Source organism: Pseudomonas sp. GW456-L12 (genome assembly GCF_059424045.1).
On sequence record NZ_JBWKZA010000039.1, the window covers coordinates 1 to 50,736 of the forward strand.

General features: G+C 62.5%; 46 protein-coding genes and 1 pseudogene. 25 read left to right on the top strand and 22 right to left on the bottom strand.

Annotated elements, in window-relative coordinates:
- Nucleotides 1-421 precede the first annotated feature (421 nt).
- The 6 genes from AC07Y9_RS28890 to AC07Y9_RS28915 all read right to left on the bottom strand — a co-directional run bounded on the left by AC07Y9_RS28890 (nucleotide 422) and on the right by AC07Y9_RS28915 (nucleotide 9,607).
- Nucleotides 422-1,183: an HNH endonuclease gene (locus tag AC07Y9_RS28890; RefSeq protein ID WP_102681307.1), complete on the bottom strand. Its 762-nt coding sequence runs from the start codon at nucleotides 1,181-1,183 to the stop codon at nucleotides 422-424.
- Between the two features lie 310 nt (nucleotides 1,184-1,493).
- The gene (locus AC07Y9_RS28895; RefSeq protein ID WP_102681306.1) at nucleotides 1,494-2,405 is read right to left on the bottom strand and encodes a restriction endonuclease; all 912 of its coding nucleotides are present in this window, start codon (nucleotides 2,403-2,405) and stop codon (nucleotides 1,494-1,496) included.
- Nucleotides 2,406-2,414: 9 nt separating this feature from the next.
- A complete protein-coding gene (locus AC07Y9_RS28900) occupies nucleotides 2,415-5,612 on the bottom strand; it encodes a type I restriction endonuclease subunit R (RefSeq protein ID WP_102681305.1) in 3,198 nt (1,065 codons plus the stop codon).
- Nucleotides 5,612-6,916, bottom strand: coding sequence for a restriction endonuclease subunit S (locus tag AC07Y9_RS28905; protein WP_158246001.1), 1,305 nt, complete (start codon nucleotides 6,914-6,916; stop codon nucleotides 5,612-5,614). Before AC07Y9_RS28905 ends, AC07Y9_RS28900 begins: the two co-directional genes overlap by 1 nt.
- Before the next feature lie 110 nt (nucleotides 6,917-7,026).
- Nucleotides 7,027-9,012: a type I restriction-modification system subunit M gene (locus AC07Y9_RS28910; protein ID WP_102681303.1), complete on the bottom strand. Its 1,986-nt coding sequence runs from the start codon at nucleotides 9,010-9,012 to the stop codon at nucleotides 7,027-7,029.
- Between the two features lie 313 nt (nucleotides 9,013-9,325).
- Nucleotides 9,326-9,607 (bottom strand): fructose-bisphosphate aldolase, encoded by a 282-nt coding sequence (locus tag AC07Y9_RS28915; protein WP_102681302.1) that lies wholly within the window; start codon nucleotides 9,605-9,607, stop codon nucleotides 9,326-9,328.
- A 546-nt stretch (nucleotides 9,608-10,153) separates the two neighbouring features.
- Here AC07Y9_RS28915 and AC07Y9_RS28920 point away from each other — a divergent pair.
- On the top strand, nucleotides 10,154-11,128 hold the full coding sequence (locus AC07Y9_RS28920; protein ID WP_102681301.1) for a hypothetical protein: 975 nt from the start codon (nucleotides 10,154-10,156) through the stop codon (nucleotides 11,126-11,128).
- The gene (locus AC07Y9_RS28925; RefSeq protein ID WP_102681300.1) at nucleotides 11,128-11,814 is read left to right on the top strand and encodes a hypothetical protein; all 687 of its coding nucleotides are present in this window, start codon (nucleotides 11,128-11,130) and stop codon (nucleotides 11,812-11,814) included. Before AC07Y9_RS28920 ends, AC07Y9_RS28925 begins: the two co-directional genes overlap by 1 nt.
- A 108-nt stretch (nucleotides 11,815-11,922) precedes the next feature.
- Here the strand turns inward: AC07Y9_RS28925 and AC07Y9_RS28930 are convergent, their stop codons facing one another.
- From AC07Y9_RS28930 to AC07Y9_RS28975, 10 genes are all read right to left on the bottom strand, one after another.
- The gene (locus tag AC07Y9_RS28930; RefSeq protein WP_102681299.1) at nucleotides 11,923-12,393 is read right to left on the bottom strand and encodes a GNAT family N-acetyltransferase; all 471 of its coding nucleotides are present in this window, start codon (nucleotides 12,391-12,393) and stop codon (nucleotides 11,923-11,925) included.
- Nucleotides 12,394-12,457: 64 nt separating this feature from the next.
- Nucleotides 12,458-12,877, bottom strand: coding sequence for a DUF6691 family protein (locus tag AC07Y9_RS28935; RefSeq protein WP_173679814.1), 420 nt, complete (start codon nucleotides 12,875-12,877; stop codon nucleotides 12,458-12,460).
- 17 nt (nucleotides 12,878-12,894) lie between these two features.
- Nucleotides 12,895-13,329: a YeeE/YedE family protein gene (locus AC07Y9_RS28940; RefSeq protein WP_053278642.1), complete on the bottom strand. Its 435-nt coding sequence runs from the start codon at nucleotides 13,327-13,329 to the stop codon at nucleotides 12,895-12,897.
- A 209-nt stretch (nucleotides 13,330-13,538) separates the two neighbouring features.
- Nucleotides 13,539-14,192: a DUF2931 family protein gene (locus AC07Y9_RS28945; RefSeq protein WP_102681298.1), complete on the bottom strand. Its 654-nt coding sequence runs from the start codon at nucleotides 14,190-14,192 to the stop codon at nucleotides 13,539-13,541.
- A gap of 75 nt (nucleotides 14,193-14,267) precedes the next feature.
- Nucleotides 14,268-14,927: a DUF2931 family protein gene (locus tag AC07Y9_RS28950; RefSeq protein WP_102681297.1), complete on the bottom strand. Its 660-nt coding sequence runs from the start codon at nucleotides 14,925-14,927 to the stop codon at nucleotides 14,268-14,270.
- 75 nt (nucleotides 14,928-15,002) lie between these two features.
- Nucleotides 15,003-15,659, bottom strand: coding sequence for a DUF2931 family protein (locus tag AC07Y9_RS28955; RefSeq protein ID WP_102681296.1), 657 nt, complete (start codon nucleotides 15,657-15,659; stop codon nucleotides 15,003-15,005).
- Entirely contained in the window at nucleotides 15,659-17,233 is a 1,575-nt protein-coding gene (locus tag AC07Y9_RS28960; RefSeq protein ID WP_102681295.1) for a phospholipase effector Tle1 domain-containing protein, read from the bottom strand. Before AC07Y9_RS28960 ends, AC07Y9_RS28955 begins: the two co-directional genes overlap by 1 nt.
- Nucleotides 17,234-17,439: 206 nt before the next feature.
- A complete protein-coding gene (locus AC07Y9_RS28965) occupies nucleotides 17,440-18,264 on the bottom strand; it encodes a sulfite exporter TauE/SafE family protein (RefSeq protein WP_102681294.1) in 825 nt (274 codons plus the stop codon).
- A complete protein-coding gene (locus AC07Y9_RS28970; protein WP_102681293.1) occupies nucleotides 18,261-19,538 on the bottom strand; it encodes an NAD(P)/FAD-dependent oxidoreductase in 1,278 nt (425 codons plus the stop codon). The genes AC07Y9_RS28965 and AC07Y9_RS28970 overlap by 4 nt, the downstream gene beginning before the upstream one ends.
- 34 nt (nucleotides 19,539-19,572) lie before the next feature.
- The gene (locus tag AC07Y9_RS28975; RefSeq protein WP_053260713.1) at nucleotides 19,573-20,457 is read right to left on the bottom strand and encodes an MBL fold metallo-hydrolase; all 885 of its coding nucleotides are present in this window, start codon (nucleotides 20,455-20,457) and stop codon (nucleotides 19,573-19,575) included.
- A gap of 240 nt (nucleotides 20,458-20,697) precedes the next feature.
- Here AC07Y9_RS28975 and AC07Y9_RS28980 point away from each other — a divergent pair, with 240 nt between their 5' ends.
- The 4 genes from AC07Y9_RS28980 to AC07Y9_RS28995 all read left to right on the top strand — a co-directional run bounded on the left by AC07Y9_RS28980 (nucleotide 20,698) and on the right by AC07Y9_RS28995 (nucleotide 24,586).
- The gene (locus AC07Y9_RS28980; RefSeq protein ID WP_102681292.1) at nucleotides 20,698-22,020 is read left to right on the top strand and encodes a sigma-54 interaction domain-containing protein; all 1,323 of its coding nucleotides are present in this window, start codon (nucleotides 20,698-20,700) and stop codon (nucleotides 22,018-22,020) included.
- A gap of 404 nt (nucleotides 22,021-22,424) precedes the next feature.
- Nucleotides 22,425-23,924, top strand: a complete 1,500-nt coding sequence (locus tag AC07Y9_RS28985) for a helix-turn-helix transcriptional regulator (protein WP_102690503.1) — start codon at nucleotides 22,425-22,427, stop codon at nucleotides 23,922-23,924.
- 150 nt (nucleotides 23,925-24,074) lie between these two features.
- The gene (locus AC07Y9_RS28990; RefSeq protein WP_102681290.1) at nucleotides 24,075-24,326 is read left to right on the top strand and encodes a CsbD family protein; all 252 of its coding nucleotides are present in this window, start codon (nucleotides 24,075-24,077) and stop codon (nucleotides 24,324-24,326) included.
- Between the two features lie 11 nt (nucleotides 24,327-24,337).
- Nucleotides 24,338-24,586, top strand: coding sequence for a DUF1652 domain-containing protein (locus tag AC07Y9_RS28995; protein ID WP_081002271.1), 249 nt, complete (start codon nucleotides 24,338-24,340; stop codon nucleotides 24,584-24,586).
- Nucleotides 24,587-24,735: 149 nt separating this feature from the next.
- On the opposite strand, the gene AC07Y9_RS29000 is transcribed toward AC07Y9_RS28995, so the two are convergent.
- Nucleotides 24,736-26,130, bottom strand: coding sequence for a sensor histidine kinase (locus AC07Y9_RS29000; protein WP_102681289.1), 1,395 nt, complete (start codon nucleotides 26,128-26,130; stop codon nucleotides 24,736-24,738).
- Nucleotides 26,108-26,791: a response regulator transcription factor gene (locus AC07Y9_RS29005; protein ID WP_007930717.1), complete on the bottom strand. Its 684-nt coding sequence runs from the start codon at nucleotides 26,789-26,791 to the stop codon at nucleotides 26,108-26,110. The genes AC07Y9_RS29000 and AC07Y9_RS29005 overlap by 23 nt, the downstream gene beginning before the upstream one ends.
- A gap of 183 nt (nucleotides 26,792-26,974) precedes the next feature.
- On the opposite strand from AC07Y9_RS29005, the gene AC07Y9_RS29010 reads away from it, so the two are divergent.
- The 5 genes from AC07Y9_RS29010 to hcnC all read left to right on the top strand — a co-directional run bounded on the left by AC07Y9_RS29010 (nucleotide 26,975) and on the right by hcnC (nucleotide 31,121).
- Nucleotides 26,975-27,313 carry a YdcA family protein gene (locus AC07Y9_RS29010; RefSeq protein ID WP_102681288.1) on the top strand — a complete coding sequence of 113 codons (339 nt, stop codon included), beginning with the start codon at nucleotides 26,975-26,977 and terminating at the stop codon, nucleotides 27,311-27,313.
- Between the two features lie 90 nt (nucleotides 27,314-27,403).
- Nucleotides 27,404-27,943 (top strand): hypothetical protein, encoded by a 540-nt coding sequence (locus AC07Y9_RS29015; protein WP_102681287.1) that lies wholly within the window; start codon nucleotides 27,404-27,406, stop codon nucleotides 27,941-27,943.
- A gap of 205 nt (nucleotides 27,944-28,148) precedes the next feature.
- Complete coding sequence (hcnA, locus tag AC07Y9_RS29020) at nucleotides 28,149-28,466, top strand: cyanide-forming glycine dehydrogenase subunit HcnA (RefSeq protein WP_007930720.1); 318 nt, start codon at nucleotides 28,149-28,151, stop codon at nucleotides 28,464-28,466.
- Nucleotides 28,463-29,872, top strand: a complete 1,410-nt coding sequence (hcnB, locus tag AC07Y9_RS29025; protein WP_102681286.1) for a cyanide-forming glycine dehydrogenase subunit HcnB — start codon at nucleotides 28,463-28,465, stop codon at nucleotides 29,870-29,872. The genes hcnA and hcnB overlap by 4 nt, the downstream gene beginning before the upstream one ends.
- Entirely contained in the window at nucleotides 29,865-31,121 is a 1,257-nt protein-coding gene (gene hcnC, locus AC07Y9_RS29030) for a cyanide-forming glycine dehydrogenase subunit HcnC (protein ID WP_007930723.1), read from the top strand. Before hcnB ends, hcnC begins: the two co-directional genes overlap by 8 nt.
- A gap of 163 nt (nucleotides 31,122-31,284) precedes the next feature.
- Here the strand turns inward: hcnC and AC07Y9_RS29035 are convergent, their stop codons facing one another.
- Nucleotides 31,285-31,890 (bottom strand): glutathione S-transferase, encoded by a 606-nt coding sequence (locus AC07Y9_RS29035; protein WP_102681285.1) that lies wholly within the window; start codon nucleotides 31,888-31,890, stop codon nucleotides 31,285-31,287.
- Between the two features lie 385 nt (nucleotides 31,891-32,275).
- A complete protein-coding gene (locus tag AC07Y9_RS29040; RefSeq protein ID WP_102681284.1) occupies nucleotides 32,276-32,743 on the bottom strand; it encodes an NUDIX hydrolase in 468 nt (155 codons plus the stop codon).
- A 412-nt stretch (nucleotides 32,744-33,155) separates the two neighbouring features.
- On the opposite strand from AC07Y9_RS29040, the gene AC07Y9_RS29045 reads away from it, so the two are divergent.
- On the top strand, nucleotides 33,156-34,022 hold the full coding sequence (locus AC07Y9_RS29045; RefSeq protein ID WP_102681283.1) for a patatin-like phospholipase family protein: 867 nt from the start codon (nucleotides 33,156-33,158) through the stop codon (nucleotides 34,020-34,022).
- Between the two features lie 3 nt (nucleotides 34,023-34,025).
- Here the strand turns inward: AC07Y9_RS29045 and AC07Y9_RS29050 are convergent, their stop codons facing one another.
- Both AC07Y9_RS29050 and AC07Y9_RS29055 read right to left on the bottom strand, forming a co-directional pair.
- Nucleotides 34,026-34,946, bottom strand: coding sequence for a MurR/RpiR family transcriptional regulator (locus tag AC07Y9_RS29050; protein WP_009043375.1), 921 nt, complete (start codon nucleotides 34,944-34,946; stop codon nucleotides 34,026-34,028).
- A gap of 87 nt (nucleotides 34,947-35,033) precedes the next feature.
- Nucleotides 35,034-35,270, bottom strand: a complete 237-nt coding sequence (locus tag AC07Y9_RS29055) for a hypothetical protein (protein WP_124298096.1) — start codon at nucleotides 35,268-35,270, stop codon at nucleotides 35,034-35,036.
- Between AC07Y9_RS29055 and AC07Y9_RS29060 the strand changes: the two genes are divergently transcribed.
- The 13 genes and pseudogenes from AC07Y9_RS29060 to AC07Y9_RS29120 all read left to right on the top strand — a co-directional run.
- A complete protein-coding gene (locus tag AC07Y9_RS29060) occupies nucleotides 35,269-37,233 on the top strand; it encodes a bifunctional 5-dehydro-2-deoxygluconokinase/5-dehydro-2-deoxyphosphogluconate aldolase (protein ID WP_102681282.1) in 1,965 nt (654 codons plus the stop codon). The genes AC07Y9_RS29055 and AC07Y9_RS29060 overlap by 2 nt on opposite strands.
- 222 nt (nucleotides 37,234-37,455) lie before the next feature.
- Nucleotides 37,456-38,349, top strand: coding sequence for a myo-inosose-2 dehydratase (gene iolE, locus AC07Y9_RS29065; protein ID WP_102680112.1), 894 nt, complete (start codon nucleotides 37,456-37,458; stop codon nucleotides 38,347-38,349).
- A complete protein-coding gene (gene iolB, locus AC07Y9_RS29070) occupies nucleotides 38,346-39,170 on the top strand; it encodes a 5-deoxy-glucuronate isomerase (RefSeq protein WP_102680111.1) in 825 nt (274 codons plus the stop codon). The genes iolE and iolB overlap by 4 nt, the downstream gene beginning before the upstream one ends.
- A gap of 44 nt (nucleotides 39,171-39,214) precedes the next feature.
- Nucleotides 39,215-40,714 (top strand): CoA-acylating methylmalonate-semialdehyde dehydrogenase, encoded by a 1,500-nt coding sequence (locus tag AC07Y9_RS29075; RefSeq protein WP_102680110.1) that lies wholly within the window; start codon nucleotides 39,215-39,217, stop codon nucleotides 40,712-40,714.
- A gap of 35 nt (nucleotides 40,715-40,749) precedes the next feature.
- Nucleotides 40,750-41,571 carry a TIM barrel protein gene (locus tag AC07Y9_RS29080; RefSeq protein WP_102680109.1) on the top strand — a complete coding sequence of 274 codons (822 nt, stop codon included), beginning with the start codon at nucleotides 40,750-40,752 and terminating at the stop codon, nucleotides 41,569-41,571.
- Nucleotides 41,572-41,953: 382 nt separating this feature from the next.
- Nucleotides 41,954-43,888 (top strand): 3D-(3,5/4)-trihydroxycyclohexane-1,2-dione acylhydrolase (decyclizing), encoded by a 1,935-nt coding sequence (gene iolD / locus AC07Y9_RS29085; RefSeq protein ID WP_102680108.1) that lies wholly within the window; start codon nucleotides 41,954-41,956, stop codon nucleotides 43,886-43,888.
- 34 nt (nucleotides 43,889-43,922) lie between these two features.
- Nucleotides 43,923-44,933 carry a bifunctional inositol 2-dehydrogenase/D-chiro-inositol 1-dehydrogenase gene (gene iolG / locus AC07Y9_RS29090; protein ID WP_102680107.1) on the top strand — a complete coding sequence of 337 codons (1,011 nt, stop codon included), beginning with the start codon at nucleotides 43,923-43,925 and terminating at the stop codon, nucleotides 44,931-44,933.
- Nucleotides 44,934-45,189: 256 nt separating this feature from the next.
- A complete protein-coding gene (locus tag AC07Y9_RS29095; RefSeq protein ID WP_102680106.1) occupies nucleotides 45,190-46,050 on the top strand; it encodes a sugar phosphate isomerase/epimerase family protein in 861 nt (286 codons plus the stop codon).
- 202 nt (nucleotides 46,051-46,252) lie between these two features.
- Entirely contained in the window at nucleotides 46,253-47,311 is a 1,059-nt protein-coding gene (locus AC07Y9_RS29100) for a Gfo/Idh/MocA family oxidoreductase (protein WP_102680105.1), read from the top strand.
- A 142-nt stretch (nucleotides 47,312-47,453) separates the two neighbouring features.
- Entirely contained in the window at nucleotides 47,454-47,651 is a 198-nt protein-coding gene (locus AC07Y9_RS29105) for a hypothetical protein (RefSeq protein WP_102680104.1), read from the top strand.
- Nucleotides 47,652-47,705: 54 nt separating this feature from the next.
- Nucleotides 47,706-48,632, top strand: coding sequence for a sugar ABC transporter substrate-binding protein (locus AC07Y9_RS29110; RefSeq protein ID WP_009043386.1), 927 nt, complete (start codon nucleotides 47,706-47,708; stop codon nucleotides 48,630-48,632).
- 85 nt (nucleotides 48,633-48,717) lie between these two features.
- Nucleotides 48,718-50,298 carry a sugar ABC transporter ATP-binding protein gene (locus AC07Y9_RS29115; RefSeq protein ID WP_102680118.1) on the top strand — a complete coding sequence of 527 codons (1,581 nt, stop codon included), beginning with the start codon at nucleotides 48,718-48,720 and terminating at the stop codon, nucleotides 50,296-50,298.
- 70 nt (nucleotides 50,299-50,368) lie between these two features.
- Nucleotides 50,369-50,736, top strand: a pseudogene (locus tag AC07Y9_RS29120) (ABC transporter permease); the annotation flags it as partial.

The following is a 50,736-nucleotide window of genomic DNA, read 5'->3' on the forward strand; positions in this document are numbered from 1 at the left end:
GTGGTGAGTTTTGGGTATGACGAAGGGGGGCGGGTGAACCGCGTCTTTATCATGCGCAATCCGGAGAAATTGGGGTTGTTGGGGAGTGGTTCGTTGGCGTGACGTTTGTATCGCGCCGCCTTGAGTGCTGCGGATTGGCAAACCTAGGTCATTAATGCAGATCGTTTAGGCGGAGGTGGGCCACTGTAGGAGCGAAGCTTGCTCGCGATGGTCGTTAACGATAACCGTGTATTGATTGGATAAACGCAGCCTTTCAAGCCCATCGCGGGCAATCGAGCCTCGGCCGGTCTCAGCCAAAGCGACCAAGTAGGCGATCAAGTAAGCGACCAAGTAGCCCGTTGCACAAGGGGCGAGGTGGCTGGCCAACAATGAGATGACCCAACCTGGAACCACTAGCAAACGGGCGATGTAGAAATACCGCTTACTCGCGATTGGTTTGATAGCGTGCCTTTACCTCAGCCACGCTCAACCACTTACGTCGCGAATGCACCACACGATGACAATTAGCACATAGCAACGCCAGGTCAGTTAGCTTGGTTTTATCGCCAGGCTGGAGTGTGTGCAGTGGCTTAGTGTGGTGAATATCGATGATGCCCTCGATGTCCGCACCATAGGTTTTACTGAAGTTGAAATCGCAGGCTTCGCACTTGAGTTCACCGTGTTTCTTGAGGGCTTCGTCCTTTTTGTGTTTGACGAGCTTTTTGTCCCTTTCCCGTACCCGATGCACTCGGGTAAGCACCTTGCCTTCCTCTGCCTCGAAGAAGCCCGGTTCTTCCTCTTCATTTAAATTTATGGCTGTAGTCGTGTCGGACTCGACATTGGCGTTGATGGCGGCCACGACTTCGGCGAGTCGTTTGGGGTTGTTAGCGAACTCCAGCCATACCAACTCTTCATCCTGGTTGCCTTTCGCAAGACCCGTCCGACCGGAGTGGGTGTAGCTCGGGTCCCAGCGCCGAAAATTGTTGAGCTTCATGTAGACACCATTGGCGTTGCGAAAGCTCTGGTTCTTACTCACGCCAGTGACGTTGCCAATGAGGTTGAGGCTCTGTGATAAGGCTTGGACCTCCGGATGGTTCTTGCCGGGTAAACCATCGCGATGGCGCAGGTAAAGGTCCAGGGCCAGGACAAGTTCGTCACGACTCCAGGCGGGATTGGATTGATTACTGGTGGGGGAAGGGGGCATGGGGCTATCCGTAGGTTTCCCGTTTCTTTGTGGGAAGAAACGCAATATTCAGTAAGAATATTCTCGTCTGATAGCGTTTGGGAATCATGCGGTGTGCGAATGATGGTCGCTGGAGGGAGGGACCCTTGAAGGGAGACTCCCGAGCCCCGTCACTCTCGTAACGGCGTACTCGGGATGGGGGGATCTATTAGTTGTTACTTTGCTCAGCTAGCTGGTTCGGGACTGGTGATCTGGACAACCACTACTACCCAGTCACCTTCAGCTATGTATTGGATTACCTGTTGAGTTTTTGGGGCCTACCGCTTACGAGTCACTCCTCAGCAAAGTAATCGCTGTCGAGCTGCTTGACCTCGTACACCTGCTTAACGCTCACCCCCAGGTTGTGTTCGACCATCAGCCGAGCCAGCTCGACACCATCGATCAGTACCACCTTGATATCCAGACCAAGCGCGGCGTCCCTTGCGCCTATGGAAAAATCCGAGGTGGTGATGAATACCCCCTTGCGTGCCCGCTGGCGGGTCAGTGCGCCGATGAATTTGTCGATCTCAGGGCGATGTACCGTGTTGCTCCAACGCTTGGCCTGTAGGTAGATCACGTCCAGGCCGAGCTTGTCTTCCTTGATGATGCCGTCGATACCACCGTCATTGGTGAGTTGAGTGGCTTTGCCGGCTTCCTTACGTGAGCCGCCGTAACCCATGGCTAGCATCAGGTCGACCACCACTTGTTCAAAGAAGCTTGGCGTTGATGCTCGCACTTGAGCAAGCAGTTCATCAGCCAGTGATTGCACAAGTGCCTGATGAGCCTCGGCCAGCTGTTCGTCTGGAGTGGTTTCCGATGTGGCGATATCCAACACAGCAGGTATGTCTGCCGCTTGTGGCTTGGTGGTATGGAAGTCGGCGAACTCAGGGAATTGTTTCAGCCAGCTCACGGTGATGCGTTCTGGCCCATTGGACAAGGCATCGAGGCCGCGTGCGGTGATCTGCACCATGCCTTTGGCGGGAATGGTTAGGAGTCCTGCCTTGTTGAGATAAGTTCGGGCCCAGCCTACGCGGTTATTGATCACCGTCTGATGCCCAGAAGGCAGGTGCTCTTTGCGCTCCTCCTCGGTCAGTTGGAACTGATCAGCAATGCGCTCGCGCAGTTCACTGAGTGGCAGCGGTGCGCCGTTCTGCACAGTGGCCAGCACTGGCCGCATCACGCTTTGAAAATCTGGAATTGGCATGGTCACTCCTTAACCCAGTTGATCGCTCTCAGCGAGGCCGGCCGCTGCCTTGAGCATTTTCAAAATCACCAGAGCAAAGGCTCGGCTCTTGGTTTCGTTGTCCAGCACCTCCAACGACAATTTCTCGTTGTCAGTTATGGCGTCGAGTACGGTATCCACCACACGTTTGGGGAGTAGGCCGTGCATCACCTGGTCCACCGAGTGGCTGTTGACTTGAGCCATCAAATCATCTTGGCGCAACAGGCGTTGGGTGATGCCAGTAGCGAAATGCAGTTGGTCATCATCTTGCGTTTCGGCACCAAAGATATCGTTCAGTGCGTCGATGATTTCCGACAGGCGTTTTTTCTCCGGGTCATGGGGCTTACCGCTGCCCACATCACTGCCGGGTTTGAGGGTGTATTCGCCTTTTTCTTCGTTCAGACGCAGTTGATGCTCCGCGCGCTTGCTCAGGCGGTAGTGGCTCAGTTGCAGCTCGCCGACGTCTACGTCGTCTTGTTGCAGGCGATCCACACGCAGCAGCGGGTGCAGGTGCTTGGCGTACACGCAGAGCTGCTCCAGTTCGTGATCTTCATAAGGGATGATCTGCGAGAGGAACTCATACAGGCGCACAAAGCTCTGCAGGTTCTTGCGGAACAAGTCGAGCTGATCGATCTGTTCACCTGCTTCTTTCAGTGCATGCTCAGCTTTTTTCAAGCCAGCGCTGTCGCCGTTGGCTTCGGCGGTGTGTTTGTAATCAAGTGCCTGCTGGTGCGACTCCAGCGAAAAAGCGTAGCGCTTGGCAAAGCGCTCCTTGGCTGGCGTGCAGTAATAGCTGAGCTTGCTGGCAGCCGCTTTGGGGTCGAAGAAGGCCATGGCGAATGCCTCGACCTCTTGCCAGTGATAGATCCCCTCGGCATCCAGCTTCTTCTGCAGGTCATAGATGATCTGCGGGTCGGTTACATCGGTCAGCTCGGCCTTGGTGTAGTACGGCAAGAAGGCATCGAGAATGTCCTGAGGCTCATTGAAGAAGTCGAGGATGAAGGTTTCCTTGCTGTCACCGAAAGTGCGGTTCAGCCGCGACAGGGTCTGCACGCAGTCCACGCCTTGCAGCTTCTTGTCCACGTACATGGCGCACAGCTTGGGTTGATCGAAACCCGTCTGGTACTTGTTGGCCGCAATCATCACGTTGAAGTCTTGGGTGTCGAAGGCCACCGCCAGGTCACGGCCATACAGGCCGGGGTTAAGCAGGTTGCTGCTTTCCGTTACCTCTTCCGGGATCACCTCATCCGCTAGCACGCTGCCGGAGAACGCCACCAGCGGGTGCACATCCTTGTAGCCCATCTGCTGTACGTAGGCCCGCACCGCCAACTGGTAGCGCACCGCTTCCTGGCGGCTGCTGGTGACCACCATGGCTTTGGCCTGGCCATTGAGCAATTTGCAGATATTGGCGCGGAAGTGCTCGACGATCACTTCTACCTTTTGGCTGATGTTGTACGGGTGCAAACGCACCCAGCGCGCCAGCTTGATGCGCGCCTTCTTACTGTCCACCTCGTCGTCTTCGCCATCCGGGTGCGCGATCTTCCAGGCGGTGCTGTAGGTGGTGTAGTTGCGCAGCACGTCGAGGATAAAACCCTCTTCGATGGCTTGGCGCATGGAGTACAGGTGAAACGCCTCCGGCTTGTTACTGGAACTGGCCGGCAGCGTTGAATCGGCCGGGCGCCCGAACAGCTCCAAGGTCTTGGCCTTGGGCGTAGCGGTGAAGGCGTAGTAGCTGATGCGCTCATTGGGTTGGCGCGCCTGCACGGCGGCGTCCAGCAGTTCTTCGGCGCTGACTTCCTCACCATCCAGTGCATCGCTGCCGAGAATCTGCTTCAGCTTGCTGGCCGACGAGCCGGTCTGCGAGGAGTGCGCCTCATCGGCAATCACCGCATAGCGCCCGCTGGCGAGCTTGGGGTACTTGTCTAGGGCATCGAACAGGGCAGGGAAGGTCTGGATGGTGACGATGATGATGCGCGTTTGCTCAGCCAGCGCCTCGGCCAGTTGTTCGGATTTACTCTGATTGCCGACGTCACGGCTGATGGGTTTGACCACGCCCTGGGCGTGCTCGAATTGGTAGATGGTGTTTTGCAGTTGGCTGTCCAGCACCGTTCGGTCGGTGACCACGATGACCGAGTTGAACAACCGCTGGCCGGCATCATCGTACAGCGAGGCCAGTTGATGGGCCGTCCAGGCGATGGAGTTGGACTTGCCCGAGCCGGCGCTGTGCTGGATTAAATAGCGCTTGCCTGGCCCTTCGGTGCGGGTGGTGTTGACCAGCTTGTTAACCACTTCCCATTGGTGGTAACGCGGGAAGATCATCGTTTCCTTGGTGACCAGCGTGCCGTCGAAGCTTTCGCTGGTTTTTTTGTCCAGGTGCAGAAAACGCCCCAGCACCTTGAGCCAAGCATCGGGCTGCAACAGCCGTTGCCAGAGGTAGCTGGTGGCGTATTGGCTGTCGTCGGCGGGCATTGGGTTGCCGGCGCCGCCTTCCTCAGTACCGAGGTTAAAGGGCAGGAAGAAGGTGTCCTTGCCCGCTAACTTGGTGGTCATCGCCACTTCATTCTGGCCCACGGCAAAGTGCACCAGCGCGCCACGCTTGAAGGTCAGCAGCGGTTCGGGCTTGCGTGTTAGCGGGTCTTTTACCGGGCGGTCGTAACGGTACTGGCGCTTGGCGTTTTCCACCGACTGCTTGAACTCGCTTTTCAGCTCCAACGTAGCGGTGGGGATGCCGTTAACGAACAGCACCAAGTCCAGCCGCGGGTTGTAGCTCTGCCCACTGCCACCCGCTTCGCGGGCGTGCGGTGAGTAAGACACCTCCGGCACCACCCGCAGCCGATTGTGCTGGTAGCGCTTGAGGGTGTCGGGGTTCATGCCGTGGTCGGGCTGGAAGCTACACAGCTCCACTTTTACGGCAGGCAACTTGAACCCATGGCGCAACACATCCAAGGTGCCGCTCTGCTCCAGCTCGCGCACCAGCTTCTGTATCAGTACATCTTCAGGGGCATTGGGGTTAGCTTTGGCGAACTTATCCCAACGTTCCGGCCAGGCGTCCTTGAAGTAGCCCAGGGCATCTTCGGTATACAGCGCCGTGCGACGGTCATAGCCACTGGCCGTGCCGACTAGCCAGCCTTGGGCGGATAGGGCATCGATAATGTCCTGCTGAAACTGAGCTTCCTTGCTGTCCGCCATTACACGGCCTCTTTTGCTAATTCAGGGGATGTTGCACTGGCTGGTGGCTGCCAGCCGCGTACGTCGATTTTGCCGGTGACGGCGGCGGAGATTAGGGCGGATCGGCGTTCTCGAAACAGCTCAATCGCATATTCACAATCGGATATTCCTTGGTCGTATTTAGATGAAGCTGCTTTGATTTCTTGCAATAGCTCCTCCTGCTTTACGCGGGGAGGAACAACAATGACCAAGTTCGCAATGATTTCGGAGTTTAGTCCTGACAGAATTGCTCCCCGTTTTACAAGTCCCAGCTGAGTAGCAATGTAGCCGGCCTCATGCAGAAGAAGCTCGAGGTAGTCCGGATTCATCATGTTGTTCTTGACCCTGACGCGAATTGTATCCGAATCAATAATTCCCGCTTGTGGCAGAAGTGAAACTCTTCTGCAGTTACCTAAGCTACCCTTTCTTGTCAGTACGATATCTCCAATCTCAAGGTGGTAATTAGAGAGAGCGAAATACCGGTGTTCTGGAATCCACCTGTTTCCAGAATAAAAATTCCCTGAAATAGTGTTTTCCTGACCATAAACTTTATAGCCCGTATCAGAGTCATCAAGGTCAACCAACATTCCACCAAACGGCCCCATTTGGATGCCAGCAGTATCTATTACAAGCTGTTTGAGCCGGTTAATTGTCCAGTGCGCCGGCACTTCGCCCAGCCACTCCACACCGGAGTCCTTCATCGGAACTGTGGGATCGAGACCTATTGTGACTGCATGGGAGATGACAGCCTGGCGCTTTTCCTTGAGCAGTTCGATCAGGCGTTGCTGCTCTTCGATTAACGCGTCGATGCGGGCGGTTTCGTGGTCGAGGAAGCGGGCAATTTGGGTTTGTTCTTTGTGTGGCGGGAGTGTCACTGCAAGGGCCGCCATGTCTTCCCAGCCGACGCGCGGCATTTTGGCACCAATGGTTGATGCATTGAGATCCTCAATCACAGTTGGCGTCAGAATGTACTTATGAAGAAACTCACTATTAACCGCACACGGACGCAGCACGAAAAAATCACCTACAGCCTGCCCCGACTTGCCTGCCAACCAAACCTTTGCCAAGTAGGGCCTCAACTTTCCGAACAGAATGTCCTCTTGTCGAAACGCTATTCCGTCGCCGGTAAACTCCGTATCAGTTTCGATAAAGCGCCCAGTCCATCCTTCAATGTTTTCTAGCCCTACCTGAAAGTTTGATGTTGTCGCTTTATCAGTGACCAGCTCAACCAGCCACTTCAAAGGACTGACACCCCAATGCTCCGGTACAACTCCTAGCCACTCCACGCCCGAGTCCTTGTAAACCGGATACGCTGGAAACGTACTCGGGCTTTCCCTGCCCTCGCCCTGTGGACCAACGGCTGCTCCGTTGTTCGAATTTGTTCTCGACAAATGTGTCATGCCGACAACCCCTCAATCATCTGCTTGATGCGGTCAGTGCAGGCTTTCAGGTCGCGATCGATCTCGGCCAGCGGGCGCGGCGGTTGAAACACATAGAAGTGCCGATTAAACGGGATTTCGAAGCCGACGATTCCGACTTCGCCGTCCTGTGCATCCGTCTTACTTTCGTCGATCCAGGCATCCGGCACATGGGGGATGACTTCACGCTGGAAGTAGTCGTACACCGACTCGCCTAGCGGTACGTTCTCGTTATCACGCAGCCCGGCGTCTGCCTCCGGCTGGCCTTTAATAGTGCAGATATCCGCATCGGGGTCGCGTTCGCTCAGGGCGCTAAGCAGGGCTTTTAGCTCTGGCGTACTGAGGCTGATGCCGTGCGCGGTGAGGGCCTTTTTCAACAGTTTGCTGAACTGCTCGCGATTGCGGTGCAACTGGCTGGCGTCCATCGCTTGCAGGGCGGCTATCAGTTGCTGCTGCGCGGCGCTGTCGAGTTTCTGGATAGCTTTTTCTTCCAGCACTTTGGCGACGCGCTCGGCGCTGGTCTGGAAGTTCAGGCGCAGAGGACGTTCAACGGTGATGCGCCGGTAGCCGAAGGCCTCGATAGGGAAGATCTTGCTTTGCGCGGTTTGCTCAAAGCTGCCATACAGGCGCACCAGTTCGCTGATTTGATCCTCGGTGATGTACTGGCGTTTGCTGCCTAGCGACTTGCGCATTTTGGCGTAGTGCTGGCTGCCGTCGATCAACTGCACCTTGCCCTGGCGCGCAGCGGCCTTGTGGTTGCTGAGTATCCACACATAGGTGGCGATGCCGGTGTTGTAGAACATGTCCGTCGGTAGCGCGACGATGGCTTCGATCAGATCGTTTTGCAGCAGGTAGCGGCGAATCTCCGACTCACCCGAGCCCGCACCGCCAGTAAACAGCGGTGAACCGTTGAGGATGATGCCGATGCGCGAGCCACCCTTACGTGGGTCATGCATTTTGCTGACCAGATGCAGGAGGAACAGCAGCGAACCGTCGGACACCCGTGGCAGACCAGGGCCAAAACGGCCGTCGAAGCCTTTGTGGTTGTGCTCGTCGGTGATCTGCTTTTGCACCTTCTTCCATTCCACACCGAATGGCGGGTTGCTCAGCATAAAGTCGAAGTGATGCTCGGGGCCGACCAACTGGTCGTTGGACAGGGTATTGCCCAGTTTGATGTTCTTTATCTCCTGGCCCTTGATCAGCATGTCCGCTTTGCAGATGGCGTAGGACTCGGGGTTCAACTCTTGGCCGTGCAGTGACACGCTGACCTTTTCGCTGATGGACTGAATGTATTCATCGCCCTCGGACAGAAAGCCGCCGGTACCTGCGGTTGGATCATAGATGGTGACAATTTTAGTGGGAGCCAGCTTGTGATCTTGATTGGTAATTACCAGCGAGGTAGTGAGGTGCACGATATCCCGTGGGGTGAAGTGCTCCCCAGCGGTTTCGTTGGAGCTTTCAGCAAACTTGCGGATCAATTCTTCGAAGATGATGCCCATGCCGAAGTTGCTGATGCGCTCGGGTTCCAAGGGCGCGACGGCAAAACGCTGTACCACCTGGTACAGCAAATTGGCGGTCGCTAGCTGCTGAACGAAATCCTCGAAGTGGAAGTGTTCGAAGATCTCGTAGGCGTCTTTGCTGAAGGCCTGTACATACTTCATCAGATCGTCAGCGGTTTGGGTGTCAGATAAGGTCGCAAGTGTTAGACGCGATGAGTTGAAGAACTTCAGGCCATCTGCTGCCCGCTGCATATACATTTCACGTATGTGCTCAGGGCGGCCTTCATGGGTGTAGTACTCGCGAATCACAGCGTCCTTGGTTGGTGCGAGCACGCACTCCATCCGCCGCAGCAGGGTAAATGGCAGTATGATGCGGCCGTACTGGGATTGCTTGAAATCACCACGCAGCAGGTCGGCAATCGACCAGAGAAAGGCGGCCGTCTGGGAATGATTTTCAGTGTTCACGCGGGAGTTCCTTGGAGTGCAGGCAAAGCGGCAAGTCTAACCTGTCGGACAGCCTATCTGTAGCAACCCATGTAGAAATGCAGGTCATGGGTGGGGATCGGAGCTTGTAGGCCGCTTTGTGCTCTATTTGCGTTGCTCAAAGATGAGGTCGCACACGAACATGTCGCTAGCAACGAAATGCCTGCTAAAAAATACTGATGGTTTGGATATGGGCTCAAGTAAGGGGGAACTAGGTCTTTCAATAAGGGCGTTCTTTTACAAACGCTTGAGGCATTAAAAAGCCGGCTCGTGGCCGGCTTCCTTGGCGTCTAAATCACCTGCTAAACGCCCTTGTTTCAATAACCCCCAATACATCCCGCACATCCTGCAGCAATAACCTGGCGGTGTTGGTCACCGTGCCCATGTCCTTATCGCTCGTGTCTCGCAGCGTAGTGCAGCTCATCAAATTCAGATAATCAAGCGCAGTCATCAATCGCTCACTCGCACACGCATGCAAATCCACCAACGGTGCCTGGCTGTCGATAAACAGCACCGGCCCATCGCTGGCGATTGGGGTCATAGGAATAAATCGTTCGGATAGATCTTGAGTATTCATGGCGTCGTTTCTTCCAAAAAATGAAAAATCGCCACCTGTTGCTGCGAATCAACTGGGTGGCAGCTGTACGCGGGTTCGCAGACCGAGGAAAGAAACAAACCCGGCAGACCCGGAGGTCTCCCACGCACAGCCGCCATAAACGAAACGCAGGCGGAGTTTGCCTGAGTTGTCATTGACTGTGTTGTTTGATTCTTTCTGTTGGGCTGCGAAACCCCTGTCGCTGACCGGAATCAGCAGACGTGAAAACTATAGGTCTGGGGTGCTTTAGGAACAACGGCAGGGCTGTAGGAAAGGTCTCGATTGTGGGTAGGGCGAGGCTGAGTCGTTGATCCTTGTCGCAAGCAGGATGGTTGCTAACACTCCGTAGCGGTTACCGCAGGTCCAGGCTGTGACGCCATTCAGCCGTTGAGGTGTAGCTGGATAATCGGGGTGTGCCGTTTTGGGGCCGCTGCGCGCCCCATCGCAGCCTCGCGGGCTCGGCAGCGGCTACAGGGCGTAAGACTTTGCTATCCTGCGCGCCTTTTACCCATTGCAAGGAGCGCAGGCATGAGCCAGTCCGTTGGTGGCGGGAGGCGAGTAGGGGCAGGGACGCGGGGTGGTGTGTCTCGCCTGGGGCATTTTCTATCCCGGTGGGTGCCGGCGCTGTTGGTGGGTATGGCGCTGAGTGTGCCCACGGCCAGCGCCAACCCCATCACCACCTACCGTGGCACGCTCGGCGATACGCCGGTGGAGCTGGCGCTCACCTATGACTCGCAATATGGCGGCGGGATGTCCGGCTATTGGTTTAGCGGGGTTGAGCGCTTGCCGATGCCTTTGGAGCTCACGCCGTTTCGCCCGGACAGGGGGCTGTTGATCAATATCATGGATAACCCGACGTTGCCGGCGGCGGCTGTGTCGTTGCAGCCCTTTGCCGAGGGGGCGGAGGCGTTGCAGGGGGCCTTGGTCGATTTGCGCACGGGTGTGCAGCAGCCGTTGCAGTTGCGGCGGGTGATGCGTTTTGGCGGGAATCAGCGCGAGGCCTTTGACGGTGAGTTGTTGCAGCCGGCGGCCGACCAGCAGTTCTATTTCAGTGTGCATGCCGTGCGCAATGCCGGGGAGGACACGGGGCGGGTGGACAACATCCGGGTGCTGAGCCGAGCCACCGGTGAGGTGGTGCAGGAGGTAGGAGGGCAGTGGTGCCTGGCTCCGACCGGAACCCGCACCCTGACCTTCGCGCATTTCGATGCCGATTCCACCCTTGATTTCCAGGTGCAGGGCTACAGCTTGAACGGCCCGTACGGCAGTGTGCTGTGCGCGCCGACCCAGTATTACCTGTACCACCCACAGACCCAGGCGTATTTGCGCCATCCGCAGCTGGAGCAGTTGGCCGCCGAGGGCACTGTGCGCTTTGCCGGCGGGCAGATGGAGTTCAGCAAGCAGGACTTTATCAACTTCAGTGCGGGCACCCAGCGTAGGGACTATTACCGCGTGATCAGCCCTGACCGGCTGGAATTCATTCAGTCTCTCGAGGGGCGTTTCTGATGCGGCGGGTTAATGTTTTTCGCGGGTTGGCGGCGGTGTTGCTGGTGTCATGGCTAGTGCCGGCGCACGCGGCCCACGGGGTGTACCAGGGCACCTTGGGCAAGCAGGCCATTGTGCTGACGCTGGGCAGCCAGAATGCGCTGTACCAGGGGACCTATGCCTACCAGCGCTATCGCACGCCGATCCGCCTCAAGCCGACCTTCAGCTTCAGCAACAAGGTGCTGGCCATGGACGAGCTGGACGAGCAGGGGTTGCCGGTGGCGCGTCTGCAGTTCAATGACTTGATGAATTACCGCCAGCAGGAGCAGGTGCGCGGCACTTGGACCAGTTATCGCACCGGCAAGACCTTGCCCATCAGCCTGAAGCTGGTGGCGCTGGTGGACTCGGACCGTTCGTGGCCGCAGCCGAACACCACGCTGTTGCAGAGCGCATCCAGCAAACGCTGGTATTTCCAGGTGCCGATGCAGGGCAATGACCAGCGGATAACGGCGATCGAGGTGGTGGACAAGGCCAGCGGCAAACCGCTGCAGACCCTGACGCTGGCGGCGCCGGGTTGTCTGTATCAAGGGGTGGATATGTTGCAGGTGCAGGCCGAGGGGCAGAGCCTGCGGCTCAGTTTGAGCGACTGCAGGTTGTCGGGGTTTCAGTGGAATGAGGGGAGTGGGCGGTTTGAGGCTTTGCCTTGAGCTGGGTTCGGTTTTGTAGGTTGGTCTTGGTGTTTAGTCAGACAGGCTGTGCTTGCCGGTTTTGCGACTGCTATGCAGTCGATCGCAGCCTCGCGGGCTCGGCAGCGGCTACAGGTTGTGCGTCGTCTGATCTAGCTCGCGTTGCATGATCAGGGTGCGTTCTTCGCCGTGGTGTTGCTCGCGCAGGGTGTGAAAGCCCAGGTTGGCGTAGAAGCCTTCGGCGGTGATCGAGGCGGGCACCGTCAGCTGGGTGAGGCCGGCGCCCAGGGCCTGGCGTTCCAGCTCGGCCATCAGTTGGCGACCGACGCCCTGGCCTTGCCGCGCGGGGGCGACGAAGACCGAGCGCACTACAGGGCCGTCGAGGCTGGCGGTGCCGACGATTTCACCGGCCGCTTGTGCGACCCAGACCTGGCGTTTGCTCAATAGCTGGCGCACGGCGTGCGGGCTGAAGTTTTCCTGCACCTGGGCGATTACCGCGGCGGGGTAATCCTGGGCGTTGCTGATCTGCAGGGCGGCGATGATCAGGCGGCTGATGGCGTCGGCGTCCTGCGCGTGGGCGGGGCGGATTTCACAGTCCATGTGGAGGAGTCCTTTGAGGGGTAGGTCTGGACACTAGCCTTGGTGGGGATTGTTCGCCAAGGGCTTAGTGCGCGCGGCGCGCTTCCAGCCACTGAAACAGCAGCATGCCCGCCAGCATGGCCAGGACAAATACCCAGGCCTGCCAATGGGGCGTGAGCAGCAGGGTCAGCCCCGGCCCCGGGCAGATGCCGGCGATGCCCCAGCCGATACCGAACAGCAGGCTGCCACCGATCAGGCGGCGGTCGATATCGCGGCGGGTGGGCAATTGCATGCTTGCGCCGAGCAGGGCATTGGGCTGTTTGATGGCCCAGTGGAACGGCCACCAGGCAGCGCCGATGGCGCCGAGCATCACCAGGGCCAGGGACGGGTCCCACTGGCCCGCCAGGTCGAGAAAGCCCAGGACCTTGGTCGGGTTGGCCATGCCCGACAGCAGCAGGCCGAGGCCAAACACCAGGCCGGCGATAAAAGCCGTGACCTTGCGCATTTTCACAGACTTCCCGTTCATAGCCCCATCCCGTGGCGCAGCAGCCAGACGGTGATAAAGCCGGTCAGCATAAAACTCAGGGTGGCGACCAATGAGCGCGGCGACCATCGGGAGATGCCACAGACTCCATGACCACTGGTGCAGCCCGCGCTGTAGCGCGTACCCAGGCCCACCAACAGCCCGGCGCCGATCAGGCCGGCTATGCCGCTTTGAAACTCGATTGTCGGCAACACCTGGAACAACCCCCAGAACAACGGCGCCAGCAGCAGGCCCGAGAGGAACAGGGCCTTTTCGCTCCAGCCTTCGCTGCCCGGTTGCAACAGGCTGCCCAGCAAACCGCTGATCCCGGCGATACGCCCGTTGGCCATGACAAACAGACCGGCGGCCAGACCAATCAGCGCGCCACCGGCGAGGGCGCTCCAAGGTGTGAAGTGCAGCCAGTCGATGTTCATGGGGAGGGCACCTTGTGCGAGGGAAGGGTGAGTGGAGTTTAGTCTTTGGGGTGGTGGTGCGATATGTCTGAGGTGGTTAGAGGAGCGGGGCTGTCAGTTGGGGAGTTGCCTGTGAGAGTTGTGGTATGCCGCAGGGCATCAGCGCGTCAACTGGGCGATGAGTACTCTCATTACCAAGGCGTCCAGTCAGGTGTGTGAGGGGGAGTTGTTTACCAACTGCCATAGGGAATTCCGTATTTCTCTATGTACTGCTTGGAGTTCTCGGACAGGGGGTAATAGTGCCCATTTGATTTACCCAGGTGCGGTCCCAGCGGTTCAATCTCAGCTTGGACATGGGCGACTTTGATCGGGTGACGGCATTCGTCTCTTACCCAGACCTGAACAATTCCGCCAGGAGCGAGCCCCAGATTGACCGAGGCCATATAGCTGGCGGTTTGCTGTGGCGTTTCCGGGCAACGACGGGCTGTGGTCTTACGCATGATCTGTCGGGCCTCTTCCGGGATATCGATCCATACCCGATAGGTTTGCGGTTCAACCACCGATTGCCAGCGCACGAAAATGCGTTTGGGCAGGTCGGCACCGATCACCGATCGGCCATCACCACCAACCTCGCTCCAACCTCTGGCCCATTCCTTTTTATAACCAAGGTCGCCACCTGATGCAGTCCCTCGGCCGGTGCGGTGAAACAGTTTTCCGTTGATGTCTTCTACCGCGCTGTCTTCAACCCAGACTTCCATGTAGTAGGGTTCGGTAAAGCCAAGTTCCCACCAGGGGCTTTTGGGATCGTTTTTTGCGGAAAGCGGATCGCTGGCCAGGCAGCCAGTTAGCAGTAGTGCGCCCAGCAGGGTGATGAATGCTCTCATTACCAACGTATTCAGTCAGGTAGGTAGGGGGATGTGTTCACATCGTAAAGGGTGTCGATACCAAGAGAGCTTTGCTTACCAACTGCCATAGGGAATGCCGTACTTCTCTATGTAGCGCTTGGAGCTCTCGGGTAGCGGGTAATAGTGCCCATTTGATTTACCCAGGTGCGGTCCCAGCGGTTCAATTTCAGCTTGTGCACGAGCGACCTTGACCGTGTTGCGGCATTCATCTCTGACCCAGACTTGCACGATGCCACCCGGAGTTAGACCTAAATAGACCGATGCCATATAGCGAGCAGTCTGATGCGGAGTTTCTGGGCAGCGTCGGTTAGTCGAGGTGGTCATTATTTTCCGGGCCTCTTCCGGGATATCCACCCAGGCTCGATAGGTCTGTGGCTCTACGACCGATTGCCAGCGTACGAAAATGCGCTTGGGCAGGTCAGCGCCAACCACTGACTTACCGCTACCTCCAACTCCCTTCCCGCCCCATCCTCTGGCCCACTCTTTGTCGTAACCCATATCACCACCCGCAGCGGAGCCACCGCCAGTGCGAAGGAATAGCTTGCCGTTGATATCTTCAACTGCACTGTCTTCGACCCAAACTTTCATATAGAACGGCTCGCTGAAGCCAAGTTGCCACCAGGGATCTTTGGGGTCGTTTTTTCCGGATAGGGGATCGCTGGTCAGGCAGCCACTTAGTAGCAGTGTGCTCAGCAGGGCGATGAATACTCTCATTACCAACGGGTTCAGTCAGGTAGGTAGGGGGATGTGTTCAGGTAGTAAAGTGTGTCGATACCAAGAGAGCTTTGCTTACCAACTGCCATAGGGAATTCCGTATTTCTCTATATAACGTTTGGACTTCTCGCTGACCTTATAGGCGTAACGCCCATTGTTTTTTCCTTGGTCCGGTCCTAGTGGCTCAACTTCGGCTTGGGCCCGGGCTACTTTGACAGGGTGACGGCATTCATCCCTTACCCACACCTGAACGATGCCGCCAGGGGCCAGGCCTAAATAGACTGATGCCATATAGCGGGCAGTCTGATGCGGAGTCTCCGGGCAGCGTCGGTTGGTCGAGGTCCACATGATTTTTCGGGCTTCTTCCGGGATATCGACCCAGGCGCGATAAGTCTGTGGCTCTACGATGGATTGCCAACGCACGTAAATACGCTTGGGAAGGTCTGCGCCAACTACTGACCATCCACTGCCTCCAACGCTATCCCCCCAGCCTCTGGCCCACTCTTTGTCGTAACCGACGTCGCCACCTGCAGCGGAGCCGCCACCAGTGCGAGTGAATAGTTTGCCGTTGATGTCCTCAACGGCGCTGTCCTCGACCCAGACCTTCATGTAGTACGGCTCGATGAAGCCAAGCTCCCACCAGGGATCTTTGGGGTCGTTTTTTCCGGATAGTGGGTCGGTCTGACAGCCAGTCAACAGCAGTGCGCCCAGCAGGGCGATGAACATTCTCATTACCAAAGCGTCCAGTCAGGTACGTGAGGGTGTTGCACACGCACGGCATCCGCCGTGGGGGCGTTGATATAGACGACTTTAAGGCTGCCGCCATCCTGCTTGCCAAGCGGGTGGTTCCAGTGGGCCGAGAGATGGATGTAACGCAGCTTGAGCAGGGTCTCCTCGGCTGGAGTTGTACTGTAGTCACCGGCGATAAATCTGTCACAAAGCGCTTGAAGCTCCAATGGAATCGCATATTCGGTTGTTTCTGGGATGTCCTCGAACTGCACACCGTTCTCCTTGGCCAGTTCATACATGACGCGCAGATACACCTTCGCCAGCTTGTTGCTCATGGGCCTCTTGAGCTGTACACCGACATACACCCGCTTTTGTCGTACGCCGAGGCGGTCCTGCGGATCTTGCGGTAGAACCATAGGCTCCGGCGTGACGATCTCCAGCCATTGTGCGGGCCAGCCCTCGGCCAGCCAGCGTTTTCTCGTCTGGACCGCCTCCCGATAAATCGAGGTGTGGATCACATTGGTAGTGATCGGCACCTCCAGCGCCTGCATCGGACTGACCAGTACACACTCCTGCATCTCCTCCAGATAACCTCCACCGATATCTGAATGCGCGCCGGGTAGGGTGATCTCCGCGTGGTCGGGTTTGATCCGGCTCAGGGCAAAGTTGACGCGGTACTCGTCGCGGGCGACCAACTGGACGACTGAGCGAAAGTAGCGACGGTCGAGGTGCAGCTTGATACCTGGGGCAATGGCGCTGCGCACGTTGCCCAGATTGCTCAGCCCGGCAACCGACGGTACCGTATCGAACAGACCAATAAAGCCCATGTCTATGTCGTGGCCGTACTGTCGGTTGAAGCGGGGGCTGAAGGCACTGGAGTAGTCGTGGAGAATTAGCTCGAGTGGTCCGAGCCAGCGCACGACTTCATTGGCAAAGTGCCGGGCTGCTGCCGCGCCTCGGCTAAAGCCGAAGGCATCGAAGGTCAGCGACGTAATCTCTCCTTCGGGATTCTCTTCATGTATTGCGCTGATAACTTCCTTGATGGCACGAAATGCGTTCTGCACACACCCTAAGACTCCCTTGTCACCACGCCCGGTGCCCGATGCGAACAGGCTGTCTTTTTCTCCTGCTTTAGTACCGATGCCATCGACATAGATTGAACGAAAAGCACGCTTTTGCATGCCTTCACCCTCGGCATTTTGGGTGAAGTAATACAGCTCTCTCAACCGCTTAACATTGCTCACATCATTCCCATAACTACTCTCCGGATCCCTCATGTACGGCTTGCAACTGCCATCGATATCCCTGGCTTCAATGGCGTGTTGCGCGCCGCAAACCTGGCCCATGGCCGAGTTGCTGGCGTTGTTACCGGTACCGTCAAAGAACACACCGATGCGCAGCGCCACCTGAACCTTTTCGGGCGGTGGCGCAGGCTCTTTGGCGTATTTCTCATACTGGGCCCAGAGCTGTTCGCCGTAGCTGGGCTCTTCGGTTTCAGCGGCGCGTTCGGCAGGGCGCTGGTTGGGGTTGGCGGGCCGTAGAAGGTTGGGCATCGGCCCGGGTCCATTGCTGGCCATGGGTGGTCCTGGTTCAGGCGAAAGGGGCGCTGGAAACCGTACCGGGAATGGCGGGGCAGGGATTTAGGAGGATTCTGCAAGCGGCGACGCAGTGGCTGATTTGGTTGTAGGAACGGTTTATTGCCGGGATGTTTTTGTTGCCTGGGCGGGCGCTATCGCGAGCAAGCTTCGCTCCTACAGAAGAGCGTTTGCTCGCGATTACGGGTTCAACGCCAGGCGCCGAGTGCTCCGAGGCTGAGCATCACCGCCGCCAGCATCCCCACCAAGGCAAACAGCTGCTGCAACCGCGGCCCCGCCAGGTAACGGGCTACCTGCCGGCCGGCGATCAACCCCAGCACCGCGCCAATGGCGAAGGGTGCGCCCACCGCCCAGTGCATCACGCCGCTGAGGCTGGCGGTGATTACGCTGCCGGCGGACACCAGGGCGATCACCGCCAGGGAGGTGGCGACGATGCTTTTGCTGTCCAGGTTGGTGTAGCGGGTCAGCGCCGGGATGATCACGAAGCCGCCGCCGACCCCGAGCAGCCCGGAGAGCAGCCCCGAGAGCAGGCCGGTGACGGTCAGCGCGCGGGCGCAGGGCAGGGTCCAGCGCAGCCGGCCCTGGAGCGGGTTGAGTACGCAGGGCTGGAAGGCCGCGCGGGGCGCCGGTTGGCCGTGGCGCAGTTCGCGGGTGGCCTTGAGCAGGATGCGCCCGCAGGCGTACAGCAGCACCGCGGAAAACAGCAGGGCCAGCGGCAGGTTCGGCAGGCGGTGGGCCAGCCACAGGCCCACGGGCGCCATGAGGATGCCGATGGCGGCGACAAAGCCGGCGGCGCGGTAACGCACGATGCCTTCGCGCAGCCCCAGCACCGCGCCCACGGCGGCCGCCAGGCCCACCGCGAGCAGGCCGATGGGCGCGGCCTCGACCATGCTCAGGCCGAGACCGAACACCAGCAGCGGCACTGCGAGAATCCCGCCGCCGGCCCCGGTCAATGCCAGGATCGCGCCAATCAGTGCGCCGAGGCCGGCGCCCAGCAAGCTGTACTCACTCATGATTCCGGCAGGTCCGTCACCAGGCTTGGCCGCGCCAGCCACTCATGGCCCTTGAGCATGCCGCGCCAGTACAGCGGCGGCAGGATGCGTTCCTTCAGCCACCAGGCGCGGCGGGTCGGCTGGCGACCGTCCAGCAGCCAGGCCGGAAAGCTCGGCGCGACCTTGCCGCCGTAGGTGAATTCGGCGAGGACGATCTTGCCGCGCTCCACGGTCAGCGGGCAGGAGCCGTAGCCGTCGTACTGGGCCCGGGTCGGCAGGCGCTTGAGGTTCACCAGCACGTTGGTGGCCACCACCGGCGCCTGCTTGCGCGCCGCCGCCGCGGTTTTCGCGTTGCTGGTATTGGTCCCGTCGCCCAGGCCGTGGATGTTGCTGTAGCGCTTGTGCCGCAGGCTGTGCGGTTCAACGTCGATCCAGCCGGCGGCGTCGGCCAGCGGGCTGTTGCGGATAAAGTCCGGGGCGGTCTGCGGTGGCACCACGTGCAGCATGTCGAAGGGCAGCTCGACGCGTTCCTGCTGGCCATCGGCACCGTTGCGGACGAAGGTCGCCCGCTTACCGGGGCCGTCCACCGCCACCAGGTTGTGGCCGAAATCCAGGGCGATGTCGTATTTCTTCACGTACTCCATCAGCGCCGGCACATAGTCCGGTACGCCGAACAGCACGCCGCCGGCATTCAAGAAACGCGTGTTGATCTGCCCCAGCCGGCCGTTGCGCAGCCAGTGATCGCAGGACAGGTACATGGCCTTCTGCGGCGCGCCGGCGCATTTGATCGGCATCGGCGGCTGGCTGAACAGCGCCTGGCCCTGCTTGAGGTTCTGCGCCAATTGCCAGGTGTAGGGCGCCAGGTCGTAGCGGTAGTTGGAGGTCACGCCGTGCTTGCCCAGGGTTTCGCTCAGGCCGTCGATGGCGTTCCAGTCGAGTTTGAGGCCCGGGCAGACCACCAACTGGTCATAACCCAGCACACGACCGTCGTTAAGCAGCAGGGCGTTGTGCTCCGGCTCGAAGCTGCTCACCGCCGCCTGAATCCACTTCACCCCCTTGGGAATCAGCGAGGCCATGCTGCGGGCAGTGTCTTCGGCGCGGAACACCCCGGCGCCGACCAGGGTCCAGCCGGGCTGGTAATAGTGGGTGTCGGCCGGGTCGATGATGGCGACGTCCAGATGCGGTTCGCGGCTGATCAGGCTGGACGCGGTGGCAATGCCGGCCGCGCCGCCGCCGACGATCAGCACCTGGTGGCTGCCGTTGACGGCTCGTGGGATGGGGGAAATGGGGCGCATGGCAGCGTCTCCTGGTGGAGTGGCGTTATAGGTTTTAAAGGGCGTTCAGCGGGATCTTCAGGTAGCTCACGCCGTTGTCGTCGGGCTCGGGGAACTGGCCGCTGCGCATGTTGACCTGCACCGAGGGCAGGATCAGCACCGGCATTTCCAGGGTGGCGTCGCGGGCTTCGCGCATGCGCACAAAGGCGTCTTCGTCGATCCCTTCATGGATATGGATATTGTGGGCGCGCTGTTCGGCGACCGTGGTCATGTATTGCAGCTCGCGGCCGTTGGGCAGGTAGTCGTGGCACATGAACAGCCGGGTCTGCGCTGGCAGGGCGAGGATCTTGCCGATGGAGCGGTACAGGGTGCGCGCGTCGGCGCCGGGGAAGTCGCAGCGGGCGGTGCCGTAGTCGGGCATGAACAGGGTGTCGCCGACAAAGGCCACGGTCTCTTCACCGACCTGTACCAGGTAGGTCATGCACGCCGGGGTATGGCCGGGGGTGTGCAGGGCGCGGGCCTGGAGGTTGCCGATGGCGAAGCGGCTGTCGTCTTCGAGCAGCACGTCGAACTGGCTGCCGTCGCGGGCAAAACCCTGGCCTTCGTTGAACAGCCGGCCAAACACCTGCTGCACCACGGTGATCTGGTTGCCGATCGCCACCCGGGCGCCGAGCTGGGCCTTGAGGTAGGCCGCGGCGGACAGGTGATCGGCGTGCACATGGGTTTCGAGGATCCAGTCGACCTGGGCGTCCAGTTCACGCACCCGGGCAATCAGTTTGTCGGCGGACTCGGTGCGGGTGCGGCCGGACTTGGGGTCGTAGTCCAGCACGCTGTCGATCAGCGCGCAGCGCCGGGTGTCGAGGTCCATCACCAGGTAGCTGATGGTCCACGTCTGGCTGTCAAAAAAGGCTTCTACGCACAGCGATGCGCCGATGATCATGGGGTTCTCCGAGCAATAGGGTGACGCCGGCCAAGGCAGGCAGTCGTCCCTTGGACTGTCAATAAGCGTGCCAACCGGCGCGCGCTGTTTTTACCGCCCATTCATTGAATTCAAAGGCCTGGGGTGGGCGTTCTGGCTGTCACTGTCAATTGTAGGTGGCAGTCGATTGGCAGTTTCTGGCAGAAAATGGCAGAAGCCGGGCCCATGGTTTAAGCTGCCGCGCAACGCCCAGGAGTTGCCATGCCCCAGTCCCCGAATGCCCTCGCCAATCCTGAAATGTTAGCCCTGATGTCCTATCTGGAGCATGACGCGCAGCCGACGATCCTGTTAGACACCGACTACAACATCCTCGCGGCCAACACCGCCTACCAGCGCCAGTTCGGCGTCGAGGGCAAGCCCCATGTCGGCGCCAAGTGCTACCGGGTGTCCCATCAGTTCGCGGTGCCTTGTGACCAGGCCGGCGAACATTGCCCGATGCGCAAGGCCTTCGAGACCCGCTTGCCGGAGCGCCTGCTGCATATCCATCACACCCCGCGCGGGCCGGAGCATGTGGACGTCGAGTTGCGGCCGATCCTCGGCGACACGGGGCAGGTGGTGGCTTACGTCGAGCGCCTGAGTTCGGTGGCGGTGGCCTCGGTGCAGCCGCAGCAGAAGGGGCTGGTGGGGCGTTCGCCGGCCTTCAATGCGGCCTTGAGTGCCCTGCAGCGGGCGGCGCCGTCGCAGATCCCGGTGCTGCTGCAGGGCGAGTCCGGCACCGGCAAGGAGCTGTTCGCCCGCGCCCTGCATGACGGCAGCCCGCGTGCCAGTGGGCCGCTGGTGGTGGTCGATTGCACCGGCCTGACCGAGTCGCTGCTGGAGAGCGAACTGTTCGGCTACGAGAAGGGCGCCTTCACCGGCGCCCTGCAACGCAAGATCGGCCTGGCCGAGGCGGCCCATGGCGGCACCCTGTTTCTCGACGAGATCGGTGAAGTGCCGCTGGCGATGCAGGTCAAGCTGCTGCGGCTGATCGAGTCCGGCAGCTTTCGCCCGGTGGGCAGCCTGCGCACCGTGCATTCGGACTTCCGCCTGGTCTCGGCGACCCACAAGCCGCTCAAGGAAATGGTCGCCGCCGGCACCTTCCGCCAGGATCTGTACTACCGCATCAGCGCCTTCCCGATCCGCCTGCCGGCCCTGCGCGAGCGTAGCGACGACCTGCCGCTGCTGATCGACAGCCTGCTGCAACGCCTGGCGCCGGGCGCGGTGCCGCGGGTTGCGCCGCAAGCTCTGGAGCGCCTGGGCCTGTATGCCTACCCGGGCAATATCCGCGAGCTGCGCAATATCCTCGAACGGGCGCGGCTGTTCAGCGACGACGGGGTGATCCGCGTCGAGGACCTGCCCGAGGAATTGCGCGCCGGCAGCGGCGCCGCCACAACGCCGCCGAGCCGGCGCCGCGCGGGCAAGGACCTGGAACAACTGGCCCACGCCCTGGAAGTGTTCGAAGGCTCGCGCAGCGAACTGGCCAAGGCCCTGGGCCTGAGCGAGCGCACCCTGTACCGACGCCTGAAGGCCCTGGGCATTTCCTGAGCCACGCCATATCCCGGCCCTGCTCAATGCTTGTGTAGCCGCTGCCGAAGGCTGCGATCGAGCGGCCCGCTCGTGGCGATCTTGCTGGCGTTGGAGACCCTGCGGGTCTATCGCAGGCTGCGCCAGCGGCTACAGGGAGGCTGCGACTCCCTCGATATTCCGGCCCCGCGCAATGCCTGTGTAGCCGCTGCCGCAGGCTGCGAACGAGCGGCACGCTCGTGGCGATCCTGCTGGTGCTGGAGACCCTTCGGGTCTATCGCAGGCTGCGCCAGCGGCTACAGGGAAGCGCTTCGGCGGTAAGGGGGTATTAGCTCCAGGGCACGATGGCGATGCGCCGTGGTCGTAGTTTCTGCCCGCCTTTTTTCGACGTCACGCCAGTGGCGCCGGGCCTTTGAGGAGTCGCCATGAGCCAGGATCTACTCGCCACCGAAACCAATCGCCGGCAGTTGCAGCAGATCATTTCCGGACTGTCCGACGGGGTCATCCTGCTCGAGGCGGACCGGCGCATCGTCTGGGCCAACGAGGCGGCGCTGGCCATGCACGGGGTCGAGGAGATCGCCGAGCTGGGCGCCGACGACCGCCAGTACGCCGAGCGTTTCGCCCTGCGTTATCGCAACAACCACCCGCTGGCCCTGGACAGCTACCCGATCAACCGGGTCGCCGCCGGGGAAACCTTCAGCGACGTGGTGGTGGAGGTGCGCAGCGGCGAGGGCGAGGAAGAACGCACCTGGGTGCACCGGGTGCGCAGCATGATCCTCACCGACCGCGCCGGCGAGGTGGAATCCCTGGTGCTGATCCTCAGCGACGCCACCGAGTGGGCCAGCGCCGAACAGCGTTTCGAGAAGACCTTCAATTCCAACCCGGCGCCGGCGGTGATCTGCCGCCTCAGCGACTTGCGCTACATCAAGGTCAACCAGGGCTTCCTGGAAATGACTGGATATGCCCGCGACCAGGTGATCGGCCGCTCGGTGTACGAAGTGGATGTGCTGGAGGGCGCCGAGCGCAAGGACCTGGCCATCGAACGCCTGAACCAGGGCGCGACCATCCCGCAGATGCAGGCCGAACTGCGCCTGCCCGAAGGCGGCAGCAAGCTGGTGATCGTCGCTGGCCAGCCGCTGGATATCAACGAAGAAGACTGCATGCTGTTTTCCTTCATGGACCTGGAGCCGCGGCGCAAGGCCGAGACGGCCCTGCGCCAGAGCGAAGAGCGCTTTGCCAAGGCGTTTCGCCTGACGCCGGTGCCGACCCTGGTCTGCGGCGCCGACAGCCAGCAGATCGTCGACGTCAACGAGGCCTTTCTCGACAGCACCGGTTATGCCGCTGAGGAGCTGCTGGGCAAGACCGTGGAAGAAGTCGGTTTCATCGCCAGCCCGCAGGCCTGCGCCAGCCTGTTCGGCGCCCTGGAGAAAAACGCCGATGTGCGCAACGTCGACCTTCGGGTGGCGAAGAAGGGTGGTGAATTGCTCGACTGCGTGGTCTCGGCCGACACCGTGGATATCCAGGGCAAGCCCAGCTATCTGCTGGTGCTGATGGACATCACCGAGCGCAAGCGCTCCGAGCTGGAGCTGGTGTCGGCGATCGAGGAGGTGATGCGCGATGCCTCGTGGTTCAGCCAGACCCTGATCGAGAAGCTGGCCAATGTGCGCAGCGCCAACCAGGCCGAGCAGCCCAGTGCGTCCTTTACCGACCTGACCGCCCGCGAGCGCGATGTGCTGGGGCTGATCTGCGAGGGCCTGGCCGACAAGGAGATCGCCGCCCGCCTGCAGCTGGCGCCCAGCACGGTGCGCAATCACGTGGCCACGGTGTATTCCAAGCTGGCGGTGCACAGCCGTGCCGAGGCCATTGTCTGGGCTCGCGAGCGCGGGCTGTTCAGCGGCGACCGTCGCGGCAAGGCTCAGCGCTGAAAGGTACAGCGCTGACCGGTGCAAATGCACCAGTGCCACCAGTACAAATGGCGCTTCTGCGGCGTCACGGGGTTTCTTAGGCTGGGTGAGGTGCGGTGCCGTGGCGGACACGGGCCATGTACCGAACACCATCAGCTGAAGGAATGCACGATGCGTAGCGAACAGATCAAAGGTGCGGTGGGCACGGCGGCCGGCAAGGCCCAGGGCGTGGTAGGCGAGCTGCTGGACGATCAGCAGATGCGCCTGGAGGGGGCGGCCCGCCAGGCCGCCGGGCAATGGCAGGAAACCTATGGCGATGCGCTGGACAGCGTCTCCCGCTTTGTCCGTGACAAACCCTTGGCCAGCGTCGCCATCCTCGCTGGGATCGGCCTGCTGGCCGGCCTGTTATGGCGTCGCCGCTGAGGAAGGCCTGGGTGATTTCCCGGGCGCAGTTGCGCCGCTACATCGAACAGGGCTTCGCGCCCCTGGCCTGTGCCTTCAGCACCGGCTCCGACTCCACCTTCACCCTGCGGATCTACGAACCGCAAAGCGGCCGGGTCGACCTGGTGGTCACCGGCATCGACCCGCGGCTGCTTGAGACTGAGGCGGACGTGCTGGCGATGATCGAGGAACTGCGGTACGAGTTGCGCAGCAACTCCATCAGCCTGCTGCATTTGTCCTGAAGTTCACCCGGTCCCTTGTAGGAGCGAGCGTGCTCGCGAAAAAACTCAAGACACTGCGGTGCTTCAGACATGCTGCGTTATCGTTGGCCTCCATCGCGAGCAAGCTCGCTCCTACAAGAGGTTGCGTTCAACGGAGCAGGGCCCGCGTTTCAGGTCTTGGCGATCAAACTCGGCCGGCAATCGAGGCTCAGGCGCGCGCCGCCGCGGTCGCTGCTGCCGACGTCGAGCTTGAAGCCGTGCAGGCTGACGATGGCGGCGACGATGGACAGGCCCAGACCAAAGCCGCCGTGGGAGTTGCTGTCGTCGACCCGGTAGAAGCGCTGGAACACCGCCTTGCGCTCGGCCTCGGGAATGCCGGGGCCGGAGTCGAGGACTTCCAGGCGCGTGCAGCCGCCATCCTCGACACCGCGCAGAATCACCTCGCCGCCCGGCGGGGTGAACTTGATCGAGTTGCTCAACAGATTGGCCAGGGCCTCGAACAGCAGGGCGCGGTCGCCGGTCAGGCTCGGCAGCGCGGCGGGCACATCCAGGATCAGGGTCAGCTGGCCTTCCTCGGCCAGAGGCAAATAAAAGTCATACAGCTCGCGCAGCAGCGGCAGCGGATCGAGTTCGACAAACCCCGAGCGGCGCTGGTGATCCTCGATCTCGGAAATCCGCAGCAGGCCGCGAAAACGCGCCATCAGCCGGTCGGCCTCGGCCAGCACCTGGTCCAGCTGCAAGGCTTCCGGCGTGCCCTCGACCGCCTGTTGCTGCATGCGGTACAGCTGGGCGCGCAGGCGGGTCAGCGGGGTGCGCAGGTCGTGGGCGATGTTGTCGCACACGCCCTTGACCTCGTTCATCAGTCGCTCGATGCGGTCGAGCATGGCGTTGACAATGGCCGCCAGCATGTCCAGCTCGTCGCGGCGGTTGGACAGCGGCAGGCGGTGGGTCATGTCGCCGGCGACTATCGCCTCGGCGCTGGCCTGCAGGGCGCGAATGCGCCGCAGCGGTCGGCGCCGGAGCAGGTGCCAGCCGGCGGCCCCGGGAATGATGGTCAGCGACACGCCCCACAGCAGCGCGTGGAGGATGATCCGCGTCACCGCGAACAGCGAGCCGTTGTCGCGCACCAGGATCAGCCAGCGGCCATCGCGGGTGTAGGTGGCCACCGCATCGCAACTGTCGCGGGGCAGGTTGGGGTCGTCGGAGTCGATGCAGCTCTTGAGCTCGTGGATCTGCCCGTCCAGCGGCAGGTCGTCGGGGATCTCGCGGATCGGCCCGCTGAGGTAGCGCCGCCGCTCGTCGAACAGGCCGTAGGCGTCGATGGCGCGCATGTCGAAGGTCATGCTGGTGGTCAGGGCCTCTTCCAGCTGCTCGCCCTGGAAGCGCGCGAACAGGTGCTGGCGCTGCATCAGCGAGTGCTTGGCCAGGCTTTCCAGGTAGCCGGACACCTCGTAGTACATGACGCCCATGAGGATGCAGCTCCAGGCCACGAACAGTGAGCTGTAGAGCGCCAGCAGGCGGCTGCTGGAGGAGCGCCAGCCCTTAGAGGGGTTCAGCAATGACATAACCCGAGCCTCGCACGGTGCGGATCAGCGGGGTCATGCCGGGCGGATCGATCTTCTTGCGCAGGCGGCCGATATGCACGTCGATCAGGTTGGTGCCCGGGTCGAAGTGATAGCCCCAGACCTCCTCGAAAATCATCATCCGCGAGAGGATCTGGCCGGTGTTGCGCATGAGGAATTCCAGCAGCTTGTATTCGGTGGGCAACAGGCTCAGCAACTGGTCGGCGCGGGTCGCTTCGCGGCTGATCAGGTTCAGCTCCAGATCGGCGACCCGCAGGCTGGTTTCGAATTCCTGCACCGTGCTCTTGCGCCGCAGCAGCACTTCGACCCGGGCCGCCATTTCGTCGGAGGCGAAGGGTTTGGTCAGGTAGTCGTCGCCGCCGGCGCGCAGGCCACGCACGCGTTCGTCGACGTCGGACAGGGCGCTGATCATCAGGATCGGCGTCGACACGCCGATGGTGCGCAGGGTGGTGACGATCGCCAGGCCGTCCAGCTCCGGCAGCATGCGGTCGAGGGTGATCAGGTCGTAGTCGCCGCTGACGGCGCGCACCAGGCCTTCGCGACCGTTGTCGACCCAATCCACGTCCAGCCCGTGGCTGCTCAGTTCGGCCACGATTTCGCGGGCTGTTACGGCATCGTCTTCGATGGTCAGAATGCGGGTCATAGGGGCTTACCTGATTGGGATTTCATGACACAGGCCGGCATTTTGCCAAGAAATGGCCGCGGGCTTTCTAAAAAATCTTTCATCTTCGCGCCAGTGCCCTGGCCAACGCAGGGTAGCAGGCGGGCCGGGTCGGGCATTCGTTGATATCATCCAGCTATTACTGGCTGGCAGGGACGCTACGCAATGCACCGACCTCATGACCTCGACTGGAAAGCCCTGGGCATTTGCCTGTTACTGCTGGCGGCGGCCCCGGCGTTCGCCGCCAATCAACCCTGCTCCGGCAAGAAGGGCGGGATCGCCGGTTGCGACGGCGAGCTGTTTTTGTGCAACGACGGTTCCATCAGCGGTTCCAAGAAGAATTGTTCCGCGCGCTACGGTGACTCGGGCCAGGCGGCGCGTCCACAAAGCCTGTTGCGCAGCAGCGACGGCTGCTCCTGTGGCAGTGGCAGTTTCTGCACCGGGCCACGGGGCGGGGTCTATTGCCTGACCCCGAGCGGCAGCAAAAGCTACAAGCGCAAATAACCCGCGCTGACACCGATTGGACAGCCCCGGGCACCTCTACTAGCGTTGCCGGCACGGCACCGCCGGGGGCCATTATCGGGGACAACACGGATGGACAAACAGCAAGCCAAGCGCCAAGTCATCGCCAGCCTCGAGGCCGGGCGCTCCAAGGGCGAAACCTTTGCCGCGTTCGCCGGCAGCGGGATCAAGGAGCGGCTGCTGGCGTTCTGGATCGCGGCCTATTCCGACTCCGCGCTCTATGCCCGGCACCGGCGCAAAATCCAGATCCTGCTGGCGGTGATGTTGCTGCAGGCGGTGGTCGGCGCGGTGGCCGGGTTCTTCCTCGGCTCGGCCATCGGCCCCAAGTCTGCCTGGGTATTCGCGCTCTTGGGTGGGGTGGTGCCGCTGCTGTTTGCCTGGGGCTTCCATAAACCTTCGGCGAACGCCTACACCTTCTATGCCCTTCTGACCCTGTCACAATTCCCGCGGTTGTTCGAAGGTTATACCGAGGACCCGTTGGGGACCCTGATCGGCGCGGCCATTACCTTGGGGGTGGTGTTTTTCGCGATGTACGTGCGCAGCCTGATCTTTCCGGATTTCGCTTTCATCGGGCCGCGCAAGGTCAAGGGCCGCTACGTGTTTTCCAGTTAGGGCAGGGCGGCGCAAGGCGCATTCCAGAGCCTTGCGCTTTGCTTGGCCCAGATCAATGTTGTTGTTCGACAAACCTACTAGATTGGCCCGGTGTTCAGCCCCGAGGAGCTGGCGTCGCGCAACCGTGATCAGGGTCGATGACCAGGTTCACGGCGATGCACAGCAGGACGCTGGCATTCCTCTTCACTCAAGGACGAATTTCCTGATGCGCCATACCGAACGAACCTTCGATATCCAGCCGCTGCAACAGGCGGATATGACCATCAGCCTCAATGGCCAGCCGGTGACGGCGGCGATTGGTGAAACCGTACTCAGCGTCATCCAGTCCCTCGGGCTGCGTCAGGTGGCGCGCAACGACCACGGCCAGCTGGCCGGCGCCTATTGCGGCATGGGCGTGTGCCATTGCTGCCTGGTGCAGATCGACGGCCGGCACAAGCGCCGGGCCTGCCAGACCCAGGTGCGGCCAGGCATGCAGGTACAGACCGAGGTCAACCGCATCATTGCCGCGCAGGAGGTGCTATGAGCCTCAACCCACTGATCGTCGGCGGCGGCCCCGCGGGCATGGCCGCGGCCATCGAACTGGCCGAGCACGGGGTGCGCAGCACCCTGATCGACGAGGCCTCGCGCCTGGGCGGCGTGGTCTATCGCGGACCGCTGCGCGACGGCGTGCAGTTGGACTATCTGGGGCCGCGTTATTGCGAGGCCCTGGCGAAACTGCACGGCGCCTTTTCCGACTGCGAACAGATGATCGATGTGCGCCTCAACCACCGGGTGGTGGGGGCCGAAGGCAAGGGCAGCCTGGTCCTGCTGGATGCCGACGAGCAATTGCAGGAAGTGGCCTATCCGCAGTTGCTGCTGGCCGCCGGTTGCCATGAACGCAGCGTGCCGTTTCCCGGCTGGACCTTGCCCGGGGTGATGCTGCTGGGCGGCTTGCAGTTGCAGATCAAGAGCGGCGTGGTCAAGCCGCGCGGGCCGGTGGTGATCGCCGGCAGCGGGCCGTTGCTGCCGCTGGTGGCCTGCCAGCTGCACGCCAGCGGCGCGAACGTGGCGGCGGTCTACGAGGCCTGCACCTTTGGCCGGATCGCCAAGGAAAGCCTGGCGCTGCTGAACAAGCCGCAGCTGTTCCTCGACGGCCTGAGCATGCTCGCCTACCTCAAGCTGCACCGCATTCCTGTGCATTACGGCTGGGGCGTGGTCGAGGCCCAGGGCGCGGGCGGGCTGGAAAGCGTCAGCGTGGCGCCGTACTCGGCGCGCTGGGAGCCGGACCTGAGCCGCCAGCAACAGGTCGCCGCGCAGACCCTGGCGGTGGGCTACGGCTTTATCCCGCGTACCCAGCTCAGCCAGCAGATGGGCCTCAACCACGGCTTCAGCCATGACGGCTACCTGCGGGCCACGGCCAACGTCTGGCAGCAAAGCAGCGAGCCGCACATTCACCTGGCGGGCGACATGGGCGGGATTCGCGGCGGCGAGGCAGCGATGCTCACCGGGCGCATCGCCGCGTTGTCGATCCTGATGCAGCGCGATGTGCTGAGCAACGAGGAGGCCCTGGCGCGGCGCCAGAAGTACCAGAACAAACTGGCCTCCATCACCCGTTTCCGCGCCGCGGTAGACCGCTACACCGAACGCGGCACCGGGCAGATCGAACTGCCGGCCGCCGACACCCTGATCTGCCGTTGTGAACACGCCACCCGTGGCGATATCGACCGCGCCCTGGAGCAGGGCGTGCAGGACATGGCCAGCCTGAAGATGCGCACCCGGGTGAGCATGGGCGACTGCCAGGGCCGCATGTGCGTGGGCTATTGCAGCGACCGCCTGCGCCAGGCCACCGGGCGCCAGGACGTGGGCTGGCTGCGCCCGCGTTTCCCCCTGGACCCGATTCCTTTTTCCGCCTTCCCTCAACCGAGCAAGGATGCTGTGAATCATGAGTAAGTTCTACGACGTGGTCATCGCCGGCGGCGGTGTGATCGGCGCTTCCTGCGCGTACCAGTTGTCCAAGCGCAAGAACCTGCGGGTGGCGTTGATCGACGCCAAGCGTCCGGGCAATGCCACCCGCGCCTCGGCCGGCGGCCTGTGGGCCATCGGCGAGTCGGTGGGGCTGGGCTGCGGGGTGATCTTCTTTCGCATGATGTCGGCGCGCAACAAGCGCCAGGCCCAGGGCTCGGCGGTGCTGGTGGACTCCAGCACGCCGCATATCCTGCCGCAGTCGTTCTTCGACTTCGCCCTGCAATCCAACGGCCTGTACCCGCAGTTGCATGAAGAACTGCGCGAGCGCCACGGCATGGACTTCAAGTTCGAGCGCACCGGGCTGAAGTTCGTGATCTACGACGACGAGGACCGGCTCTACGCCGAGCACATCGTGGCCTGCATCCCGCACCTCTCCCATCAGGTGCGCTGGCTCGACCAGGCGGCGCTGCGCCAGGCGGAGCCGAACGTCAGCCATCACGCCCAGGGTGCCCTGGAATTCCTCTGCGACCACCAGGTCAACCCGTTCCGCCTGGCCGACGCCTACACCGAAGGCGCGCGGCAGAACGGCGTGGACATGTACTTCAACACCAACGTCACCGGGGTGCTGCACCAGGGCAGCCGGATCAGCGGGGTGCAGACGGCGGAGGCGGGGCTGTTCCATTGCGACACCCTGATCAACGCCGCCGGCGCCTGGGCCGCCGAGCTGAGCCTGCAAGCCACCGGCGCGAGCATTCCGGTAAAACCGGTCAAGGGCCAGATCCTGCTCACCGAGCGCATGCCGCAACTGCTCAACGGTTGCCTGACCACCAGCGACTGCTACATGGCGCAGAAGGACAACGGCGAGATCCTGATCGGCAGCACCACCGAGGACAAAGGCTTCGACATCAGCACCACCTACCGGGAAATCCAGGGCCTGGTGCAGGGCGCGGTGCGCTGCGTGCCGCAGCTCGAACAGGTCAACCTCAAGCGCTGCTGGGCCGGCCTGCGCCCGGGCTCGCCGGATGAACTGCCGATCCTCGGGCCAATGTGCGGGGTAGAGGGTTACCTCAATGCCTGCGGGCACTTCCGCACCGGCATCCTGACCTCGGCGATCACCGGCGTGCTGCTGGACCGGCTGGTGAACGAGGAGGCGTTGCCGCTGGATATCACGCCGTTCCTTGCCGAGCGCTTCGGCTTGCAGGCGGTGGCGCCGTTGCAGGTGGCGCTGGCCTGAGGCATCGCGTCTCCCTGAAGTTTTTCGCGAGCAAGCTCGCTCCTACAAAGGTCGCGTTGTACATGAAGTCGAGAACGACGCAGTCCTCTGTAGGAGCGAGCTTGCTCGCGATGAGCGTGAACGGTGACGCGGTGCTGCGGTAACACCGCGCCGCCTGGTGGCCTCAAACCATCGGCGTGCTGACAAACAACGCCAACCCTTCCGCGTACTCCGCAAACGCCTTGACCCTTGGAAACCGTGCGGTATCCAGATGCTCGGCCACCAGCAGTTGGGTAAAGCTCCAGGCCACGGCCAGGCTGATACCGGCCTGATCGATATCGCCATCGGTGGCCAGCGGGCGTTTCTCCAATTCTTTTTCCAGCTCGCCATAAGCCGCCGCCAGCTGCCCGCGAACCCGCTCCAGCCACGGTTCGTGCCGCTTCTCGGCGGGGCGCAGTTGGTACTCGTAGTAGATCTGCACCGACTTCTCGCACGCCGCCAGCGCCAGGCCGATCAGCCGCAGGTCGTGGGCCCGCGCCTGGGGCGCCGCCGGCAACAGGCTGCGGCCGGCCAGGGCTTCCAGGTAGTCGATGATCAGGCACGAATCCATCAGCACCGTGCCGTCGTCGCAGATCAGGGTCGGCGCCTTGACCACCGGGTTGATGCGCTGGAACTGCTCGAAAGTGCGAAACACCGACAACGCCTCATGCTCGAACGGGATCTCCAGGCGCTTGAGGGTGAGGGCGACACGGCGAACATAGGGTGAATCGAGCATACCGATGAGTTTCATTGAGCATTTCCTTGTGCGGAACAACGAGACAGGGGGAGGGCCGCGGCTAATTTAGCGGCAAATGTTGGGGGTTGGCTATCGGGGGCTGGTGATTGCTGTCAATCACCGATGACGGGTATTCCAGGTGCAATAAGACGAGGGTGAAAGTTTTCGGATGGCTGTCGGCGCAACGTTCGCGAGCGATTTGAAAACATGAGGCTGGTTATAAGCGTCGGATGTTGTACAAGGCCCGCCAAGTACTCCTATCTATATACCGTTGATAATGGTTGAAAACCCGCAGCCTGATATTGCGCTGCGGGTTTAAGTGTCCGAAACAGTATTGAGCCAGTTCGACTGTTTCGGTTTGACAGGCTCGATAAAACGCCGTGCATCTCAATCCGCTTGTTTATTTCTCACTCCAGGCGATTGCCTTATTGAACGCCTCATAGGTTTCCGACTCGGCAAACTCCGCGGTCGGAACGATCTTCAGTGATTTCAGCAGGTCCTCGACATTGTCCTGCTGCCCGACTTGAACAAAGAACTGCTGGATACTGCTCATCTCGCTGTTGGTCAGGCTGCCCAGGAAGTTCTTTCCCTGATAGTTCTCGGCTACATAAAAGCTGTAGTTATTGTTGCCAACCCTGGACTTGTATATCGACGTCAGGCCACCGGCGCCCAAGGTGATTTTACCGTCGCTTTCCTCTTTCATCTCCCGGGCGATAGTGTCGTGATCCGTTTCTCCCGCATTCTTGGTGCCGCCGAAAAACTGCGGCATGCCGCCATACACGAGATTGGCGCGTTTAATGGGGAAGTAGAGGTAGCCATTATCCTCGTCTTCGGAATACAGAAGAATTGCGTATGCTTTGTCGGTCATGATGCGCTCCTTGCGTGAGTTTGAACCTCAAACTTCCCTGGCACTGCGAGGGACTTGTCCTGATGCCCATGACCAGCACTTGATTGAACGGCGCAAGCACGAGTGTGCTGTGGAGCATCCGTTACCCAGCGTAGGTGAGCGATGTAGCCGGTGCCGGTCTTTCGGATGAAAAGCATGTCATGGCGCGGGAGCCGCCAGACGGCCTAGGCTCTGTACGAAAAGTGGCTGCGCTCGGCCATGCTGCGTTAAAAACAGGCTCGGAATGCTCATGTAGGTCCCTACACTCCGCTTCCTCGCCTGTTTTTGCCTTGCCTGACCTTCGCTCGCCGACTTTTCGTACAGACCCTGGTAGCGGAGTGCGGCAGCGCTATTGTTTAGGGAGCAATGGCTGAACATCGGCAGGAGAAGCGCTATGCATCCCACCCGAACTGCCCTTGTCCTTGCCGGTGGCGGCAGCCTCGGGGCTGTCCAGGTGGGGATGCTGCGGGCGCTGCTCGAAAAGCACGTGGTGTTCGACCTGGTGGTCGGCGCGTCGGTCGGTGCCCTCAATGGCGCCTACTTTGCCGCCAGGCCCAATGCCCGCGGTGTCGCCGAACTGGCTGATTTCTGGCGCGGCTTGCGCAAGGCCGACGTGTTTCCGTTTTCCTTCATTGATGCGCTGTCTTCCTTGCTCAGGCGTCGCGGCTGCCTGTTGCCCTCGTCGGCGCTGGCGAGCCTGGTGCGCCGGGTGCTGCCGGTGACCCGCATCGAGGACACCGAACTGCCCCTGTATATCGTCACCACCAACCTGCTCACCGGGGCCGAGGAGCTGTTATCCAGCGGCAGCGTCGAGCAGGCCCTGCTGGCCAGTGCCGCGATTCCGCTGGTGTTTCCCTGGGTGCAGATCGGCGACAAGCTGCTGGTCGACGGTGGCGTCGCCAGTAACACCCCGATCGCCGCGGCGGTGTCGCTGGGCGCGACCCGGGTCATCGTGGTGCCGACGGGATTCGGCTGCGCCTGCCCGCGACCGCCGAGCGGCTTGATCGCCCTGGCCTTGCACACCCTGAACCTGATGAGCATGCGCCAGCTGGTGCGGGATATTGAGCTCCATTCGCCACAGGCGGCGATCCATGTGGTCGCGCCCTTGTGTCCGCTGGGTATTTCGGTGTTCGACTTCAGCCAGACCGAGCAACTGCTGCAACGGGCCCACCAACAGACCCTGGCCTGGGTCGAGGAGGGCGGCTTGATCCGTACCGGCGTGCCGGGGGCGTTGCGGGCGCATACACACGCGGCGGGGTGAGGGTCAGTCCTCGAACCCCGCCTGTTCGTGAATCTCGTCGACCTTCAGTTCCAGGCGGTAGGCCACGGCGATGAACAGCGCCTGGCACAGGCACAAGGTCGCGCTCAGGGAGCGGAAGGCGAAGGAGCTGCCTTCGTTGACCAGCAGCACGGTATTGGCGCGCTTGGCCAGGGGCGACAGGTTGCTGTCGGTGATGATCAGGGTCTTGGCCTGATTGTGCTGGGCGATGCGCAGGCAGTGCTGGGTTTCCTTGGCATACGGGGTGAAGCTGATGGCGATCACCAGGTCGTTGGGGCGGATGCTGCGCATCTGCTCGCGGTAGCTGCCGCCCAGGCCCGACACCAGGTGAATGCGCTTGTTGGTGTGCTGCAGGTTGTACACCAGGTAGTCGGCCACGGCGAAGGAGCGGCGCACCCCGACCACGTAGATGTTGTCGGCGTTGACCACCAGGTCCACGGCCTTGTCGAAGGCCGCGTCGTCCAGCTCCAGACCCAGGCGCTCGATGCCCGACAGGGTGGCGTTGATGCACTCGCGCGCCAGATCGCCGCCGCTGGCCTTCTGCGACTTGTTGGCGATCATGCTGCGGATGCGCTGCTGGTAGTTCTGTACGGGGGTGGTCTTGTGGGTATAAGCCTCGCGAAACAGCGCCTGCATTTCGCTGAAGCCGCTGAAGCCGAAGCGCTGGGAGAAGCGCACGATGGCCGAGGGGTGCACCTCGCATTCGCCGGCGATGTCGCTGATGCGGTCGACCATGATCCGGTCGCTCTGCTGGCTCATGTAGCTGGCGATGCGTTTGAGCTGGCGCGGCAGGCTTTCGTATTCCTGGGTGATCAGCTGCAGCAGGCGCTCGGCATTGATCGGGGGGCTGGCGAGGTCGCTGTCTTGCGGGCTCTCGGTCGTGGCCGGCTGATCGGTGCGGGACATAGGCAATCCTTCTGTGCTTACTGGCTTGTACTTAATGGGAGCGGGCTGGTTGATCCACTCCCTGACAATAGGTGGGCTGAGCGCAGTCTACAGGGTCGGCGCGGGGAAAATCTTGAGCCGCGCGGCCACGGGACGCTTGCTGAAACGATGCAGGCTGCCTGGAGCGGCCTTGAGAAAGTTTATTGGAAAAAATATTCCACGTAAAAATTTTATAGAAAAAATATTGATTGGTGCCGGTGAACGTTTTAGTCTGCATCCACCAAGAGCGTTCGGCGCCTTCCTCGGTGCCACGCGCAGGCTGATAAAAATAACAGGAGCCAGCATGGGCCAGACTCGTTTTGCCAGTGGGCGTCAATTGGATCTGATTTGCCTCGGACGCCTGGGCGTCGACCTTTACGCGCAGCAGGTCGGGGCCCGGCTGGAAGATGTCTCAAGCTTCGCCAAATACCTCGGCGGCTCCTCCGCCAACATCGCCTTCGGCACCGCGCGCCTGGGCTTGCGCTCGGCGATGCTGAGCCGGGTCGGCGACGATCACATGGGGCGTTTCCTGGTGGAGTCCCTGGCCCGCGAAGGCTGTGACGTCAGCGCGATCAAGGTCGACCCGCAGCGCCTGACCGCCCTGGTCCTGCTCGGGCTCAAGGACCGCGAGACCTTCCCCCTGGTGTTCTACCGCGAGAACTGCGCCGACATGGCCCTGCGCGCCGAGGACATCAATGAAGCCTTTATCGCCTCCAGCAAAGCCTTGCTGATCACCGGCACCCATTTCTCCACCGACGGCGTGTACCAGGCCAGCCTGCAGGCCCTGGAGTACGCCGAGCGGCACGACGTCAAGCGTGTGCTCGACATCGACTACCGCCCGGTGCTCTGGGGCCTGGCGGGCAAGGCCGACGGCGAGACCCGGTTTGTCGCCGACCAGAACGTCAGCGCCCATGTGCAGAAGATCCTGCCGCGCTTCGACCTGATCGTCGGCACCGAAGAAGAGTTCCTTATCGCCGGCGGCAGCGACGACCTGCTCGACGCCTTGCGCACCGTGCGTTCGCTGACCGCCGCGACCCTGGTGGTCAAGCTCGGTCCCCAGGGCTGCACAGTGATCCACGGGGCGATCCCGGCGCGCCTGGAAGACGGCGCGATCTACCCTGGGGTGCGGGTCGAAGTGCTCAATGTGCTGGGGGCGGGCGATGCCTTTATGTCCGGCTTCCTCAGTGGCTGGCTGGAGGACGCCAGCGACGAGCGCTGCTGCCAGCTGGCCAATGCCTGCGGCGGCCTGGTGGTGTCGCGCCATGCCTGCGCGCCGGCGATGCCGACCCGCGCCGAACTGGATTACCTGTTCAACAGCCCGGTGCCCATCACCCGGCCGGACCAGGACAGCACTCTGCAGCGCCTGCATCAGGTCAGCGTGCCGCGCAAGGCCTGGAAGCAGCTGTTCATTTTCGCTTTCGACCATCGCGGGCAACTGGTGGAACTGGCGCAGAAGGGCGGGCGCGAGCTCAGGGCCATCGGCCAGCTCAAGCAGCTGTTTATCCAGGCCGTGGAGCGGGTCGAGACCGACTTGCGCGCGCAGGGCATCGAAGCCGATGTCGGCCTGCTGGCCGACCAGCGTTTCGGCCAGGATTCGCTGAACGCCGCCACCGGCCGCGGCTGGTGGGTGGCGCGGCCGGTGGAAGTCCAGGGCTCGCGGCCGCTGGCTTTCGAACACGGGCGTTCGATCGGCAGCAACCTGATCGCCTGGCCCCAGGAGCAGATCATCAAGTGCCTGGTGCAATACCACCCGGACGACGAGCCGCTGCTGCGCCTGGAGCAGGAAGCGCAGATCAAGGGCCTGTACCAGGCGTCCCAGGTCAGCGGCCATGAGCTGCTGCTGGAAATCATTCCGCCCAAGGACCATCCCTCGACTCACCCGGACGTGCTCTACCGCGCCCTCAAGCGCCTGTACAACCTGGGCATCTTCCCGGCCTGGTGGAAGATCGAGGCGCAGAGCGCCGAGCAGTGGACCCGCCTCGACGAGCTGATCGAGGAGCGCGACCCCTATTGCCGTGGCGTGGTGCTGCTGGGCCTCAACGCCCCGGCGGCGACCCTGGCCGAAGGCTTCCACCAGGCCGGCAACAGCCGCACCTGCCGCGGCTTCGCCGTGGGCCGCACGATCTTCCACGAACCGAGCCGGGCCTGGCTGGCCAGCGAGATCGACGACGAAACCCTGATCCGCCGGGTACAAGCGACCTTCGTCGAACTGATCGACGCCTGGCGCACGGCCCGCCCCCAAACGCAAACCTGGCACAAATCCCTGTAGCCGCTGCCGAGCGTAGCGAGGCTGCGATCGAGCGCGTAGCGCTCGCAAAACCTGACAACGCGTAGTGTCAGGTACAACCCTTGCGGTGGCTGCGCCACCGATCGCAGCCTCGCTACGCTCGGCAGCGGCTACAGCGGCTACAGCGGCTACAGCGGCTACAGCAGTAGGTACGAGGCCGGGAATTTTTCAGAACTGCTTTAGAAAACAATAAAAGGTGCAGCCATGCCCGCAATCCGAATTGGCATCAACCCGATTTCCTGGAGCAACGACGACCTGCCGTCCCTCGGCGGCGAAACGCCGTTGAACACCGCGCTGAGCGAGGGCAAGGAAATCGGCTACGAAGGTTTCGAGCTCAACGGCAAGTTCCCCAAGGATGCCAAGGGCGTCGGCGATGTGCTGCGCCCGTACGACCTGGCGCTGGTCTCGGGCTGGTATTCCAGCCGCCTGGCCCGGCGCTCGGTGGCCGAGGAGATCGACGCCATCGCCAGCCATGTGCAGTTGCTGGCGCAGAACGGCGCCAGCGTGCTGGTCTACGGCGAGGTCGCCGACTCGATCCAGGGCCAGCGCATTGCCCTGGTGGAGCGTCCGCGCTTTCACAGCCAGCAGGCCTGGCAGGAATACGCCGACAAGCTCACTGAGCTTGCGCGTTTCACCCTGTCCCAGGGCGTGCGCCTGGCGTACCACCACCATATGGGCGCCTACGTCGAATCGCCGGCGGACATCGACCAGCTGATGAGCCTGACCGGCAGCGAAGTCGGCCTGCTGTTCGATTCGGGCCACTGCTACATGGGCGGCGGCGAGCCGCTGGAGGTGCTGCGCAAGCACATCGGGCGCATCTGCCACGTGCACTTCAAGGATGTGCGCAAGCCGGTGGTGCAGCTGGCGCGCAACCACTTGTGGAGTTTCCCCGACTGCATCATCAACGGCACCTTCACCGTGCCGGGGGATGGCGACATCGATTTCGCCGCGTTGCTGGACGAGCTGCTGGCCGCCGATTACCAGGGCTGGCTGGTGGTGGAGGCCGAGCAGGACCCGGCGGTGGCACCCAGTTATATCTACGCGAAGAAGGGTTATGACACCTTGCGCGCGCTGCTTGATGAGAGGACTGGACAATGAGCCTGCTGGTAAAAAGCGCGGCCAAGGGCCGGACCATGGTCCAGTTGGCCGAGGGCCGATTGCAGTACGTTGGGTTCGCCGCCTACCGCCTGAGCCTCGGCGAAAGCCTGCCGGTCAATGCCGACGACCGAGAGTTGTGCCTGGTGCTGCTCAGCGGGCGCATCGGCATCCAGGGCGAGGCGCCAGGGCAGGGCGCGTTCGGCTGGGACAACCTCGGCGACCGGCAATCGGTGTTCGAGGACAAGTCGCCCTTCGCCGTCTACCTGCCACCCGGCAGCCAGGCCCAGGTCACCGCCCTGAGCGATGTGCAGATCGCCGTCTGCGCCGCGCCCGGCGCTACTGCAAAAAGCTCCGCCACCAACGGCCTCGGCCCCCGGCTGATCCTTCCCGAGAGCATGAAGCGCAGCGTGCGTGGCAAGGGCGCCAACACCCGCTATGTCTGCGACATCCTGCCGGACAGCGAGCCGGCCCATTCGCTGCTGGTGGTGGAGGTGCGCACGCCGTCCGGGCATTCCTCCAGCTACCCGCCGCACAAGCACGACACCGACGACCTGCCGCACCAGAGCTTTCTCGAAGAGACCTATTACCACCAGGTCAACCCGCCCCAGGGTTTCGTGTTCCAGCGGGTCTACACCGACGACCGCAGCCTCGACGAGGCCATGGCCGTGGAGCACGGCGACCTGGTGGTGGTGCCCAAGGGTTACCACCCGGTCAGCGTGCCCTATGGCTACGAGTCCTATTACCTGAACGTCATGGCCGGGCCCAAGCGGGTCTGGCAGTTCCATAACGATCCGCGGCACAGCTGGCTGCTGGATCTCTGATTTCCAGCCTCTGAATTCCAACATTCGAACGGAGAACAAGAACAATGAGTGACGCCTCGGTAATCGGCCATTACATCGACGGTCAGGTGCAGGACAGCGGCGAGCGCTTCGCCAACGTGTTCAACCCGGCCACCGGCCGCGTGCAGGCCCGGGTCGCCCTGGCCAGCCAGAAGACCGTGGACGAGGCCGTCGCTTCGGCGATGAAGGCCTTCCCGGCCTGGTCCGAGCAGTCGGCGCTGCGCCGTTCGCGGGTGATGTTCAAGTTCAAGGAACTGCTGGACCAGCACCACAGCGAGCTGGCCGAGATCATCACCCGCGAGCACGGCAAGGTGCTGTCCGACGCCCATGGCGAAGTGACCCGCGGCATCGAGATCGTCGAGTTCGCCTGTGGCGCGCCGAGCCTGCTGAAAACCGACTTCAGCGACAACATCGGCGGCGGCATCGACAACTGGAACCTGCGCCAGCCCCTGGGCGTGTGCGCCGGGGTCACCCCGTTCAACTTCCCGGTGATGGTGCCGCTGTGGATGATCCCGCTGGCCCTGGTCAGCGGTAACTGCTTCATCCTCAAGCCGTCCGAGCGCGACCCGTCCGCCAGCCTGCTGATGGCGCGCCTGCTGAGCGAGGCCGGGCTGCCCGATGGCGTGTTCAACGTGGTCCAGGGCGACAAGGCGGCGGTGGACGGGCTGTTGCAGCACCCGGACATCGAAGCGATTTCCTTTGTCGGCTCGACGCCGATCGCCGAGTACATCCACCGCCAGGCCACGTCCCGCGGCAAGCGCGTGCAGGCCCTGGGCGGGGCGAAGAACCATATGATCGTGATGCCCGATGCCGATCTGGACCAGGCCGCCGATGCGCTGATCGGCGCGGCCTACGGCTCGGCCGGCGAGCGCTGCATGGCGATCTCCATCGCCGTGGCGGTGGGCGAGGTGGGCGACCGGCTGATCGAGAAACTGCGGCCGCGCATCGACCAGCTGAAAATCGGCAACGGCATGCAGGGCGACAGCGACATGGGGCCGCTGGTGACCGCCGAGCACAAGGCCAAGGTCGAAGGTTTTATCGACCAGGGCGTGGCCCAGGGCGCGCAACTGCTGGTGGACGGCCGGGGCTTCAAGGTGCCGGGGGCGGAGCAGGGCTTTTTTGTCGGCGCCACCCTGTTCGACGGTGTGACGACCGAGATGAGTATCTACCAGGAAGAAATCTTCGGCCCGGTGCTGGGTATCGTCCGGGTGCCGGATTTCGCCAGCGCGGTGGCGCTGATCAACGCCCATGAATTCGGCAACGGCGTGTCCTGCTTCACCCGCGACGGCGGCGTGGCCCGGGCCTTCGCCCGCGGCATCAAGGTTGGCATGGTCGGCATCAACGTGCCGATTCCGGTGCCCATGGCCTGGCATTCCTTCGGTGGCTGGAAACGCTCGCTGTTCGGCGACCACCACGCCTACGGCGAGGAAGGCCTGCGCTTCTACAGCCGCTACAAGAGCGTGATGCAGCGCTGGCCGGACAGCATCGCCAAGGGCCCCGAGTTCAGCATGCCGACCGCCAAGTAAAGCCCTTCAACCCGTTGCTCTGGAGAACAAGAATAATGAGCCAGCCCCTGCGTTTCGCCCTGAATCGTATGGTTGCCCCGCGTTTGAGCCTGCCGGCGTTCATCGAGCTGGCGGTGACCCTGAAAGCCGATGCCATCGAGATCCGCAATGACCTTGCGGGCGTGGAAATCGAAGACGGCACGCCGCCGCAACAGGTGCGCCAGCTGTGCGCGGCCCACGGTATCCAGGTGCTGTCGATCAATGCGCTGTACCCCTTCGATGTCTGGAGCGCCGAGCGTCGCGCCCAGGCCCTGAAGCTTGCCGCCTATGCCCGCGATTGCGGCGCCCGCGGCCTGGTGATGTGCCCGCTGAACGACCGCGCCGATACCCGCAACGAAGCCGAGCGCAGCGCCGGTTTGCGCACCGCCCTGACTGAGTTGGCGCCGATCCTGCGCGAGCACGGGATTCTCGGTTTTATCGAGCCCCTGGGTTTCGAGGAATGTTCCCTGCGGCGCAAGCGCACGGCGGTGGAGGCGATCCGCGCCAGCGGCGGGCTGGATGTGTTCCGCCTGGTGCACGACACCTTTCACCACCACCTGGCCGGCGAGCAGGAATTCTTCCCCGAGCTGACCGGGCTGGTGCATATCTCCGGGGTCGAGGACCGCGAGGCGCCCCTGGCGAGCATCCGCGACGGCCATCGGGTGCTGGTGGGCGAGGGCGACATCCTCGGCAACGCGGCGCAGATCGAGGCCCTGCTCGAGCGCGGCTACAGCGGCCACCTGTCGTTCGAGCCGTTCGCCGACAGCGTACATGGGCTGGCGGATATCCAGCGGGCGATCGGCGCGAGCATCGACCACCTCAAGCAGGCCCTGGCATAACACCGTTCCCTGTAGCCGCTGCCGCAGGCTGCGATCGACCGCGTAGCGGGCGCGCTCTTCAAGATCGCCGAAGGTCCTGCGGACCTTATCGCAGCCTGCGGCAGCGGCTACACAAGCAGGAGGCAAGAGCAGTAAGAACAGCAAGGGCGGTCGCCTCAAGCAGGCCCTGGCCCGACACCGCTTCCTGTAGCCGCTGCCGAAGGCTGCGATCGCGACCGAAGGGCGCGCAAGGCCTCGGGTTCGCTGAAGGCCTCCGGCCTTATCGCAGCCTGCGGCAGCGGCTACAAAAGCAGGAAGGGCGCAAAGCAGTAAAAGCGGCAAGGGCAATAGCAGCAAGGGCGGTAAGCGCATCAACCTTCACCGTATTGATCAAGGGGCAAGCATGACTACGACACGACTGACCATGGCCCAGGCCCTGGTGAAATTCCTCGACAACCAGTACGTCGAGATCGATGGGGTGCAGAGCAAGTTCGTCGCCGGGATCTTCACCATTTTCGGCCACGGTAACGTGCTCGGCCTGGGCCAGGCCCTGGAGCAGGACAGCGGCGAGCTGCTGGTGCATCAGGGCCGCAACGAGCAGGGCATGGCCCACGCCGCCATCGGTTTCGCCAAGCAACACCTGCGGCGCAAGATCTACGCCTGCACCTCGTCGGTGGGCCCGGGGGCGGCGAACATGCTGACCGCCGCGGCGACCGCCACCGCCAACCGCATTCCCTTGTTGCTGCTGCCCGGCGATGTCTACGCCAGCCGCCAGCCCGACCCGGTGCTGCAACAGATCGAGCAGTTCCACGACCTGAGCATCAGCACCAACGATGCCTTCAAGGCGGTGAGCAAATACTGGGACCGCATCAACCGCCCCGAGCAGTTGATGACCGCGGCGATCCACGCCATGCGCGTGCTCACCGACCCGGCGGAAACCGGCGCGGTGACCCTGGCCTTGCCTCAGGACGTGCAGGCCGAGGCCTACGATTACCCGGATTACTTCCTGCAAAAACGCGTGCACCGCATCGAGCGCCGGCCGGCCACCGCGGCCATGCTCGAGGATGCCGTGGCGGCCTTTGCCGGCAAGCGCAAGCCGCTGATTGTCTGTGGCGGCGGGGTCAAGTACTCCGGGGCCAACGAGGCGCTGCTGGCCTTCGCCGAAGGCTTCGGCATTCCCTTCGCCGAGACCCAGGCCGGCAAGAGCGCGGTGGTCTCCAGCCACCCGCTGAATGTCGGCGGCATCGGCGAGACCGGTTGCCTGGCGGCCAACCTGCTGGCGAAAGAGGCGGACCTGATTATCGGCATTGGCACCCGCTACAGCGATTTCACCACCGCCTCGAAGTCGCTGTTCCGCGCCGATGCGCAGTTTCTCAACCTCAATATCAGCCCCTGCGATGCGCTGAAGCTCGACGGCGTGCAGCTGCTGGCGGATGCCCGGGAAGGCCTGAGCGGGTTGGCCGAAGCCCTGGCGCGCAGCGATTACCAGGCCGCCTGGGGCGAACAGATCGGCCAGGCGCGGGCGCAGCTGGACGCGGAGGTGGACCGGGTCTACCAGGTCGAATACCACGCCGACGGCTTTGTCCCGGAGATTAACGACCATATGGACCCGGCGGTGCTGCGCGAATTTATCGAACTGACCGGTTCCTGCCTGACCCAGAGCCGGGTGCTGGGGGTGCTCAACCAGACCCTGGGCGACGACGCGGTTATAGTCGCCGCCGCCGGCAGCCTGCCCGGCGACCTGCAACGCAGCTGGCGCAGCAAGGGGGTCAACACCTACCACGTCGAGTACGGCTATTCCTGCATGGGCTACGAGGTCAACGCGGCCCTGGGGGTCAAGCTCGCCGAACCCCAGCGCGAGGTCTACGCCCTGGTGGGCGACGGCTCCTACCTGATGCTGCATTCGGAGCTGGCCACCTCGATCCAGGAGCGACGCAAGATCAATGTGGTGCTGCTGGACAACATGACTTTCGGCTGCATCAACAACCTGCAGATGGAACACGGCATGGACAGCTTCGGCACCGAGTTCCGCTTCCGCAATCCCGAGACCGGCAAGCTCGACGGCGGCTTCGTGCCGGTGGATTTCGCCATGAGCGCGGCGGCCTATGGCTGCAAGACCTACAAGGTCAAGACCGTGGCAGAGCTGCAGGCGGCCCTGGCCGATGCGCGGACCCAGACGGTGTCGACCCTGATCGATATCAAGGTCCTGCCCAAGACCATGATCCACAAGTACCTGTCCTGGTGGCGGGTCGGGGTGGCGCAGGTGTCCACCAGCGCGCGTACCGACGCGGTGGCCAAACAACTCAACGAACGCCTGGCCAAGGCCCGGCAGTACTGATTGCTCTCAAACGAACAACAACAGGAGTAGCACCATGTCTTTGAAACTGGGCGTCATCGGTACCGGGGCCATCGGCCAGGACCATATCCGTCGTTGCAGCCAGACCCTGCTGGGCAGCCAGGTGGTGGCGGTCACCGACATCAATCTTGCGCAGGCGGCGAAGGTGGTGGCCGAGCTGAAGATCGCCGCCGAGGTCTATCCCGACGGCCATGCGTTGATCAAGGCGCCGGAAGTCGAGGCGGTGCTGGTCACCTCCTGGGGGCCGAGCCATGAAGAGTTCGTGCTGGCCGCCATCGCCGCCGGTAAGCCGGTGTTCTGCGAGAAGCCGCTGGCGGTGACCGCCGCCGGCTGCCGCAAGATCGTCGAGGCCGAGATGGCCCATGGCAAGCGCCTGGTCCAGGTCGGCTTCATGCGCCCCTACGATGCCGGCTACCGCGCGCTGAAGGCGGTGATCGACAGCGGCCGGATCGGCGAACCGCTGATGCTGCACTGCGCCCACCGCAACCCGCGGGTCGGCGAGAACTACAAGACCGACATGGCGATCACCGACACCCTGATCCATGAGCTGGACGTGCTGCGCTGGCTGCTGGCCGACGACTATGTGTCGGTGCAGGTGGTGTTCCCGCGCAAGTCGAGCAAGGCGTTGGCGCACCTGCGCGACCCGCAGGTGGTGCTGCTGGAAACCGCCAAGGGCACGCGCATCGACGTCGAGGTGTTCGTCAACTGCCAGTACGGCTACGACATCCAGTGCGAAGTGGTGGGCGAGACCGGCATCGCCAAGTTGCCGGAACCGTCCCAGGTGCAGCTGCGCAGCGAGGCCAAGCTGTCCAACACGATCCTGATGGACTGGAAAGACCGCTTTATCGCTGCCTATGACGTCGAGCTGCAGGCCTTTATCGACGGCGTACGGGCCGGGCAGGTCGGTGGCCCTTCGGCCTGGGACGGTTATGCCGCGGCGGTGGCCGCCGATGCCTGCATCGAGGCGCAGAACAGCGGGCAGATCGTCAAGGTCGAGCAACCGCCGCGCCCGGCGTTCTATGGCTAATTCTGTAGGAGCGGCCGGTTGCCCGCGATGGACGTTAACGATGACGCGGTCTGTCTGGAACAACGCGGCGCATCCAACTCCATCGCGAGCAAGCTTCGCTCCTACAGGGGACACAGCAACTTTGTAGCCGCTGCCGAAGGCTGCGATCGCGACCGAAGGGCGCGCAAGGCCTCAAGATCGCTGAAGGCCTTCGGCCTTATCGCAGCCTGCGGCAGCGGCTACAGGTCACCACTTCAGATTCGGGGAGAACATAAAAATGCGTATCGCACTGGACCCCTACATGTACCGCCACCTGCCGCTGGGCCAGATGACCGACAAGGCCGCCGAACTGGGTTATCAGTACATCGAGCTGTCGCCGCGCGAGGATTTCCTGCCGTTCTACAAGGCGCCCCGGGTCGACCGGGCGCGGATCAAGGCGTTTCGCAAGGCCCTCAGCGACAGCGGCGTGCAGCTCTCTTCGCTGTTGCCGATGTACCACTGGGCCGCCGCCGACGAAGGCTTGCGCGTGGCGGCGGTGCGCAACTGGAAGCGGGCGATCCAGATCGCCGTGGAATTGGATTGCGAGCTGGTCAACAGCGAGTTCACCGGCCAGTCGGACAACCCGCTGGTGTGCGAGAACCAGTTCATGCGCTCCATGGACGAGTTGATCCCGGAGTTCGAGCGCGAGGGCATCAAGCTGGATATCCAGGCCCACCCCTATGATTTCTGCGAGCGCAACAACGAGTCGGTGGACATCATCCGCGGCTTCGACCGGGACTGGATCAACTACCTGTACGCGGCGCCGCACACCTTTTTCTACGACGACGGCAAGGGCGACATCGCCTCGATGCTCAAGTACGCGGGCAGCAAGCTCAGCCACCTGATCATCGCCGACACCTACAACCACAAGGCGTCTTCGAGCCTGCGTTATATCGTCAACCCGCCGGGCGTCACCGCCACCGTGCACCAGCATCTGGACATCGGCCAGGGCGAGGTGGACTGGACAGCGTTCTTCGGTACCCTGCGCGAGATCCAGTTCGACGGCATCGCCACGGTCTCGGTGTTCGCCTGGGAAGACCGCCCGGACGAGTCCAACCGGATGATGCTGGAGCGGGTCAGCAGCGAACTGTGCCGTTGACACAAACGCAGCCGCCTGTAGCCGCTGGCGCAGCCTGCGATCGAGGACAACGTCCTCGCAAAACCTGCTGACGCGCAGGGAGCTGAAAGACCGCATGCGCCGTGGTTGCGACCACTGCGTGGTCGATCGCAGGCTGCGCCAGCGGCTACAGGGCTACAGGGCTACAGGGCTACATCGAGTTCTATATAAGGAGGGCTTTGCGATGCGCATTGGTTTGGTGGGTTACGGCCATGGCGGCCGACATTTTCATGCACCGCTGATTGCCAGCCTGCCCGGCGCGACCTTCGTCGGCGTGGTCACCCTGTCGGCCGAGCGCCGGCAGCTGCTGGCGGCGGAGCACCCCGGGGTGCGGGCCTTCGACAGCATCGAGCAACTGGTCGCGGCGGGGATCGACGGGTTGGTGATTTCCACCCCGCTGGAGGGCCGCGCGGCGCTGGTGCTGGAAGCCATCGAGCGCGGTGTCCCGGTGGTCAGCGACAAACCCTTCGCCAGCGACCTCGAACAGGCCAAGGCGCTGATCGACGCCGCGCAAACCCGTCGGGTGCCGCTGAGCGTGTACATGAACCGGCGCTGGGACTCGGACTTCCTCACCCTGCGCAAGCTGATCGCCAGCGGCGCCCTGGGCAGCGTCAGCCGCTTCGAGTCGCGGGTCGAGCGTTATGTGCCGCAGGCCGTGGGCAATACCAGCGGCGGCGGGTTCCTGCGCGACCTGGGCAGCCATCTGGTGGACCAGGCCTTGCAGCTGTTCGGCCCGGTGACCCGGGTCTACGCCGAGTTGCAGTACGCCCCCCAGGCGCCGACCTGCGACTACGGTTTTTTTCTCGCCCTGAGCCATGCCAACGGCGTGGTTTCACATTTATCCGGTAGTTGTCTGCAGAACTGCCAGGGGCCACGGTTCCGGGTCAGCGGGTCGGCCGGCAGTTATACGGTCGAGGGCCTGGACGGCCAGGAGCAGGCGCTGGTCGCCGGCTTGTCGCCGCAGACCGAGGGCGAGCGCTGGGGCGTCGAGGAACACCGGCGCTGGGGCTGGTTCGAGCAGGGCGAAATCCGCGAGCGAGTGGCTTCCGAGCGGGGCGACTGGTTGCAGTTCTATAAACAGTGGCAGGCGGCGCTGCAAGGGCAGGGGCCGCTGCCGGTGACCGCGGCCGAGGCCCTGGCCACCACCCGCGTGCTGGACGCCGCGCGCCTGAGCTGGCGCCAGCGCCAGGTGGTGGAAATGGCCGATTTCCGGCTGCAGAATGAATTTGGAATAAAATTCTAAAATGAGTTGATATAGAAATTATTTTCCAATAAAGTCATTTCCAGGTTGCCGACTAGCAGGGTTTCGCCAGCGTCACAGGCCGATTTCAGATCCGCCTTGAACCGAGTGAAACCCGCCAACAAAAACAAAACAGGTACCGTCGATGAAAACCTTCAGTTCCGTTGTGCACCTGCTTCGCCGCGCACTGCCGCGCCGCCATCCATTGTCCAGTCGGACACCCCGCCAAACACCCCGGTATGCCTTTGTCGTCCAGTCCCTGGTCCGCCTGCTTTGCGTCGAACGCAAGGGCGCGCTGGTGTGCTGCATGCCCGGCGCGCCGATCGTGCGTCTGCCTCACTGAGTGGTTTCTGCGCCTTATCCATAAAACCTACAAGAATGTGGAGAAAGACCTTTCATGAAGACCAAGACCCGTTTCGCCACGCTTGCCCTGTCCCTGCTGCTGGGCAGCGGCACGGCGTTCGCCGACCTGAAGATCGGCGTGAGCATGTCGCAGTTCGACGACACCTGGCTGACCTACCTGCGTGAATCCATGGACCAGAAAGCCAAGTCGCTGCCGGACGGCGTCACGCTGCAGTTCGAGGACGCCCGGGCCGATGTGGTCAAGCAGCTGAGCCAGGTGGAAAGCTTTATCAGCCAGAAGGTCGACGCCATCGTGGTCAACCCGGTGGACACCGCGGCGACCCGCAAGATCACCGAAGCGGCGGTCAAGGCCGGGATTCCGCTGGTCTACGTCAACCGCCGGCCGGACGACCTGAACCTGCCCAAGGGCGTGGTCACCGTGGCCTCCAACGACCTGGAGGCCGGGCAGATGCAGATGCAGTACCTGGCCGACAAGATGGGCGGCAAGGGCGAGGTGGTGATCCTGCTGGGCGACCTGGCGAACAACTCCACCACCAACCGCACCAAGGGCGTCAAGGAAGTGCTGGCCAAGTACCCGGGGATCAAGGTCGAGCAGGAACAGACCGGGATCTGGCTGCGGGACAAGGCCATGACCCTGGTCAACGACTGGCTGACCCAGGGCCGCCAGTTCGATGCGGTGGTGGCCAACAACGATGAAATGGCCATCGGCGCCGCCATGGCGCTGAAACAGGCCGGGGTGGAGAAGGGCAGTGTGCTGATCGCCGGGGTCGACGGCACGCCCGATGGCCTGCGCGCGGTGCAGAAGGGCGACCTGGCGGTCTCGGTGTTCCAGGATGCCAAGGGCCAGGCCGACGGCTCGATCGATACCGCGGTGAAAATGGCCAGGCACGAGCCGGTAGAGCAGGCGGTGTGGGTGCCGTATCGCCTGATCACCCCGGAAAACGTCGCCCAGTTCAAATAGGCCTGGTTCAAAAGAGCCCGCCCGTTCCACAACAACCATAAGCCGGCGGGGTGGCCCAGCTGCCCCGCGGATGGAGTACCTGATCATGTTCGCTTCAGCGACTGCTTCGAGCATCCCGACGGCGGCTGCGCAGCCCGCCGCTCAGTCTGCCCAGTCTGTGTCCGAGCAGCAGCCCTATCTGCTGGAAGTCATCAACGTCAGCAAGGGTTTCCCCGGGGTTGTCGCCCTGTCCGATGTGCAGCTGCGGGTGCGTCCCGGCACGGTGCTGGCGCTGATGGGGGAGAACGGCGCGGGCAAGTCGACCCTGATGAAAATCATCGCCGGGATCTACCAGCCGGACGCCGGCGAGCTGCGCCTCAAGGGCCAGCGGGTGAATTTCGAGACGCCGCTGGCGGCCTTGCAGGCGGGGATCGCGATGATCCACCAGGAACTCAACCTGATGCCGCACATGAGCATCGCCGAGAACATCTGGATCGGCCGCGAGCAGCTCAACGGCCTGCACATGGTCGATCACCGCGAGATGCACCGCTGCACCGCGCTGCTGCTGGAGCGCCTGCGGATCAACCTCGACCCCGAGGAACAGGTGGGCAACCTGAGCATCGCCGAGCGGCAGATGGTGGAGATCGCCAAGGCGGTGTCCTACGACTCCGACATCCTGATCATGGACGAACCGACTTCGGCCATTACCGAGAAAGAGGTGGCGCACCTGTTCTCGATCATCGCCGACCTCAAGGCCCAGGGTAAGGGCATCATCTATATCACCCACAAGATGAACGAAGTGTTCGCCATCGCCGATGAAGTGGCGGTGTTCCGCGACGGCGCCTACATCGGCCTGCAACGGGCCGACAGCATGGACGGCGACAGCCTGATCTCGATGATGGTCGGCCGCGAACTGAGCCAGTTGTTCCCGGTGCGCGAAAAACCCATAGGCGAGCTGCTGATGTCGGTGCGCGACCTGCGCCTGGACGGGGTGTTCGAGGGCGTGTCCTTCGACCTGCACGCCGGGGAGATCCTCGGCATCGCCGGGCTGATGGGCTCGGGACGCACCAATGTGGCCGAGACGATTTTCGGCATCACCCCCAGCGACGGCGGCGAGATCCGCCTCGACGGCCAGCCGGTGCGCATCAGCGATCCGCACATGGCCATCGAGAAGGGGTTTGCCCTGTTGACCGAGGACCGCAAGCTCAGCGGCCTGTTTCCCTGCCTGTCGGTCCTGGAAAACATGGAGATGGCGGTGCTGCCGCACTATGCCGGCAACGGTTTCATCCAGCAGAAGGCCCTGCGCGCCCTGTGCGAGGACATGTGCAAGAAGCTGCGGGTCAAGACCCCGTCGCTGGAGCAGTGCATCGACACCCTGTCCGGCGGCAACCAGCAGAAGGCCCTGCTCGCGCGCTGGCTGATGACCAACCCGCGGGTGCTGATCCTCGACGAACCGACCCGCGGCATCGACGTCGGCGCCAAGGCCGAGATCTACCGGCTGATCGCCTACCTCGCCGGCGAAGGCATGGCGGTGATCATGATCTCTTCGGAGTTGCCGGAAGTGCTGGGCATGAGCGACCGGGTGATGGTCATGCACGAGGGCGAACTGATGGGCACCCTCGACCGCGCTGAAGCGACCCAGGAGAAGGTCATGCAACTGGCTTCCGGGATGTCCCTGGTCCACTAGCCGGCAAACGTATCAAGGCCATCGGCGAGGTGTGTTCGCCGCCGGCCATACAAGAAGAAGGTGAAGGCTTATGAACGCGATACTGGAAAACAAACCCGCGGCGGCGCCAGCCAGAACGCGCCGGCGCCTGCCCACCGAGCTGAGCATCTTCCTGGTGCTGATCGGCATCGGCCTGGTGTTCGAGCTGTTCGGCTGGATCGTGCGCGACCAGAGCTTCCTGATGAACTCCCAGCGCCTGGTGCTGATGATCCTGCAGGTGTCGATCATCGGCCTGCTGGCCATAGGCGTGACCCAGGTGATCATCACCACCGGCATCGACCTGTCATCCGGCTCGGTGCTGGCGCTGTCGGCGATGATCGCCGCCAGCCTGGCGCAGACCTCGGACTTCACCCGCGCGGTGTTCCCGTCGCTGACCGACCTGCCGGTGTGGATGCCGGT

Excerpts from the sequence above, each read along its gene's own strand:
- AC07Y9_RS28965 (WP_102681294.1), bottom strand. The coding sequence starts at position 18,264 with ATGAGTGAGTACAGCTTGCTGGGCGCCGGCCTCGGCGCACTGATTGGC.
- AC07Y9_RS29005 (WP_007930717.1), bottom strand. The coding sequence starts at position 26,791 with ATGACCCGCATTCTGACCATCGAAGACGATGCCGTAACAGCCCGCGAA.
- AC07Y9_RS29035 (WP_102681285.1), bottom strand. The coding sequence starts at position 31,890 with ATGAAACTCATCGGTATGCTCGATTCACCCTATGTTCGCCGTGTCGCC.
- AC07Y9_RS28930 (WP_102681299.1), bottom strand. The coding sequence starts at position 12,393 with ATGGACTGTGAAATCCGCCCCGCCCACGCGCAGGACGCCGACGCCATC.
- AC07Y9_RS29000 (WP_102681289.1), bottom strand. The coding sequence starts at position 26,130 with ATGTCATTGCTGAACCCCTCTAAGGGCTGGCGCTCCTCCAGCAGCCGC.
- AC07Y9_RS29075 (WP_102680110.1), top strand. The coding sequence starts at position 39,215 with ATGAGTGACGCCTCGGTAATCGGCCATTACATCGACGGTCAGGTGCAG.
- AC07Y9_RS29010 (WP_102681288.1), top strand. The coding sequence starts at position 26,975 with ATGCACCGACCTCATGACCTCGACTGGAAAGCCCTGGGCATTTGCCTG.
- AC07Y9_RS28955 (WP_102681296.1), bottom strand. The coding sequence starts at position 15,659 with ATGAGAATGTTCATCGCCCTGCTGGGCGCACTGCTGTTGACTGGCTGT.
- AC07Y9_RS28970 (WP_102681293.1), bottom strand. The coding sequence starts at position 19,538 with ATGCGCCCCATTTCCCCCATCCCACGAGCCGTCAACGGCAGCCACCAG.
- AC07Y9_RS28980 (WP_102681292.1), top strand. The coding sequence starts at position 20,698 with ATGCCCCAGTCCCCGAATGCCCTCGCCAATCCTGAAATGTTAGCCCTG.
- iolD (WP_102680108.1), top strand. The coding sequence starts at position 41,954 with ATGACTACGACACGACTGACCATGGCCCAGGCCCTGGTGAAATTCCTC.
- AC07Y9_RS28890 (WP_102681307.1), bottom strand. The coding sequence starts at position 1,183 with ATGCCCCCTTCCCCCACCAGTAATCAATCCAATCCCGCCTGGAGTCGT.
- AC07Y9_RS28945 (WP_102681298.1), bottom strand. The coding sequence starts at position 14,192 with ATGAGAGCATTCATCACCCTGCTGGGCGCACTACTGCTAACTGGCTGC.
- AC07Y9_RS28920 (WP_102681301.1), top strand. The coding sequence starts at position 10,154 with ATGAGCCAGTCCGTTGGTGGCGGGAGGCGAGTAGGGGCAGGGACGCGG.
- AC07Y9_RS29095 (WP_102680106.1), top strand. The coding sequence starts at position 45,190 with ATGCGTATCGCACTGGACCCCTACATGTACCGCCACCTGCCGCTGGGC.
- AC07Y9_RS29040 (WP_102681284.1), bottom strand. The coding sequence starts at position 32,743 with ATGACCGACAAAGCATACGCAATTCTTCTGTATTCCGAAGACGAGGAT.
- AC07Y9_RS28940 (WP_053278642.1), bottom strand. The coding sequence starts at position 13,329 with ATGAACATCGACTGGCTGCACTTCACACCTTGGAGCGCCCTCGCCGGT.
- AC07Y9_RS29055 (WP_124298096.1), bottom strand. The coding sequence starts at position 35,270 with ATGCTGGCTCCTGTTATTTTTATCAGCCTGCGCGTGGCACCGAGGAAG.
- AC07Y9_RS29100 (WP_102680105.1), top strand. The coding sequence starts at position 46,253 with ATGCGCATTGGTTTGGTGGGTTACGGCCATGGCGGCCGACATTTTCAT.
- AC07Y9_RS29060 (WP_102681282.1), top strand. The coding sequence starts at position 35,269 with ATGGGCCAGACTCGTTTTGCCAGTGGGCGTCAATTGGATCTGATTTGC.
- AC07Y9_RS28935 (WP_173679814.1), bottom strand. The coding sequence starts at position 12,877 with ATGCGCAAGGTCACGGCTTTTATCGCCGGCCTGGTGTTTGGCCTCGGC.
- AC07Y9_RS29015 (WP_102681287.1), top strand. The coding sequence starts at position 27,404 with ATGGACAAACAGCAAGCCAAGCGCCAAGTCATCGCCAGCCTCGAGGCC.
- iolE (WP_102680112.1), top strand. The coding sequence starts at position 37,456 with ATGCCCGCAATCCGAATTGGCATCAACCCGATTTCCTGGAGCAACGAC.
- iolG (WP_102680107.1), top strand. The coding sequence starts at position 43,923 with ATGTCTTTGAAACTGGGCGTCATCGGTACCGGGGCCATCGGCCAGGAC.
- AC07Y9_RS28985 (WP_102690503.1), top strand. The coding sequence starts at position 22,425 with ATGAGCCAGGATCTACTCGCCACCGAAACCAATCGCCGGCAGTTGCAG.
- AC07Y9_RS28900 (WP_102681305.1), bottom strand. The coding sequence starts at position 5,612 with ATGGCGGACAGCAAGGAAGCTCAGTTTCAGCAGGACATTATCGATGCC.
- AC07Y9_RS29110 (WP_009043386.1), top strand. The coding sequence starts at position 47,706 with ATGAAGACCAAGACCCGTTTCGCCACGCTTGCCCTGTCCCTGCTGCTG.
- hcnC (WP_007930723.1), top strand. The coding sequence starts at position 29,865 with ATGAGTAAGTTCTACGACGTGGTCATCGCCGGCGGCGGTGTGATCGGC.
- hcnB (WP_102681286.1), top strand. The coding sequence starts at position 28,463 with ATGAGCCTCAACCCACTGATCGTCGGCGGCGGCCCCGCGGGCATGGCC.
- AC07Y9_RS29105 (WP_102680104.1), top strand. The coding sequence starts at position 47,454 with ATGAAAACCTTCAGTTCCGTTGTGCACCTGCTTCGCCGCGCACTGCCG.
- AC07Y9_RS28960 (WP_102681295.1), bottom strand. The coding sequence starts at position 17,233 with ATGGCCAGCAATGGACCCGGGCCGATGCCCAACCTTCTACGGCCCGCC.
- AC07Y9_RS28990 (WP_102681290.1), top strand. The coding sequence starts at position 24,075 with ATGCGTAGCGAACAGATCAAAGGTGCGGTGGGCACGGCGGCCGGCAAG.
- AC07Y9_RS29050 (WP_009043375.1), bottom strand. The coding sequence starts at position 34,946 with ATGTCCCGCACCGATCAGCCGGCCACGACCGAGAGCCCGCAAGACAGC.
- AC07Y9_RS29045 (WP_102681283.1), top strand. The coding sequence starts at position 33,156 with ATGCATCCCACCCGAACTGCCCTTGTCCTTGCCGGTGGCGGCAGCCTC.
- AC07Y9_RS29115 (WP_102680118.1), top strand. The coding sequence starts at position 48,718 with ATGTTCGCTTCAGCGACTGCTTCGAGCATCCCGACGGCGGCTGCGCAG.
- AC07Y9_RS28975 (WP_053260713.1), bottom strand. The coding sequence starts at position 20,457 with ATGATCATCGGCGCATCGCTGTGCGTAGAAGCCTTTTTTGACAGCCAG.
- hcnA (WP_007930720.1), top strand. The coding sequence starts at position 28,149 with ATGCGCCATACCGAACGAACCTTCGATATCCAGCCGCTGCAACAGGCG.
- AC07Y9_RS28895 (WP_102681306.1), bottom strand. The coding sequence starts at position 2,405 with ATGCCAATTCCAGATTTTCAAAGCGTGATGCGGCCAGTGCTGGCCACT.
- AC07Y9_RS28915 (WP_102681302.1), bottom strand. The coding sequence starts at position 9,607 with ATGAATACTCAAGATCTATCCGAACGATTTATTCCTATGACCCCAATC.
- AC07Y9_RS28950 (WP_102681297.1), bottom strand. The coding sequence starts at position 14,927 with ATGAGAGTATTCATCGCCCTGCTGAGCACACTGCTACTAAGTGGCTGC.
- AC07Y9_RS28925 (WP_102681300.1), top strand. The coding sequence starts at position 11,128 with ATGCGGCGGGTTAATGTTTTTCGCGGGTTGGCGGCGGTGTTGCTGGTG.
- AC07Y9_RS29080 (WP_102680109.1), top strand. The coding sequence starts at position 40,750 with ATGAGCCAGCCCCTGCGTTTCGCCCTGAATCGTATGGTTGCCCCGCGT.
- iolB (WP_102680111.1), top strand. The coding sequence starts at position 38,346 with ATGAGCCTGCTGGTAAAAAGCGCGGCCAAGGGCCGGACCATGGTCCAG.